The organism is Pseudostreptobacillus hongkongensis (genome assembly GCF_001559795.1).
GTDB lineage: Bacteria > Fusobacteriota > Fusobacteriia > Fusobacteriales > Leptotrichiaceae > Pseudostreptobacillus > Pseudostreptobacillus hongkongensis.
Genome location: NZ_LOHY01000079.1, coordinates 57,672 through 113,005 on the forward strand (window position 1 = coordinate 57,672; position 55,334 = coordinate 113,005).

Genomic DNA, 55,334 nt, shown 5'->3' on the forward strand with positions numbered 1-55,334 from the left:
AAGGTCAAGAGTTCTTTTATTTAGATAGTTATTTGAAATTATGTGAATACTTTACAACTCCTTTTCAGTTTTCTATTGAATACCCTGCAGATGAATTAACAAGTCAAGAAAATGGAACAGAAACACTAACAGAAGAAATAGCATTTGATTTAGCTTTAGAAGAAAAACCTAGAAAATGGTTAGCTTTTTTTGATATTAAAGAATATGAAAATATGCAATATTATAATTTTTACGATTATGATATAGAAGATAACGAAGAAGATTTAAAAATGGAAAGATTTATTAAAAATATGGATGAATTTTTTGGAGAAGAATATATTGAAACACCAAAATTCGAGATATATACCGATGAAAATTGGGTAAGATTACCATTAAAAGATATTTACACTTTATTTGAATATCAAGCTAAAATAGATATAAAATAAAAAAAACGGTGACAATTAAGTCGCCTATAATAAATTAACCCCAGCTATTCAGAACGTATCTGTACACTTAAGTAGTAACTGGGGTGTTTGGTGTTTTATTTAATATTATATAGATAGTGAACTATCTACACCAATATAGTACCTCATTTTTTATTTTTTATCAATTATTACTTGAAAATAGCTCAGCCTAAATCTCGGCTCTATTCATAGTCAGTATTAGTTAATAAAAAGGGTATGCAAAAAATTTGCTACCCTTATATTTTTGTTTCATTTATTTCTTTAAGTACTCGTGCTTGTTCTCTCTCTATATGCGCTTTCATCGTTCTAGCTAACTCTTTATAATCTATATCCTCGCATAAAGAGACACTGTCAAATATATCAATTATCTTTATGTGAATATCTTGCCAATTGCTATAAATTAAATCATAATATACTTTTTTAGTCTTAGAATTTGTAAACATTAAAAGTAATTCATTTATTCTGTCTAGTATCTCTTCTACTTCTTGTGTCAATTCATTAAGTATATTATCCTTGTTTTGATTAATGTTATTGTTAATGATATACCACAACACTAATTTTTCGTATCCTTGTAAAAGTCTTATCCACAATAATCTCACTACCATTTTTAATTTAGTCTGGTCGATATGTCCATCCACGATGCTGTCTTTTAATAGGATCATAGTAGATATGATTTCCTCATCTCTTTTTAGTCGGTCATCATTACTTTTTTTATTTTCAACAATTAAATACCATATCATTACAATGGCAATTACAGGAGCTAGTCCGTGTGTTCCAATTATTTTCATTACTTGTTCCAATTTATCTACTTCTATCATAATTCCACCACCTTAGAAATACCAACTAGCACCAATTCGAGCTACTGCTTCCGTTTCTTTAATATTAAACGGCTTAGTTTTAATAGCTATATCACTATATATCATAGTCTTTGAATAATCTCTATTGATATTACCTAAAACATCACTAAAATTACTATAATTAGCATTGTATAAAGGGTTAGGAGAAGTTACTACTTCCCCACATCCTCTCCTTGTTTTTCCTCGTTTTCAGTTAATTCTTTTTTTAATTCTTCTTTAGCTAGAGTATTTTTTTCAACGATAGTAACTGCTCTTTCAACTGCCTTATCAATTACTGCATCTGTTGCTTTAAGTCCTAATTTTTCTACTTGCATTCCTACTTCAGTAATTGCTCTAGCTTTCTTATTAGCACCATCTTTATATTTGAAATTGTCTTCATACCATTGCACGATATTTACTGCTATTTCCAATATATTGTCATCAACTTTTGTCTCTGTTTTTTGTGCTAACTTTCTAAATGTAGGAACAAGTCCTAAAAATGCTCCTGTCAAAACTCCTAAAATTGTGTACATAATTTCTAATTTTGTCATAATAATTACCTCTTTCTTTTATTTTATTTTTTAATTTATTCGACTATTTTTTTAAGTTCAATATGTGGGTTATCTTTGAGTGATTTCCAATCACCACCCCACTCGACCTTTATTCCAAATTCTCTTGCTACTAATTCAATGTGCCTTGCAACTTTTTGATATTTATTAGTAGACTTCCAATCTATATTCCCTTGTATTGTTGGGTCATAAATTCCAAAATCAATAGCATACCCATAACCATCACTTTTAGCTTGATGGTTAGACTTCTTAACATAACCATCACAATTAGTTACTCTAATTCCTGATATAGTTCTCCCTTGCTGATATAATCCATTTTGGTATTCAGCTGTTCTAAAACCTTGAACGATTATAAAATCAAATGGACTATTTGTTATAGCTTTTTGAATAGCTGATACTAATTTAGGATGAATTTTATCTAGCTTGTTAATGCTATTTTGACTTAGTTTATACATCAGTTCTCCACCTCCTTTTTCTAAAATTTTATAAATAAAAAAGACAGAACTATTTAAAATTCTGTCTTGCTATAATTAGTTATTTAATATATTTTTCTATTGTTCTTATAAAAGATCCTGCATCTAAAAAATAATTAGGATATGCTTTTTTTAAGTTTTTTAAATCTTCTACCGATACTAGAACTACATTTGTTTTTTCTTTTTTTTCATAATATAAGTAATCTGAACTTATTTCTTTTTCAGGTGTCGGTATCAATCTAATTTTATTAGTTTCATAATCTAATATCAACAATAAATATTCATTAGTTTTAAAATCTTCAATTACATTTGTTACAATACTAATACTTCTTAAATCGTTTAGTATTTTATATTCAGCATCTATTAATTTTAATTCATTAATTTTTTCAAACTTTTTTTTAGTTTCTATACATTCTATTAATTCACTTGATAATTTAAAAAAATCTTTATAATATTTTGTTCCACCACCAATTTTTAAATCTTCATTTTTTATTGAATCAACTATCTCTAATGCTGTTGCCCATTGATGTTGTAATCTAGTTCTTATTTGTAATTCTAAGAGATACCCATTCAATTCTTTATATTGTTTACCTTGATACTTGTATATTTGATGTATACTCCTATATCCATCTTTTTTAGGATCTAATATATAGTTTTTCTCTCTTTCAAACACAAAATTATTCTTATTATTCGGTGATTTATATACTCCATTTTTTAAAACTTCACTGAATTCTTCAACTTCTTTTAAATTAGATAGTATAACTCTTGTACCTGCCAAATCCTGCATTCTACTAAGTTTCATATCTTTAAATCTTTTTATCTTCGAAATAATTGAAGGTAATCTTTTCAATCTTTGTGAACAAATAAAATTATTTTCAGGATACTTTTTATTTAACTTACTTCTAATAGTATAAATAAAACTTCTCATTATCTTAGAATGCTCAGCTCTATAATTAGATATTATTTCTAAATCTTTATCACTAGAACTTTCTCTGTATATTCTGTCCCCTATTCTATCTAGTTCATTTTTAGATATATCAACTTCTTTAATATACACCATATAAAACACCTCCTATTATCAGTATTATATCATGATTAATTTAAAACACCAAATCTTATTTAATTTTACCCTCTTTATTTAATTCTACTTTAACTGCTAATCCTTTATCTAAAAGTACATCTAGCACATCTTGAGGACTAAATTTTGAAAACCATTTAGGATAAATGATATTATAGTGCCTATTTATTAATTCAGCACACCACTCACTGCAAGTATATCTATCTTTGTCCTGTTCTCCTCTATTAAAGAAGTTAGATAACCATATTGCTTTGTTGTCATATTTAAGTCCTTTAGTTTCATTATAAAATCTATCTAGACTATTAATAAGTGTACTATCTAGGACTTCAAATACTTCCCATTTATTTGGATTTAGATATTTTTGTGATTGCATCCTTATAGCTGTTGGCTTGTCTGCAACTCCTATCAAATCATTACCATTCCACATCTCACAGTGATTAAACCTTGATTTAGTCCACCATTGAATAAGTTTTGCTCCTATTCCCTTATTTTTATAAAAAACAAAATATATACTCATATCACATCCCCTTTTCTATTCAAATTTTAATGTTTTTAATACTTGTTCTAATACTTGCTTATACAATGCCTCTATTTGCACTTTCTCTAACTGTTCTAAAGTCATTTTATCTATTTGTTCTCTTGTCAGTTCCTCTGCTTTAAAGCACGCTTGTTTATAAGTTATTCCTTTTAAATACAATTCATTAAATTCTTGTTCGCTTAAACTAGCATATTCATATATACCATTATTAATATTATCAAATTGCCAATCTATCTTTTGTAAAGGTATTCCTAAACTTTTTGTCTTTTGAAAAGCATTAAGCACCCCGTTAGCATTGATTAAGTCAGTATCTCTTAGCTTTTGCCTCAAATTTCCTTTATAAATAAATCCATTCTCAACAGTGCTATTCTTAATCTTGTCTAAGTTTTCATATAATCTCTTTATTTCTCTTATTTTTAGTTCTGTATCTTTCTTTTTAATATCAAGGGTATAGTTGTTACCCTCTACCTTATAAAATTCAATAGAAGCTAAATCTACTGATTTTAGAGGGATTAGTATTTGATTATCTTTAATTTCTTGATTAGTATATTCAGTATATCTATTTGTTAGATAACCGTTTTCAATTTCTACTAACAGTTTCTTTTCGCTTTCTATTTCCTCTTTTGTCTTTTCCCTTAATACACCATTATCTAGTGTTGGGTTATCAAATTTATCACTATATATTATAGTGTTAGGATATAGCTCTTTGATTATATCATCTTCTATCTCATCATATACACTTGCAATATATTCAGTTCCTCTGTATAAATATTTCATTTTATTTCTCCTTTCTAGCTTAGTTTGTAAACACATACTTGAGCTAATAATAACTGTAACCAATCATCATAATTATAATTACCATCATAATAATCAACAGTTTTATTAAAAAGTAATTTAACTTTATTATCTACTAAAAAAATTACACTTTCATCAATAGAACGATAGCTTGCTTCATTGAAATTTAGTTGTTTTACTACTACTTTGTTAAATTTGTATTTGTAATTACCAATTTCTTTTTTAATTAATTTTTTTATTATAAAACTACCATTTCGTGTTTCCACTCTCTGTTTCTCATTATAAAAGTAATAAGTTAAATTTCCTTTTTTATATCCTTGAGTTATCATCTCTTCAAAATAACGTCTTTTCTTTATATTAGAAAGAATAAAAGCATGTTCTTCAAGAGATATTCTGTAATTATCTATAAATTCTTCTGCATTAATTACACTTCCATCTTCTAAACTGACTTCAATATCTGTCATTTTAGATTCAAACTCAAAAATCTTAAAATCAAGATTAGTTTCATTAGGTGTACTAACAATTTTAGGAATGCCATTTTTAACTTCAACTACAGTTAAAATAGGTGATAAATGCTCATTATAAACTCCTTTGTCTTTACCTTGAGAAGTTACATGTTGTTTACTCCAATTAAAAATATGATTTTCTATTATACTAAATTTTAAATTTTGGTCAAAAATAATGTCGTAATTATGATTACCATACCAATCATCAATTTTTACTGGCACGTGAATACTCTCTATTAAATAAGTACCATCTTTTAAAAATTCAATTGTCTGAGCATCGGTTGTTGGTTTATAAAAATGAACTTTGTTATTATTATCAGGTGTAAATGCCACTGTCCTTGCATAATCTCCAAAATTAGTGACAGTATTTGTATCTTTTGTTAAATCACTTAGACTGTACCAGTTGTAAGTTTTTTTAACAACATCTCGAAACCCATACCACTTCCGCTTCCAAGCATAAGTTTTTCTGTATTTTCTTCAGTTGGTATCGTTATATTTCCATTTATTTTACTTTTATAATAATATCTCTTATTATTTGTGTCATAAACAAGAATATCATTCTCTGCTACTTTAACAGCATTTCTACCGTTTAAAGTCTTAAGTTCGCTATTTCCTAAGTATGCATTAGCATACAAATTAAAGTCATCTACTTGCATTAGTTCTTTATCGCTAGTCCAAGTATTATTGTTTTTTGCTCTTATAAATGCTCTAGTCTTATCTTCTTGTGTGATTGATAATTGAACTCCGTATCGGTCAGCATATTGAATATTAAAAACTCCTGTAGTTTTGTTTCCAATACCACCACCTTGCCAACCATAAGCATAAAATCCGTTGGCTTTATAATCGTTTCTATGCCCTGTGCTTGTTGTTGTTAGTCCTATTCCAAATTCTTGCATTTTAGTTAATGCTTGTTGTTTTATTCTTAAATCAGTAACTAATTCATTTATTTTAGAAACAGCTAATTCTTTAACTTCATTCTTAGTTAAAGTACCTGAAACCGTATCTGTTGCTTTAGTTCTATCAAGTGTATCTTGTACTAATAAAGTTAATCTATTAAGTTCATTTACCTTAGGATCTAATGTATTTCTTTTCCAAGTTTCATAACCCGTTTGTAAAAAATTACCTACTTCAATAGAATATTGTTCAACTTCATTCATTAAATTATCTACTATTTCTGCACCTTTAACAAAAGTACTTCTCATTCTGTGTGAATAATTTGGAAAATCAGAAATCCATTCTGTCTCAATCATATCACCAAAATTATAATGTGTTCCCTCAACCGTTATAGGTTGATTTATCATATTCTTTATACTTTGTCTTGCTGTAAAATCTGACATTTTCTAACCTCCTATTCTTGTAGCAACCCAAATAGCTTTACCTGTTGCTAAAATATTATTATGTAGATCAACTACTCCAACTTTTATATAAAAACCATTATCTTGCTTTACAACTTCACATATAGTTTTAACTGCATTCACAACATTTAATGGTATTTCGTTTATATAAGCTACTATATTATATTTATTAACATCAACTAGCTCTCTTATAATAATAGTGTTGTTTTTATTATATTCATACAAACCACTTCTTATTTTATCTTGCTCTTTTTCAATATTTGCTCTACTTCTTAAATATTCTTCATTAGCATAGTTGGTCTGTTCTGTTATAAAATTCTCACTATTAGCTTCATAATCTCTATATAATTTAAGTACAAGTTCCATATAATCGTTTGCTTGATCTATTGCTATTATTTGATAATTTCCTTTATACTTTTTAAAATCTAATTTTATAACATCTTCTAACTCTAAAAATGGCATATTATTTGCTCTTAATTTAATTGTGTTATAATCACGACATTCATTATAATAAGTATGTTTTGCCATTTCAGTAGCCTGTTCTCTACTTGTAATATACTTATAACTAACAGTTTTTATACTCATATTTTCTTGTTTTAAGTTTCTAATTTCTGTATAAGATACAGTATTATTATTAAACGTTAATATTGGTCTTCCTTGTAATTTAAACTCTTTTATAAATATATCTTTATTTGTGGTATTATTAAGTTTTAACTTACCTCCACTTGAATTAATATCTAATTCATATGTAGAATATGTTATATTAGTTTTAGTAGTTCCATTTAATGTATAAGCTACAATTCTTGGCACTTTATCAAGTTCTATAACATCTTTTATATCTATTTTCCAATACTCTTTTCCAGTCGTATTAGCTCTAACAACTATCTTAGCATCATCTTCAGATTGAACTGCATTCTGTCCAGCTAAAGCAAATACAGTCTGTTTGTTTTGTGCTACCGTATTTGTATAATTTACTTCAACTTTATTATTTTTAGCTATAATTTCACTAGTTTCTATAAAAGATAAAATAGGATAATTACCCTTTTTATCTCCTAAGGTTATATCAACTTTATTTATGTATGATTTATCAAAAACAGAATTTATTTTAAGTTTACCTGTATTTGTTGTATAAATATTACCATAAACAGATCTCACTATCTCTGATAATTCTTCCATAACTTTAGTACCTTTTTTAATATTAACAAGTGGAATTTTAACATATTCATTATTAATTTTTATATCTGCTATTTCTAATTCATTATCTTCAAACCCTAAATACTTAGTAGCTAGACTATGTAATAAACTTTTGGCTTTATCTGTATTGTTTGAAATATAAAAATTTTCATAAGATATATCTTCTATGAATAATTTCTCATATCCTTTTATAGTATTATCATCAACACTAAGTTCTATCGTTCTTCCTAAACTAGTATCAGTTTTAACTATATTTCTAACAACACCTTTAAATATCATAAGAGTTTCATTATTAAATGTATCTTCAATGGTTATAATATCTCCATTTTTAACTAAATATTCATCTACATTTTCTAGAGTTAATAATTCATTCCATCTCATTCTTGGAAAATCTTTATATCTTCTATGAAAATCTTTTATAAGTACATCACTTGGTGCATTAGCATTAGCTTCAAGTATTAAATTTAATGTTGATGGACTTATGTTTCCCTCGGCAGTTCTCAAAAATCTAGAAATATTAAAAGAGGTATTAGTTAATAGATCTGTTAAATCTAATTCTCTTGTGATATTTCTAATAGTATATTGATGTTTTATATTATTAGATTCTGTCTTCATTAATTCTTTATATGTATCACTTACTATTCTCACTTATACCTCCTTTGATTTCCTTAAAATTTCTTCTGCTCTAAATTTATCAAAAATAGTTTTTGTTAGATCTTCAACAGCTAAAAATCCTCTATTATCAATATTAACTTCTACTTTAAAATCAATACCTTTTGATACAATGTTGCTTGATGGTAAACTCTTATTAGTCATACCACCTAAATATTCTCCACTAGATGCGTTAGTTTCTCTGAAACCTAACCCCTCTGATTTTAATTTAGTTTCAAAGTTATCTAATTCCTTTTTAATAGTTTCATAAGCTTCTTTAAGAGTAGAAGCTCCACTTAATTTTTGATCCATATCTTCTGTATTCATATATTTTTTTATTAAATTTTGATATACAGAACTTTCACTAAATGATTTTATTAATGCATCTTTAGCACTTTTATATATCCCATCACCTATAGACATATTAAACTGTTCAAAGCTATTTGTATCTATAGCAACGGTCATAGCTTGTTTTAAAATATCAGATAATTCTTGTGCTTTATTTGTTATTTTATCAAGTGGTAACATTTGGTCTATCATTTCATCAGATATACCTTGCATTTTAGCTTGTTTTCTTAACTCTTGAATAATATCTCTCATATCACTTGAAACTTTTTCAGTGTCTTTTAACTGCTTAAATAAAGAACTAAAATCAAGATGCTTTGGGTCTAAATCTTTAAGTGTTTTTCCACTTTCAAGCCTAATTTTTACTAATGCTTCTGCAACTTCTTTAAACTTATCTTCGAATTTAGTTTCTAAACCATCAAGCTCTCTAAATTCTAAATCATATTTTATCTTAGCTAAGTTATTTCTTAATTTACCAAAATATGAACCTAAACCATTAGCTAAACTTTCAATTACATTCTTACCATCTGAAAGATTTTTAGTTATACTTTCTCTAGTTTCATTAAATGCCGTTACAATTTTATCTTCTTTATCTAACATTTCATCAATTTTCTTTTCAAATTCTGGTATCATTTTTTCTAAATCATCATTATCTTTAGCTAATGATTTCATTTTATCAAGCATTTCTTTTTTCTTAGCTTTTTTATCAATTGTAGAAACACCCTCAAAACTCTCATAAATAGCATTAGTATAGAACTTCTCAGTTTCTTGCTCTTGCTTTCTTAAATCTTGAATTTTATTTAAAAATTGTTGTTTAATTTGATCAAGATTAGAATTTACATCAACTAGATCCCATTGAGTGATAGCTCCACCCTCTTTATCTAAGAATTTCTTTAAATCTTCTGAATTTAAATTTTTAATCTTTTCATTATATATTTTTTCTAAATCTGTTGAGTTTTGTGCATCAAACTTCATTACATCACTAAAGTTTTTAGCATATGCAACATTTTCTCTTTTATGTGATATTAAATCAGAAACTCCTAATGTAAAGATTGACAACAACCCATTCCAGAAACCGCGTTTTTGACTTCTTTCAGCTACACCATTCATTAAAACTTTTGGGTTAAAGTTATTAGCAAAAACCTTATTCATTTCAGTTGACATATTCTTATACAATTCAAGATTTTTATTACTTGTATTTTCACTTGCAGATTTTACTAAATCTCCCTGAATATCTTTCATTGTATCTCTTAGTTCTCTTAAAGCTCGTGTATTATCATCTAATTCTTTTGATCTTGCTTCATAATCTTTCTTAGCTTTTTCTGCTTTGTTATCTCCAAAAAGTATACCAACTAACCTTGATCCCATATCAACAAATTCATTAACTATAGCTTTAACTCCACCTGCTATATCTCCAGTTGCAAAAGATGCTACACCTGCAATTTTATTTGAAAATAAATCTAATAGTTCTCCACCGACTTCACTATCATCTGAATTTTTTACTATATTTTTAAATGCTTTTTTTATATTTTCAAAAGTAAACTGAACATATTCAGTTATCATTTTTTTAAGCTCTTCAGCTTTTTTAATAGCTTCTTTTAGTTCTATTGATTTTGAACTAGCATTTTTCATTTTATCTAATGCTGTTTTTAAAGTTGTTAATTTATCTGTATCTTCTTTATTAAAATTATGTTCATTTAACAGATTAGTTATTTTATCTAAAGTATCTGTTCCTGTTGCATTATCAATCATAAATTTTAAATTTTCATCTAAATTATCAAAACCATTTACATATGAATCTTTTAAAGTTTTGTATTCTTCATCAATTTTAGCTTTTTTCTCTTTTAATTTTTCAATATAATCTTTATCAGAAATAGTGTCATTCATTTTAAATTCAATATCAAGTTCACTTGACTTATCAGATTTTTCTATTTTATCCTTTAAATCTTCAAAAGTTTTCTTGATATTTAAAATATAATTAGAAGCTGATATATTGATTTTTTCAGTATATAAACCAACCTTTTCAACATTAGTATTAAATTCTTCATCAACTTTTATTTTTTCTTCATATTTTTGAATATCAGTCAAATCAGTTCTATTATCAATTTTAGCTTTCTTTTTATTTGCTAATTCTCTTGATAAATTCAATACTTGCTCTTTGGTATCTCCTTTATATACATCATTAAGATCATCTATTATTTTTCTTAATTCTTCAATAACAGTTTCATTCTTTAATTCATTTTGTGTTTCTTTAATGGTATTTTTCAAATTATCAATATCAGTTTTAATTTTACCTTTTAAACTTTCATCTTTAATTTCATTAAACAACGATTGATAGTTCTTCAACTTCTCATTATATATATTTAACTGACTATTCAAATACTCTAAATTATCTACCCAACCGTTAGATTTTGATAAATTCAATTCATTAGTATTTTTTAAAGTAGTCTGTTCTAACAACTCAAGTTTAACTTTTTCAGATTGCTTTTTAGTATTTTCAATTTCTTGCTTTATTTTATCTTGCAAACTCTTATCATTAGTATATTTAAAATTAGATTGTAATTGCTTAATATAATCATCATATGCTTTTAGTTGTTCTTGTAATGTTTCAAGTGGATTAAAAAAGCCATTATTGCTAAAATTAGCAATATTTTCTAAATTTAATTCGTGTACTTTTTTAGTTTTTTCTAATATAGTTTTTAACTTATCAGAATTAATTCTTAAATTTAATTCCCCTATAGTTTTTTCAAGATTCAATAAGATATCTTCCCATTTTTTAGATAAACTATCATTAATATCTTTCAATTTATCAGCATATGTTTTCTCTTTAGTTCCACTTTCTTTTTTATCTTTTTTACCTTTTGATTTAGACTTAGAATCATTAGAAGAGCTTCTTGATATTTGTTGTTTTTGGGGTGCTTGAATTTTATAATTCTTTTGTAACAGCTTTTTAGCTTCTTGCTCACTCATAATTTTAGTTTGATTAGTAAATACCTTTTCTCCATTAATATACATAACAGAATCTTTATTTCCTGCTCCTGTACTAACCTCATACTTACCATCACCTAAATTTTTAAATGTTGTATTAACTCCATTTACAAAAGCACTAACACTTGCACCAACTTTTTGAATTTCAAATATCTCATCTATACTTCTATCTGTAGTGTGTCCTGTAATAACTTCTTGAACTCTGCCTTGATTATCTATAATAGATAGTGAATCTTGATTAATCTTTTTAGATAAATCTGCCGTATTTTTATTGGCATTAGATTTTAAATCATTTTTAGTTTGCTCTCCTAATTTATGTAAATCGTGTAGACCATCATTTATACCATCTAATAAATCTCCAGTTTTTACACCATAATCACCCAGCATATTTTTTAAAGCTTCACTTTTTAAATTAGATTTTTCTAGTCCTGCTTTTATAACATCTTCTGATTTTGTTATTTGGTTATTAATTCTATCAATTTTAAATGTTAAAGGTGCTATTCTATCTAATAAAATCCTTGCTTGTTTATCAGTTCCATCTTCTCCATGCTGTTTTAAAATTTCTTTTATATCTTTCATAGCAGTTTCAAGAGCTTTATTATCATCTAACTTAACATGTTTAAATTTATCTAAATCTTTTATCAAGCTTTCTGTTACACCGTTTTTTAAATCAAGTCCTGCTTTTTGGAAATTAGCAAGTTCTTTTTGAATATCTTGCTTTAAACCTGCAATCTTCTCATATTCTTTCTGTTGAGTTTTTGCAAATTCTTTCATATTGTCTTCATTAAGTTGCATTAGTACCTTTTGTTTTAATTTAGAGTTTATATCATCTAAACTATCTGCAACTTTTTGATATTCACTAGCTTCACTTGATATACTACCTATGATATCTGGATAAAGAGATTTTAATTCTTCATACATACTTAATCTTTTAGATTCTTCTTCACTAGTCAGAGAACTATCAAGAGCTTTTTTAGATAAATTAATATACTCTTCAACCATATTTCTAGCATGTTCTGATTCATCAATAAATTGAGACCAATAATCATCAACACCTTTTTGATTCAATAAATCATTTAATCCACTTAATAGATTATTAATTCCACTTAATGCCCCTGCTGTTGCATTAGTAAACTTATTACCTATGGTAGTTGTAATATTATTCATATTAGCTTCAAATACCTTAAGTTGGTTAGCATAAGAATCAATAGTTCTTGCGGCATCTCCTTGCATAAATGAAGTTTTTTCAAGCAATGCTTGATATCTTAATTCTGCTTTAGTACTTGCATCTAAATTAACCCATTTTTCTTTTATTCCTTTGTTTCTAGCATACTCTGCCATGACAGTATCATTAATAACTATACCTAATGTTTTTAGAGCTTCAGTTTCTCCAACGATACCACCACGAAGTGCATTAAATGCTTGCTCATCATCTATATTTTTAAATGAACCTATATCAACTGCCAAGCTTGCAAGATTTTCAGACATTTCTTTAATTTGAGATGTATCAAACCCACCTAAACCTTTGATAACAGCACCCATATCACTTACATATTTTTTCATAGCATAAATACTACGTCCCATTTCTACTCCTGATTTTTCTGCAAACTGTTGAACATCATCTGCCATTTGACCAAAAACTTGATCTGTAACATTTTGTAATTCTGTCATATCACTTGACGCACTCAAACAAGCTTTACCAAAATTCAATACAGAACCTACTAATTTACTACCTGCATAAACAGCTGCTAACCCTTGTACAGAACTAGTTAAATTAATAAAGCTACTATATAATTTTTTAAGAGGGCTATCGTCAACTTTAGGTGCTGGTAACTCTTTACTTAATTCTTTATTTATTTTATTTAAAACTGGTGTTACTTGATCTGTTAATTTTGCAACCATCTCTAATTCATAATCACTTAATGCCATATGTTACCTCCTTTCACTATTTTTTTCTGATTTCATTCATGACTTCTTTATATATTTCAAATAGAAATTCCATTTTTTCAACAAGCCAAAAAGGATGCTCTGCACGTGTTTTACTAAATGGATAATTTATTTTATATTGTACTCCACCAAAACCTACTACATTATAATCAAAATAGTATAAATACTTCATTATATCTTCTTTCAATAAATCATATTTTTTAGTTTCTTTATTAAGACCTTTTAATAAATCTCTCATTACAAATTTATATCTAAGCCTTAAACCTTGAGCAAACCCACCTTTTCACTTATCCTTGAATTTTCCAAAATGCTATTAAATATTTTCTTAAATAAATCAGGATTTCTACTAAAAAACTCTAATATACTTTCTATCTCAACTTGTTTTTCTTTGCCATCTAAAATTAATTTTAAAGTTTGACTTTTTATTAATTCAATAACAGGACTTGTTTCCGCAGTATAATTAATAGTTAAAATCTCATGAGCTCCCTCTTTTAAAACTCTTACTTTAGTTGTTGGTGTATTAACATAATTAAACATATTCCAAAAACTTGCTACAGTTTCTATTACTATACTATCTGTTTTATTAGAAAAGGTCACAACTTGTGTGACCTTACCATCTTCTAAAGCTTCTATTTGCTTTTCTTCACTATCAATTTCAACTTTATCTTCTCTATCATAATTTTTTATATCTTGTATTTTTTCATCTACAATCTGAGTTTCTCTTTCCATAAACTAACTCCTAAGCTTTTTCGATAGTTATAACAATAGGTGATCCAGTTGCTTCATCATATAAAGCAGATACTTCTTTACTCATTCCTTGAGCACCTGTTATATCTGTTCTTTCTACATTAGATACCTTACATCTTGGCAACTCTATTATTATCTTATTATCAGTTTCAACTTCCTTAAATTGTATTTTTATAGCATATGTTGAATTAGCTTTTAATGCTGTATGAGCTCCAACATAATTTTCTTTTAAAAATTCATTATATGTAAAGTTAACTGTAATATCTCTTATACCATTTCTTTTAATAGATTTGTTATATACTGAATTTAATGCACCTTTACCCTCTAAAGAGTTATTGATAGTAATATCTAAACTTTCAATATCACGTGTAACATCAGTAGTACCGTTTTCAGTTATAGTAGCACCTAAACATATTAACTTTTTACCATCAAATTCAGTTGCAGTTGCTCCACCTGAAAATCTTGTATTACCAGCAACGTGATTCATTCCTATAAATGATGGTGTCACGTTCACATATGATTCTAATGATGTCTCAAATTTTAATGAGTTAACAAGCAATCCTTGGAATTGATCATATGATTCATTTTCATCATCATCGAGTACAACTGTTAAGTACTTATCAAATTTATTAGATGCTTTATATATTAATTTTTTAGCTGTAGACCCTTGAGTTTGTTTTTCAAATCCTGAAGATTCAATTAACATTTCTAATTGTCCTAAAGTGGCTTCTACTGTTGTATCTCCTGAAACATCTATTTTAGATATCCAAGAATCAGTTTCAAAACCTACTGTATTTATAGTTTGAGATTTTGTTGCATTCACATTAGGTGCTAATGAATAGCTTGTAAATTGTAACTTCTTCATATCTGTTGTTTTTGCAGTGTTTCTGTTATCTTGTTTTGCGATCAATAATTGCATATTTATGATCTCCTTTCTGTTAAATCAATTGTTATATTTATAATATTAGAACCTCCCAGATCATTTTCATTCTCTTGATAATGTTCTACATCATAAGAATAATCTAAACTTCTTGTACTATATTTAATTCTTTCATCTTGTATTAATCTATTTAATACATCATCAACAAACTTAACATTATCTATATTTGCTTTTTCAGATATTGAATCAAAATAGCTAATATATGTTATACCTATTCTTCTTCTAATATCTCTAATGTGTTGTGATACACTTACTGAACTTGTTGAAGTTGATTTCACATCAACTAAAAATATACCATCTTTATTGTATAGTCCATCTTTAAAATACTTATTATCATCATAATTAGAAAATTCAACTAAATAATCTTCTGAAACTAATTCTTTTAATACTTCTAATATCTTATCAACAATAATCATAAAACCATTATTCCTTTCTTTTTAGACTTATCAGTTTTATTTTCATTGTGTAGTTTTATTATAGAATTTAATGTACTATCAATAAAATCTTTTTTATCTTTAACTAAATTATCATTTTCAACAAAAGCAAATAATTGATAATGTACATAGTTTTCAACTATCATTTGTTTCTGTACATTATTTATAGGTATATCTCCTAATTTTAGATTGATATACTCAATAGCTTGTTCTTCAAAGTGGGTAGTGTTGGAAGAGATTTGCTCTTCCGTATAACCCATTTTTAACAACTTTTTTTGTAGAATTATAGGTAATTCCATCTTCCAACAACTCCTTTATTATTTTAATTTTACTGTTACATTATATCTTTTAACTCTTTTAGAAATAGGAATAACTGGTAAGTATCCACTTGTTAAAATATATGATTGAGATGTTGTTGGTTTATCTACATCGTAATCTATATATACATCAGTTTCTACAACCTCAACTTTATCATTATTTATTACAGTTAAACCTACATAAGTGTTTACAAACTCAACATCACTTGATACTATTACTAAGTTTGATGTATCTAAATTACCTGAATATAAATTAGTTGGTGGTAACACATCTAATCTGTAACCTAATAAATTATATGATGGATATAGATTTTTATAACCTGTATCTTTATCAGTTACATTTGCTTGATTGTATGCAGTAATTAACTTAGCAAAGTCCTTATCTTTCATTAATTCTTTGAAAATAGCTGAACCTAATTCAATTCTTGTAGGTACAAACCCATTATCTTTAGCAAATTCTTCAACTAATTCTAATACAAATTCTTGCCAAGCAGTAACAACAAGATTTTTAGAAGTATTAGTAGTTTCATCAAATACTAACTCTCTACCTGTTTCAGGCATTGTTAATTTTCCTGTTAAATAGATTTCTGCCGCCATCTTTTCTTTAGTAGCAATATATGCTAATTTTAATGATTTTAACTTGCCATCTCTTATTTGATCTACTTTACTCATTGATTGACCTTTAAATAATATAGGTGATTCTCCTGCTTGCATTGCAAATAACTCATCAGGTGTTAAAGGTGCAGACCCTTTTATAATATCAGGTGTGAATGTATTTCTTATGAATTCTCCCTCTCTTATAACTGGTGCTTTAGTGTTTCTAGGCACTATAGCTAAACTTTTTAAATTCCCTACTAAATCATCAAATACTAATGTAGCTGATTTAGTTGAATAATCGTTTCTAAATTTATCTTGATAATATGTACTTACTACGTTTTCAGGTTTTAAACCTTGATATATTCCCATTAATTCTGCATTTTTTGTATTTATTGCCATTATTTTACCTCCTCAACGAATATGTTATGTATTTCTAATGTATTTAAAACTTTTATGTTATCTGTAGATGTTTCTGATAAATTGCCTACAAATGCTTTATCTACTCTTCCTTGTCTTAAAACTTCTGCTTTATCATCTGCTGTGCTTGCTTGTTCTAAATCTTCTCCTGTATAAATTCTAATATTTTCAGAACCTGTAAAATCTGTTTTAACATATTTCTTCCATTTTCCAGTAGTTTCATCTTGTACTAAAATATCTCCGTGTTTTAATTGTTGACCTGCAACTAGTTCTACTATATCATCTGGAATAAATCTTTCGACTACTACATTTTTTGTATTAAATTTTTCTTTTTTAACTAAATTCTTCATTATTTACCTCCATATCTTTTTTCTGTTTTCTCTTTCGCTATTCTCATAGCTCTTTCATAATCAGTTTCATTATCTTTTTTATCTTCAAAATTAATAGAATTACTTACACTTTCAGTTTTAAATGATGGTAATTCTTCTACTAATTTTGTCATAAATTCTACAATAGATATACTTTTATCTCCAAATTCTAAAGTTTCTTCATTTCTAAAGATATTAACTATAAGTTCTTCAGTCATAAATTCTTTAATCTTTGGAGTAAGTTTATCCTTGTATTTTTCTAAAAATTCATTTTTAGATTTTTCTGCTTGTAATTCTTTTTCAAACTCTGCTCTTACCTGCTTTTTAATTTCTTCAACTTCATCTTTACTAAATTCTTTCTTTTCTTCCTCTTTTTTCTTAGGAACTATTTCATATTCATCTCCGAATATTTCTCTGAATTTATCAAGAGTAAGTTCTTCTTTTGGTTGATCTTCTACAGTTTCTACCTCAATTTCTTCAAATTCAACTGTAATGTTTTCAAATTCTGCACCTGTTACAGCTTGCTTAACTCCAATAGGTAGACCTGCAACCTTTAATAAAGTATCTTTAGCTTTATCAATTTCAACAGAGATTCCTTTTAAAATCTTATCTTTGTAATATCCTAAACCTTTTTCATTTAAATTAGCTTTAGCATATACATTAATTTTTTCTCCATCTTCCTTGATTTCAAAATCACTAAAGTTTCCAATCTCTACAGGTTCTTCTCCATCCCACTTACTTGTATGAGCATAGATTGCCTGTATTGGCTCTGTAATAGACCCAAATATCTTTTTAACTCTTTCAGAATTAAATTCTCCTTGTGGATAAGTTCCACTCTCAAACACTTTAATCTTCTTTGTCATTGCTGCTCCTTTCTTATTTTAATAAAACAAAAAGTACCACATCAGTGGTACTTAGTGTAATAATTATTCATATGTATTCTCCTTTCTTTAAAACTCATGTACTAATTTATCCATTAATTTGAGATTATTTTTTAGTTCATCTAACATATATTCAGACATCGTTAAATCAAAATCATTTTTTATTAATACTTCCAACATCTCTTCAATTATTTTATCTGTTTTTGTTTTTAATTCTTTATAATAACCAATCATTGTGCTTACCTTTCTTAAATAATAAAAAAAGAGAAATTATTTTTCATTATTTAATTTCTCTTTAATTCCATTTATTATTATTTGTCTTATTTTTGCATTTAAATCATCATCAAATCCCATAAATTGCCTTTTAGGTATATTAACACTTTCTTTTGTAACCCAACCTTTATCAGTTTTAAACCTTAAATATTTACCATTTTTAGCTGTTATAACTCCACCATCATTATGTATTCTAGCATATTTAGTATTAGTTCCAACCTTAGCTGTATTATCATCACTTGATGTAGTTAAACTATTTAATAATCTTCCAGTATCTCTTAAAGGCTTACCATCTCTTCCTTTTAATGGCTTCCAAGCATTCCCCTCAGGATCTACACCTCTATGAAACCTATACTTTACTTTATTTTGCATAGCTGTTGCAACTTTTCTCATTATGTCTTTTTTAACTTCTATATCTAAATCTTTGGGTATTTTAATACCTCTTATTTTTTTTATTTCAATCTTCATCTTTAATTCCCATAATCAAACCATCCATTGCCCATTTTTCTCTTAAACTTAATGGTGTTAATTTTTTTCCTAAAGGTTCAGGTAAACGTCCAAATTTAAGTTTACATAATTCTAAATATTCTTTATACTCTTCATCCGTTAAGCCACCCCAGTACCTTTTAAAACTTAAATAAAACACTCTTCTTTCTTTATCTTTTAACTGGTCTTCATAAAGTTTATTTAACCTATCCAATCTATCTTGTGGGATCTTCATCATATACCTCCAACAACATTTTTTCATTAGTCTTTTCTATAACTTTATATTTTAAATTTCTTGATAATAACAGTTCTTTTTCATTTAAACTTTCTGAATTATCACCTATATAAATACATTTAGTACCTTGTTTAACTCTAATCTCAAGCATCAAATCAAATTTAAAGTGTGTTGCAATGTCTAAATCAAGGCTTGTACTTAAAAATATATTAGTTGACCTTATTTCACCAACATTCCAATCTTTATAATATGATTTATGTGTCCCTTTAAAAACAATTAAATTTTCTTTTAATTTAAAATCATTCATTGCATTATCAATACCGTTAACATATTCTTCAATATCATCAGGCAATTTATTTATATAACCATTCTTATGTTCTTTTAATAGTGCATTAATTTTTGTATATAGAATACCAGTATACATATTCAAAGCATAAGTAATATAATCTTTAGAATTCTTATATATATAATCACTATCTTGTTGTAAGATTTTTAATTTAGAATCATTAGCAACTTCAAATACTGTTTTATTATTAACTATATCAAAAATACCAGTTATCTTCTTAATAAATTCTTTAATCTTATTAAACAAGTTAACAACTTTTAATTTTTGACTTTCATAATATTCTTTATATATGCTTTTCTTTTTACCAGAAGACTTATCAGTTAAATATCTATAATCACTGAATCTATCATCGTTAGTATCATAATCTTCTGTTATCTCTAACCCTAAATCTTTAACATCTTCTTTGCTTAGCTGTATTATACTACTTCTACAGTTATAATGCAATGGTGGATATAATCCTTTTTCAATGAAATCTGTTATCTTCATTACCTTCCCATGAAGCTCTTTACATTGATGTGTTGTTCTTCCATCTTCTATTGCACTGTATAAACCGTATTCAAAATAATCTGACATTTCCATTTGCTTTTTAGCGTGTCCCCTTTGTTGAGCTTGAGTAATTACAGTTCTATACACACCTTTTAAATAATCTTTAGGTAGTTTAAATTCTTCTATATTATCTAAAAACTCTTTATTAGTTCCACCTTTTTTAAGGTTTCTCAATAAACTTTCTTGTATTTTTCTAGTTACAGTTAAATCAGTTGTTTTCTTTATCCAAAACAGATTTTGTTTTTCTGATTTATTTATTTTATTTACATCTTCAAATAAACTAGATCTTCTGCTTTTTAATGATTCAATAGCTTCTTCAAACGGCATATTAAATATGTCATCATCTTCTGCAAATTCTTTTAATGGATTAGATTTTAGCTCGACTATAGCTAAATATCTTCCCAGTATATTAAAATAGACCATTTGATTTAATATATCTAGCTTTATATTAATTTTGCTAGTTATATCTTCAATGGTCTTAATCTTTTTTAATGATTTTTGCAATGAGGTGGTACAATCACTCTCGAATTTACTAGATAAGTCATCTAACCACTTTTGCATTTTCTCTTCTCTTATTTCTAAATCAGTTCCACGACTTGCAAATTCAAATCTTTTATTAAATTCTCTAGCATTATTAAAAGGTGGTATTCTCCTTTTTACGAACTGTAGAAAACCCTGTTAGCTCTTTAAGTTCTTCTTCATCAATTTCATATCCTGCTTGAGATAATGTTAAAACTCCATTTATAACCTTTTGCTTGAAATCTTGTCTTTTTGTATCAATTTCTAATCTTTCACTTTCATTTTCTGGTCTATCAATTGATATGTAATAAAGCTCTGAATCATACCCATAAAGTTCCGCATCTATATCTATAAGTTTATCAAGTTCATCTCTTACAAATAATGCTAAACTATCTTCAATTTTTTCTTTTTCTTCTTGATGTATATTTCCTAAAGCATACGAAGAGCTTCCACCACCATTATCAACAGTTAAACTTGAACCTAATAGATTCATTACAATATTCTTTTTATATCTATCAAGCAATCTTTCGTGAATTACAGTATCTATATCAGATAACCTAATCGTAAATAGATTTTCTTTTAATGTTGTATTTTCACTTATAGGAATTGCTATAACATTCTTACCATTTGCTTTTTTAATATCTTCAGCAGTATTCTCAACCTCTTTTTCTGATTGCTCTGGACTATATGCAAATACCATTATAGTATCACCATATTTATTAACAATACCTTGTATCTTTTCATTTATGTTTCTAATATTTAAATAATCAGTAACACAGCTTTCAAGCTTTGATCTACCCTGTCTATAAGCTATACTCTTACCGTGAATAGATAACAACCACTTATTTTTTTCTGATAAATCGTAAACTGTATTATCTACTGTTAATGTAAATATCTTATTATCTCTATTGTATTTTACAAGTTTTTTAGGTATTTCTACTAATTCTTTTATACCATCTAACTTATCATTATATACTATCTCGTGTAATGATAATTTTTTAAAATATGCCATAGCTATATCTTCAACAAGCCTTGTTTTATTTCTAATCTTATTAATTCTCTTTTGAATTTCAATAATCTTTTCATCTTGCTCTGCATTATCTTCAGATTTAACTACCAATTCTCTACTTGATACACCTTTAACTAAAGTATCAATGCACATTTTAATAGTTACATCATTACACATTTCTTCTATCAAATCATCTGTTAATTCCACATTATAATTACTTTTAACTTCTGTGTTAATAAGTTGATTAACAGTTAATTCTAATAACTTTTTATCTAATTTCATACTACAACTCCTAAATTGATATTATTTTTCTATCTAAACTAATTCCTTTTAATGATTTATGTACATATTCTTGTAATGCATATCTCATAGCATCCATCAAATGATTAAACTCATCTACTGGTTTATTTATAGTATTACCTAATCTATCTTTATCCCAACAATAATTACTAATTTCATTTATAAAATTTGTACATTGTGGATGTACTATTATTTTAAAATCTTGTATAAATTGTATTCCGTTGTTTATACTGTCTTTACCTTTCACACAACCTTTAATTCTTTCTAATCCCAACCCTTTTAATTGATCAATGCTTTTAGGTTCGGCACAATCAGCTATTATTCTTTCTTTTTTAAATCCCAACTCTACAATCTCTTTATATATTTGAGTGTTTTGCATTCTTGTTTTATAAATTTCCTCAAAAACATATATAATCTTTTTATTTTCATCTATAAGTCCACAAAAAAAAGCAGTTTCATCATTGGTATATCCAAAATCTAAACCAAAAACTGCTTTTATATCTTTATTTTTTTGTAATATTTCTTTATAATCAAATTCTTTTTCTTCCCAATTTTCATAAATTAGTCCATCAGAAATTCCCCACTCCCCAAGTCCTGCCACCTGATAACGTTTAGGACTATATTTTTTCATATGTTCAAACATTTTAGAATCATTTTCATCTAACCATTCATTTATCATGTAATTAGTTGTTATAGCAAGTATATCTTCATCTTTTACATCAAAAAATCTTTTTTTCAACCAATGATTCTGATTCCACGGGTTGAAACTTATTGTAATTTGTTTAAATAACGGTGGTTCAACAACACCTCTTATAGATTCATTTAACATATCGAATGCATCTTCATTTGTAATTTCATAACATTCCTCTACCCAAACCCAACACAACGAACCTTTTTTAACTGAAATTGATGTTATTTTTAACGCATCATCCATTCCTCTAAAAAGTATTTTTTGACCAGTTGGTAAATAAGTTACTTCCATCGGATTTTTTTTAAATTCCCATAAATGTGCTACATGTAAATTATTTACTGCCCACTCTAAATCAGTAAAACAACTATCTTTAAGTGTTCTAAATACTTTTCTTACTACTAGTGCATTAGCTTTAGGATATTTCATTATATTTACTATAAACCATTGTGCTATAGTTTTAGATTTTTTACTAGCACGACTACCTTTAACCACTCTGTATCTTCCTTTAAAATTCCAAAACTTCCCATAACCTTTACCTATTTTTTCAGGTAAATCAACTTCCACTAGATTCACACTTTATCAAACTCCTCCTTAAGTCCTATATATCCGCAATTTGGACAAGATAATTTTTCAATTATATACTCTTCTTCGCTTTCTTCTAATTCTAATATTTCTTCCTCATCAAAATTATAATTATCTATACCTATATACTCTAAATTAAACGCATTATCTAACAAATAATTTAACTCTTTATTTAATAATTCTTCATTAAATCCAGTATTTAGATTTAACTTATTGTGTACTAATCTATATTTACTAGACAACTCTTCTTTTAAATCTAAAACTATGCACTCAACCTCTTTATAATTAAGTTTTTTAACTGCATTATAACGACCATGACCTTCAATTATTACCTTATTAGTATCAACAACAATTGGATCATTAAATCCAAATTGTTGTATACTATTTTTTATTTGTTCGATCTGCCAATCTGGATGTGATTTCACATTATTATCATATTCTTTTATATCGTTTATATTCAATTTAACAATTTTCATAATCCCTCAATTCTGGATAAGTATCCCATATCAAATCTATTAGCATTTGATTTGATACTCCTGAACTACTTATAGAATTATCATGGACACCTTTTAAAAATTTTTCTAGAATAGGATTAAAATTAACCTTCTTTTTAAATGTTAATTTTGTTTCAGAGCATTTAACTGAATCATCAGACTTTAACACTCTAACTGTCCCGAACGTTGCAATTCTATAATCTGATTTTTTTAATTTCCAATTTAATTCATCTTGTTTTGTAGTATCAGAATTTCTTGCAAAATTTATTATCTCTACATTTTTTATCTTTTTTAGCCTTAAAGGTTCTACTCTTTTTTTATAAAAATTTATACACGTTAATAATTCAACACCACTATATTTTACTTTAGGTAATTTATAACTTTTAAATAATTTGGCATTTTTTAAATTATCCTTTTTATACATATCAACAGGTAAAACAAAAACCACATAATCCGAATGTTGAATACTAAATTCTATAAACTTTTTATGTAGACCTGTTGAATTATTTTCACCACCATACGGTGGATTACCTATAACTATACTATTTGACATGTTAGGTATAGTTTGTTCTAAATAATTACCTACTATTATATTATCATTAATATAATCTGGCTTAATATCATACCCTATTGTTTTTTCAGGTAATTCCTTAATAAAAGCACCCCCCCTGACGATGGTTCAATGATTCTATCAAATTCATTTATTGATTTAATATCTCGTTCAATAAGTTCTATAACCTTTTTTACAACATTATTAGGTGTGTAATATTTATCGTGTAGTATTTTAGCCATTTAAAACTCCTTTAAATTTATTTTTATCTTCTATTTTATTACAACATGGGCATAATAACTTTGATTTTTCTGTTTTTTCTTTTTCTTCATTTATAACAATATCTTTTTCTATAACTGATTCATTTGTCGTTTCATCCTCATCAACAACAAAACCATATTTTATTAGATCTTCTTTTACAAATTGTTCTAATTCTTCATATAAATTTTTGAAATCCATTCCTGTATTTAATGATATTCTATTATGAGCAATTATATAAGCTCTTTTTTGTACCTCTGTTAAATCAGTAAGTTTTATAACTTCAATTTCTTTATAATCCAATTGTTTTAAAGCTAAATATCTACCATGTCCCTCAATAATCATATTATTTTCATCAATAGCAATAGGGTCATTATAACCAAATTCAATTATGCTTTCCTTAATTTGACTAATCTGTTCTTTAGGATGCTTTTTTGCATTATTTTTATATTCCACAATATCATTTATATTTATCTTTTCTATTTTTAGCATATTACTCCTTTATTTTATCTTCATTATTAAATATAACAAGATTTTGATTTAAATCTACCTTATCTTCATATAAACCTAAAATCTTACACAATTGATCGGCAGCTTTTAAAATATTATTAGTTGAAGTTTTTCTTTTTACTTTTCTAGCTTGAGGCGATGATGTTCCATTTTGAGTTACCATAACAACTTCTTCTTCAACTTCACCTCTTAATATTTTAGTTAGAGTTTGTTTAATTTCAGTAGCATTAGCAATTAATTTATCAAATTCTATTTTATTTAATTCTTTAATATAATTTTGATAGTGTTCTTGCTTCATTTGAGTATGAAGTCTTTTATTAGAATAAAAATCACTATAACCAGCTTTTAAACCAGCTTCATAAACATTACCACAAGCTACATAATATTCACAGAATCTCTGTTGTTTTAAATTTAATTTACTTCTAGCTAATTCCAAATTATCTATATACATCACCCACCTTTCTGATTAATAAAAAAAAAGAGACCTTTTGGTCTCAAAAAGAATAATTATGAAAAGAAACTAATTAACCTACATTCCTATATTATACATTATAGCATATGTTAAAATACCTGTAAAGTCCGAATTTAGTCCGATTTTAGTCCAGAAAAAAAAGGACATATTACATCTCCTTTCTTAATTATAATTAATTATGTCAACTATTTTCTACAATAAATCAATAGCCTGTTTTAACTGCTCAAGATCTTTATGAGTATATACCTTTTCTGTCATTTCATAATTGCTATGACCTATTAATCTCTTAATCGATGTTACATTAGCTTCTGCATTACTTAACAATGTGGCAAATGTATGACGAGTATCATGTATTGTATGTTCCATTCCCAATTCATTCAAAATAAAATTAAACTGACTACTATACACAGAATAGCTCATTTTACCACCACCACGCTTTGAATTGATTAGATAAGCATTTTCTATACCTTGATTAATTCTTCTAACAATTAGAGGTAATATTTTTTGATTTAGAGGTATTATTCTATCTTTACCTGCCTCTGTTTTACTACCACCTTTCAAATATGCATCTTCAAGATTTATATCACTTACTTTAAGGTTTAATAATTCACCTATTCTCAAACCTGTATATATTAAAATAAGTACCGTATCAACATAATCTATTTTCCCAACATGTTCCCACAGTGTATTTATTTCTTCTTTAGTAAATATTTTACGTTCTAACTTAGTTACTTTCTTCCCTATTTCAACAAACTTACTATAATCTTTACTGACTATATCATACTTCATAGCATAAGTATATAACTGATTATAAAGTACTTTAGTTAATCTCTTACTTGCCCAGCTATCACCTATACTATCAATAACTTGTTGTAAGTGATTCAACTTTATACTTCTAAAAGTCATACCGTGCAACTTCTTAGATTTATTAAAGCTAGTTTTATAATTCCTAATAGCTGAATCACTAAGTTCCGTATACTTCTTAAAACTCCATTTATCATACACTTCTTTAAACGTCAAATCATTATCAATATTATATGGTGTATCAATATAATCTGTTAAAAATTTAGTTGCTTCTTTTGCTGTTGAGAAATAACCTAGATATTTGTTAATCTGTTTTCCCTCTAAAGTCCAACCGACGGTCACTACAACCGCATAAGGTTTTCTTCTTTTTCCAGACAATTTTTTAACACAGCCAGTTCCGTTTGCTCTTCTCATTTTCTTCTCCTATTATTAAAAATCATAATACTTTAATTGAGATGTATTAGTTCCTAAATGTTTTGCTTTTGGCAAATATTTTATATAGACTTTATTTTCAATAAAATCTATATGTTTATTATGTTTAAAACTTTTATATATTTTATTAGCTATCATGTCTGCTCCTCTAACCAAGGGTGAATTTGAGGAATCTACGTATTTTATATCAACTTTATCTAAGTTAGGAAATAATGGCATAATTCTGGTACCATATTCATAATTAAATTTACCATATTTAAATTCTTTAAGTATAGTTTCTTTAAAGCTATAATACCCACTTGTAGCTGTATTTCTTTCATCTAAAAACATATAAATATTTTTTACTTCATCAACATTTAGTTGACTTTTTAATTGTAAAATACAATTCTTTAATCCCATTTTATATGCATAATCCAAAAATCTTTGTTTATGGAATTTGTTATTTCTTATTTCTTCTAAAACATCTTCTATATCTATAATACAACAAAATTTTATACAATCATTAAAGTAATCAAAAATTCTATTAACGATTTTAGGATTTACATTACATCCTTTTAATTCTGTTTCTTTTGATACATTTAATCTTCTTTTTATTGATTTCTCAAAATTAATAAAGTTATTTTTCTTTTTATCCTTAGTTTTTTTATCTAAAAATATTAATCCAGCATAAATATAAAATTTATCAGTTTTAATGTCAAAAACTCCTGATTCATCAGAATATACATATATATCCATTCTTCTCCTTTCAAAACAAAAAAATAGACCTCACTAATTTAGCAAGGTCTATTATATATTTTAGTATTTAATCACAAATACTTCCCATTATTTTTAATAATGGTCTTTACGGACGACGTACTTAACATACGCTTAAGTGCTCTACTCGTTACCCGTAAAACTTAGGTAGCAATACATTACTGTATCTACATTCATAATATACCTTATTTTTTCTAAAAAATCAAGTTTTATTGTTAAAAATTATTTTCAATTACTGAAAATTACACTTTTATTACAGAAAGTGTAATGTCTGTAACCTGTATAAACAGATGGCTAGATACATTTTCTTACAAACATTACAGAATTTTTGCTATTCTTTTATATTTTATATTCTATATATATTATATTATTACTTAAATTATTCTATTTATTAAAAAAAAGTGTAATATTGTAAGAAAGTATATTATAACCTGCATAAATACTGACTCCGTGGACATTACAGTTTTAAAATAAAAGTGTAATGTTTTGTAAGAAAATTGCCACCGAGCTAGTGTTTATGCTGTGTACAGAGATTTCAAGTCTGTAAGAATTAAGGTTATGTTAATCACTTTTTAATAAATGTTTCACAACTTATGAAAAATTTTTTCATACTCTAAACAATCATTTTTGTGCATCATAAAAACTGAAAATCACATAATTAAGAATAGATTTTTTTTCGTTTTTAAGTACCCCAAAACACTGCTCATAAACTGCTGTTATAACATCTATTTTTGCTTTGATATCCTCTTCTATCTCTACCTTGGGGGGGGGGGTGATAAACATAGTGTTTATGCGGTTTTGCGTGTGTTTGTCTTCAACAAAATAACTGACATTTACTCCTAAAATTTTTGCCAAATCAGTTAATCTTTCTATCGGAATATTAGTAACTGTTCCGTTTTCATATTTTGCTATAGCTGAATGATATACTCCTGCTAACTCTCCTAATTGTTGTAAGGTATATCCCTTTTCCTTTCTTAGATTTTTAATTTTAACACCTATATCATTTTTCATAAATAAATCACTCCTAAAAATTATAAATATATCATTTTGAAATATCTTATATCAAAATTAATATATCATTTTAAAATACTTTATATCAAAATAGATAAACAATTTATATCAAAATGATATTTTTTATGTCATTTTGATAAATAAATTATACCTTGTAAATGTAAAAAAATCAATCATTTTGATATATTTTATATTAAAATATTATTTTTTTTATCAAAATTACCTTGACAAGGTAAAAATGATATGTTATACTACTAGTGAAGATAGAGAAAGTGAGTTGATTAAAATGTTAGAAATGAAAAAAATAAAATTAAATATGGATGGTTGGGGTAATGTGCCTATATTAATAATAGATGATGTATTATATGTGAGTTTCAAATATTTAACTAAAACAGCCTTATTTAATTTAGATGATTTAAAATGGATAGCTAAATTAAGTGATTGGGTAGAACTTAATTATTTTGACAAAGAACACAAAGCTATATCAAATGCTATTAGGAGAGTATATAATGAATATCAAAAATAACAGATTAACTAGACCACAATTAAAGAAAGTACTTAAAGATGAAAATACTATATTATATTTAGTATCTGATTCTTACACTAACTTCCGTGGTAAACGGCTTGCAACTATTGAAGAAAAAAAGAAAATATTAGATTATTTAAAATTTCATCCTAAAATGGTAACTTGCTATGAACTATATAAATTAGATGTAGCAAATCAACAATTTTATACTTTTGAAACTAACATTGAATTTAATCATATTAATTAAAGAAAGGAAGTGATTCGTATGTTAAATAAAAATAAAATTTTAGCACTTATTATTGAAAATGGTTTATCAAGAGAATCAGTAGCTAAAGAATTAGATATATCATATATCAGTTTTAATAGAAAGTTAAATTCTAATTCTTTCAAAAAAACTGAATTAGAATTTTTAAAAAATCTTTTAAAAGTTGATAATACAGATATTTTTTTTGAAAACGATTTACCTTGTAAAGGTAAAAATATGTCACCAATTACCTTAAACCCACAAGAAGATGAGATGACAGACCAAGAAGCAATGGACTATTTATTTGGAAGAAAGAAAGGATAGATAAATGTATATAAACAAAGATGAAGAACTAGAAAAATATTACAATTATAAATTGAAACAAGAAAAAAATGAACAAGAAACAAAGGAATTAAAATTTGAAAAGTTGGAAGCTGCTATATCATTATTAAAAATTGAAATTCTTACATTAAGAGAAAAAGTAGATAGCTTGCACCTATCTACTTCAAAATAAAATTAACATCTTTTAAATTGAGTTATCAATTTTAAAAGTTCTGTTTGTTGCTTAATTATATCAATTAAGATTTCTTTATCCACATTTTCTGAAACACTTAATTGATTGAGTTTAGTTTGAATTTCATTAAAATGTTTTTCTAAAACTTCTAAACTTATCATAATATATCACCTCCTGATATATTATACCTTAACAAACAGATATATTAAGAAAAAAAAATTCTTGCACTCATAACGTTGCCGTGATTTCATTTAACCTCCGTATATAATTTTTCTTGGTGTTGTGGGTGCAAGATTTAAAAAGAAAGGAAATTTTAAAATGATGAAAGAAAAAGAAGAGTTAAAAACTCCAGAAATAGATGAAGAATATTTATATACAATAGATAATTGTAAGAAAGATTTAGATAAATTCATTAAAAGTTTAAATTTAAAAGAAGATGAAACATATATGATTGAATTTTATGTTGAAAAATATGTAGCCTCTATTTTCTTAGCAATGAAAAATAAAGAAAATAAAAAACTAGATGCTATAAAGCAACTAGTCAATGAATTATAACCCTAATAATTTTTTGAAAAGGTTAGTTACAAATAAAAGAATATTATCCACTCTTTTATCATAAATGTGTTGTTTATTATATTCATAGTAATATTTACCATATTTTGTTAAAGATAATTTATCAGAATATATGGGTGCACCTATTATGAATATACCATCTTTATCGATATTAGGTTTATGACCAACACATTCTCTTTTTAAAAGTGCTACTTTAACAGCATGTATTGGAGATTGATAATTTCTTTTAGTTAGAAATTCAACTCTAGTTTGTACAATTGCTTCATGAAGTTTTAAATCATTTATTAAAGAAGATATTGTAATAGGACCTTTATCATTGATTATTTTTAAAATTTTATAGTCATATGGATCTAATTCAAATGGCATAAAATCACCCCTTTTAATAATATATAAATATTATACTCCAAAAAATAAAGAAAGGAAATAATAATTATGAAAATAAAACAAACATTAACCATTTCTGAAACAGCTGATTTTATGGGCTGTGGTGTTATGAAAGTTTCAATGGGTTTAAGAACTGGGAGTTTACCGTTTGGAACTGCAATTCCAAAAGAAAATGCACAAGGTACTACAACTTGGATATATCATATACCAATTGTAAAAGTTGAAGAATACATGGGAATAAAGTACGAAGATTTTTTAAAAACTAAGGAGAATAATAATGAATAATAAATTAATACGTTTAGCTTCACCGTTAATAATGATGCAACTTGAGCAATTAAGTGAAAATTGTAAAAAATCTATTTTATATTCTGATTTCATGAATTATACAACAACTATTTCTAAAGATACAAGTAAAGAATATAAACAAGCTATAGAAAATATAATAATATATCTTAATTCTATAGGACTATTAAAATTATCCGTAAGTCCAAATGGAATGATTATAGAAATGAAACCAGCAATACTCAAAGGAGGTTTTATATATGCTAACTAGGTTTATGTTAGGAACTATCATTTTAACTTTAATCGTGGTTTTAGGTAGTTCAACACCTGTAGGTGTAGTTTTATGGATATTAGGTTTTATATCTTTATGTATATCAGTAGTTTTATTTTTAGGAACATTTGAAGAAGATCCTACTTTTAAATATGGAAAGGGTAATAAGTGAAAAAAGAAAAAGATTTAGAAAATAAAATAAAAAAACATTTAGAAAAAAATGGACATTATCATTTTAAAGTTCACGGTAGCCTTTATATGAAATCTGGAATTCCTGACATAATAGCTTGTATTAATGGTCATTTTGTTGGAATTGAAGTTAAAAGACCAGATGGAAAAGGAATTACTAGTGATCTACAAAAAATTCATATAGCAAATATTAAAAAAAGTGGTGGGTATTCAGCCGTTATAAACAATTATGATGATTACTTACAATTTTACTCGACTGTTTGTAATCAATACTCAACTTCTAGTGATATTAGGTAAGAATACCCATCAACATAAATAAAGGAGGTTTTATGTCTTTTGAAGAATTTTTAAAAACAAAAAAACATTATAAAGGTTTATACATACTTGATGAACATGGGAATAAACTAATTATGGAAAGTACAAATAACAATGGTTTAAAAACTACAGCTAGAGTAACAATATACAACTCTGAAACAATGAGCATCAGTGAAAATAGTATATATTTTAGTAAGTATGATTTTTTAGTTTTATACAAACAAAAATTAATACCATTAAGCAGGTTTACTGATGTTGTATGATGAACAAAAGATTATATATGATCAAATAAAAAACGGATATTTATTACCTCTTGAAACAGGTACGGGTAAAACAATTATAGCTCTATACTATTATTTTAAAAATTATAGTGAATATCCTCTTTTAATAATAGCACCAGCTGTTAAAGTTAAAGAGGGTGGTTGGGACAGAGAAATAAAAGTTGTATCTAATCATTTTAGATTTACTGTTCCTCGATACACGGTGATCAGTTACGATAAAGCAAAGAAACTAAATTTAAAAGAAAAATACTTTTTAATTATAGATGAAGCTCATTACATTAAAAATTCTACTAGTGGTAGATCAAAATGTATAAATAAATTGATTAAAAATAATAGTATTGATTTTTTACTTTTAACAGCAACACCAGGAAGTAAAGTTGAAGATCACGTTCATTATTTTATGTTATGGGGCTTTATAAAAAATAAATTTCATTTTTATAAAAAGTATATGATTGAACGAATTAACCCTTATTTAGGAATTAAAGAGGTTGTAGGTTATCAAAATATGGAAGATTTTAAAATAAGATTGAAGTTGAAATCAACTGATGTACTTAGGTATAGAGATATGGCATACGTTCCTGTTCTAAAAATAGAAGATATCTATTTTAAAACTAACAGTCAGTATAAAAAAATTAAAAAAACAAGAGTTATTGAATTAAACGGTGAACTTATTCCATTAGATACTCAACCTCATTTATGTAGTAAATTAAGGCAGTATTGTAATATTACTGATAAAATTGAGTATTTAAAATTATTAGTTGAAACTATGTCACCTGATGATAACATACTTATATTTTATAATTTTGAAAGTGAACTTAATAATATAACTCAAAATATAAAAGTAGATTATTTGATTAATGGAAACCAAGCTAATTTTCCTAAAAAAGAAGAATTTGATTTACAAAAAGGAAAAGTTACTTTAGTGCAAATAAAAGCAGGTGGTGCTGGAATTGAATTACAATATAATAATTTAGTTGTATTTTACTCCCCTACTTATAGTTATCAAGATTATTGTCAAGCTTTAGGAAGAGCTTATAGAACTGGACAAACTAAAAAAGTACAAGTATTTAAATTTAATACTTTAAATAGTATTGAAGAAGATATTTGGAAAAATTTAGATATGAAACAAAATTTCGTTGAAGAATTATGGAAAGGATGAATTTATGAAAAAGAACACTATTACACAAGATCGTACACGATTTATTGGTGGATCTGACATTCCTACATTATTAGGTTTAAACAAATATAAAACACGTGAAGATCTAGTCCTCGAATATGCAGGAATTGTTGAAAGAAATTTTAATGGTAATCAATTTACCGAATATGGGAATCTTATGGAAGATAAAATAAGAAATTATGCTAATAAACTTTTAGGTTTTAATTGTGAACCTAAATGTAGCAAATCTTTTAAGCAATGTATTAGATGTAATACGGATGGATATGACCCTAATAATAAAGTTATATTTGAAATTAAAACCAATGATGGAAAACATTCTAATACTATTGATTATGAGGTACAAATGCAGCTTTATATGTGGAAATTTAAATGTAAAAAAGGTTATTTGATTCAATATAAAAGACCTGATGACTTTTGGAGAGGTTTTGATCCTAAATTTCATTTAGATGACAGCTATTTTAATACAGAATTTGATAGTGAAAATGTAAAAGTAACTGAGATCAAATATGCTCCACATCTTGTAAAAGAAATACTAGATAGAATCAAAGATTTTTGGATAGAAGTTGAAAAATTTAAAGGAGGTAATTGTGGATAATATAGAATTATTAAAAATATCTACTAAAAAAGAACAGACAGAAGTTATGAGATATGCACAGCTTGAAGAAGCTCTTAATACACAAATACTTTTGAAAGAAGAAGAAATAAAAAAATTAAAAAAGAAAAGTGATGATAATAAAAAGAATTTGTTACAAGCTATGGAGAATTGGGATATTACAACTCTTAAAACAGATAAATTTACTATTACAAGAATTCCAGCTACAACTAGAATAAGTGTTGATAGTAAAAAATTAAAAGAAGAATTACCAGAAGTTTATGAAAAATATTCAAAAACATCTGATGTAAAACCTAGTTTAAGAATAACATTAATTAATAAAGGAGAATAATTATGATTATATTACCAGAAAATAAACCTACTGACTTTGATAAAACGCCCAGAATGTTTTTAGTGTGGGGTGCTTCTATGACAGGAAAAACTTACTTTGCTAGACAATTTCCAAACCCTATTCTATTAAATACAGATGGTAATGCTAGAAAAGTTGATACACCTAGTATAGATATATTAAACTTCAAACATTTTACAGAAGTTATTACGACTTTAGAAAAAACAGAACATAGTTTTGAAACAATAATAATAGATTTAGTTGATGATATTGAGATGATGCTTATTAATGACATTATTGAAGATGAAAATAGAGAATCTAAAAAGAATTATGAATCACTTGCAGATTTTCCTTTTGGTAAAGGATATTCATTATTTAAATCTAAATGGAAACAATTAATGATGTATTTATCTAAATTAAGATTTAACATTATATTTATATCTCATATCGTGACTATAACTGAAAAAGATATGAGAGGTAATGATACATCACATTCACTACCTAGTTTAAGTAATAATGCACTTAATGCTTGTTTAGGAAGATGTGATTTACAATTACAAACTTTAAAAATAGGTAATACTTATACAAAACTAGTAACAAGTAAACGTGATAATTATAAACACGAAGATATAAAGAACCCTATAATTTATAATGCTTTAAAAGATACACAGAATTTATTTGAACGTGTACAACAACCTATTAATAATATTAACAATAATATAAACAATAAATAATTTAAGGAGATGATATTTTATGAATTTTACAAATGATTTACTTACACAAATAAACGGGATTAAAATTGATGTTAACGCAGGATATAACAACAATCAATTACCTGATGGAAATTATCAAGGAGTTTTAGTTGATTTTAGTTATACAGAAGTAGAGGATGGTATTCGTTATCAATTAAAATTAAAAACTCTTACTGATGAAGACTATATGTACTTTATCAAAATTAGTGAGAAAACAATTAAATTTAATATGCAAGCTTTAATGACTTCTTTATATAGAATTTCACAAAATAAACAAATTGATTTTAATCAGTATATAGCACCTGCTTGTACAGATCCACAAACATTTGTATCAAATATGTTACCATTTATTATAAATAAAAATTGTAGTTTTACTCTTAAAACTAATAAAAATGGTTATCAAACTTGTGAGATAGATCTTTAAGATCTATCTCACTTTATAGGAGCTATTATGTTTGTGTACGATATAGAAGTATTTAAAGAAGATTGGTTAGTTGTTATGAAAGAAGTAGGTACTAAAAAATTATTTATAGCTCATAACGATATTGAAGAATTAAAAGAAAATTTAACTCATTGTCAATGTTTGATAGGTTTCAATAATTATAATTACGATGATTTAATATTATATGCTTTAATCAAATTAAATTATAATAATAATCAGATTTATGAATTATCTCAAGCTATTATTAACGGAGAACAAATCCATTTCAGAAATGCAATGAATTCAGTTGTAACTTTAGATTGTATACAAGAATTGCAAATGGGGGTAGGACTTAAAGCTACTGAATGTAATCGTGGTAAAAGTATAAAAGAAACCACTGTACCTTTTGATATAGATAGAAAGTTGACAATGAAGGAATTATCAGAAGTCTGTGATTATTGTTATCACGATGTTTTGAATACAGAAGATGTTTTTAATTTGAGACGTGATTATTTCATGGCAAAACTTGATATTCGTAAGGAATTTAATCTTAATAAATCTATGATTAAAAAAACACGTGCATCACTTGCTTCAGAAGTTTTGAAAGCTGATCCTAAACATTTACCAAAGAATGCTATAAAAGATAGGCTTAATATAACATATATTAATAAAATTAAATGGGAAAACATACCTTTTGAACTAATAAATTTTTATAATCAAATTAAACTCGATTTCTCAAAAGGTGTACCTTTTGAAGAACTAGAAAAACGTAATATAAAAATTGTGGTAAATGATGTTGAGCATACTTATGGTTTCGGTGGTACACATGCTGGGAGAAAAGCTTTTAAATGTGAGGGTAATATATTATATTTTGATGTTTCAAGTTTTTATCCATCTTTAATGATTGAATATAATTTTTTAAGTCGTGCTTGTGAAAATCCAAGTGATTTTAAAAATTTATATGATACAAGATTTAAACTTAAACATGAAGGTAATAAAATGGAATACATTTATAAAATATTACTTAATGCTAGCTATGGTGCTACTAAAGATAAATATTCTAAAATGTTTGATCCAGTACAAGCCAACAATATTTGTATTAATGGTCAACTATTACTAACAGATTTAATCGTTAGACTTTCTCCATATTCAACTTTAATACAATCTAATACTGATGGTATTATATTTGCTTATGATGATAAAGATTTAGATACTATTTTAAAAATAAAAAGTGAATGGGAAAGTGATTATAATTTAAAATTAGGACAGGATACTTTAAAATCTATTTTTCAAAGGGATGTAAATAATTATTTGATGGTTACTTCCGATGGAAAAATAAAAGGAAAAGGTCGTGTGAAAAACTGGGACTACAATAAGAATAATTTTGAAAGTTATAGTTTACCTATCATAGATATAGCTTTTAAAAATTATTATATTGATGGTATGAGTGTTGAAGATACTGTTGATAAAATGATAAAAGAAAATAAATTAATAGTTTTTCAAATTGTAGGTAAATCAAGTTCCAAATATGATGGTTTAGCTCAATATGATAGAATGACTGATAATTACACAATGTTACCTAATAAAGTCAATAGAATTTTTGCTAGTAAATTTAAAAATAAAGGTATGATTTATAAGGTTAAAGGAAATAAATACGATAAATACTCTAACACTCCACCTAATACATATATACATAACGATGATATAGAAAGTATGAATCCTAATATAATAGACCGTGATTGGTATATAGAGTTATGTAAAAAATCATTACTTGAAAACATAAAGGAAGTTAATATAAATAATATTAATACACAATACAGTTTGTTTGATATTGTCTAAGAAAGGAGATTATAATTTTGGATAAAAAATATATTGAATTAAATAGTGATAAAACACCTAAACATGATTATAATACCTTTCACACTAGTTATGATAATTTAGAATCTGCTGGACTTATTTTAGATGAAAATACTGTGGTTGTAGATTTTGATAGTAACATTCACGTAGCTGAATATATTTTATCACAGTTTCCTACTCGTGCTATTAAAACCAAAAGAGGATATCATTTATATTTTAAAGCTCCTAAAAATAATATTATTAAAAATACAACTCACACTATTACTATTTTAGGAACACCTGTTGATTATAAAACAGGTATGGGTGGAAAAAAACAATATGCCATAATTAAATTAGATGGTGTAGAACGTGAAGTAATCAACCCTGATATCACTGATTATCCTGAATTAATTCCATCCTTATTTCCAACTAATTCCAAAGAAGATGTTATATCAGCTGTTGAGGGAACACGTAATGATATTCTATATAGACATTTATTAGAATGCAGTAACATTCTAACTAATTTGAAATCTATTAAGATATTATCTGAAATCATACGATCACTTATGCTAAACCCTTTGAGTGAAGATGAAGTTAATAACATTGTTAACAGTGTACTCAATCACGCTAATAGTAATTTAGATTTGTTTTCTAATGATAAAAACGGCAACCAAACTTTAGATATATTTAAATTATCTGGATATTTAGAACGTAAATTAAGCTGTGTAAGTTATAATGATATTTTATATTTTAGAGTAGGATCCAAGTTTAGTAGAAGTGAGTTAGAACTTTATAGAGAGGTAAAAAAAATGGATTTAAATTTAAGAAAAACACAAGACAAAGAACTATATCATCAACTTAGTAAAACTGCAAATGTAGTTGATGATGAATATTTAAAAATTAATCTTAACAATGGTTACTGTATAAATAATGGTATTATTGAGCCATCTATGGAAGATTTTACACCATATAATTTAAATGTAGCTTACAACCCTACCGTTTATGATGAAAATGTAGATAAATTTTTAAATTGGTTTATATGTGGTGATAAAGAACTAAGATTGTTACTAGAAGAAATTATGGGACATATTTTACTTACTACTGGTTTTCCACAGCATGCATTTTTCTTTTTAGCAAATAGTGGTAAAAATGGTAAAAGTACTTTTTTCCAAATGCTTAACAATTTTTGTGGCGATTTATCAGAATCCTTGGCATTAGAACAAATGGGAAAAGAAGAAAATCTAGCAGTTCTAAGAGATAAACTTTTAAACTGTGGTGATGATATTGATGATGCAATTATTCCATCGAGTAGAAATTTTAAAAATTTAACTTCAGGGAATACTATATCAGCACGTGAATTATATCAAAATCCTAAAAAATTTAGAAATAAAGCAACATTACTCTTCTCTTGTAATGAAATGCCACGATTTAAAGATAAATCAGGTGGTATCGAAAGGCGTGTAAGAGTTATACCTTGTAATAATATAGTTAAAGAAGTGGATCTTTTAATAGATAGTAAATTATCTACTGATAATGCTAAAAGTTATATATTAAACCTTGCATTAAAAGGTATTGAACGAATAAAACAAAATTCAGGAAAAATGACAGAACCTAAATTATCTAAAGATTTAACAAATAAATATATTATGGAAAGTGATAGTGTTAAATCATTTATAGAATATTATTTAGTTGAAAATAATCAAGTTATTCATAACATTCCACAAAAAAATATTTATATGCAATATGTTGCATTTTGTGAAAGTGAAAATGTTAAACCTTATTCTAAAAATAGGTTTACTAATAAACTCAGCGATTTAGGTTATACTAGTAAAATTGCATATGTAAATGGTAAAAGTACAAGAATTTATTTTAAGGAGAATTAAGAAATGGTGTTAATAAATATAAAAGATTTAGAAAATATAGTAGGTTCTACTCTTATAAATACAAATAACAACAGATTACATTATATTGAAAAAATAATCATATATAAATATAAAGATTTAAATCATGATACAATACACCCTCTTAGATATAGGGTTTTAGATTCTGAGGAAAAAGCAATAATGAATGGAACTTCCGAATATATAATATCACAACTATTAAATTTTGAGGTGATAAGATGATGAACGATGTAGTTTTTGAAAGCAAATATAAAGGAATAAATATTAAGATTAGAGTTATACAAGCACCTCACCATAAATGGTATGGTGGTTATTTAATGGATAGCACTAAAACTTTAACAGAAGATGATGATTTTCTAAGTGAAGAAATAACATATGTTGGAAATGATTTTTTTGGAGAACATTATATCGGATTTGATACAGGTCATTGTTATAACAATCACTTTGATTTAGAAATGACAAAGAAAGCACTTTATACATTTGTAAACAGTTATTTAGTTTGGAGGGATAGACAAAATGAGAAAAATTAAATTTAGGGCTTGGGATTTAGATGAAAAGAAAACGAAAACTGTTAATAGCATTGATTTTACTAATGATTTAATAACAGTTTATGATAAAGAGAGTTTAGAACATGTATTAAGTTTTGGCGATGTTGATTTAATGCAATTTACAGGAATAACAGATGTTTATGATAATGGAATTTACGATGGAGATATTGTTGAAATATCTAGTGAATTAAGTGATGAAACATATAATATGATTGTTGAATTTGATGAAGATAGAGCTAGTTTTGTATTAATACCTTTAAATAAAGATACAACTAGAACAGAATATCTTTCATACTATAAAAAAACAGATTATCAAATCATAGGTAATATCTATGAAAATAAAGAGTTGTTAGAACAAGATAATAAATAAAATTTAAAAGGAGAGATTTATGGATAAATTAATAAAAAATATTGAAATACCAGATTTCATTAATATAAGAATTTTAGAATTGAATAACGAAGTTTGTTTTTATTTTGTAGATAAATATAATGAAAAATATTTTTATATTAAAGAAGATAATGTATTGTGTACACATCAGCCAACTTATGTTAATTATGGTTTTTTGTATCTTCAAAGAGCTATAGTCATCCATAGGAATGACTTAAATATGTTAAAAAAAGATATTTATAACTTGTATAAACAATTAACATTTAAAATAGAAAGAGCGGAAAAATATGCAAAATATTACTACATTAATGATTATTTTGAAGTAAAATCATTTACAGAAGAAAAATACCCTACGGATAATAAACTATATAACTCTTTTAATTATTTTTTGACTAAAGAAGAAGCTGAAAAATGTGCCAAAAAATTAAAAGAATATTTAATTAAATTGAGAAAAGAAGAATATTTAAAAGGAGAATAAGTAATGGAAGAACAAGTAAAAATAATAGAAATACCTAATTTTATAAAGGTAAAAATAGTTAAGATAAATGATAAGTACTGTGTATATTATGTAGAAAACTTTAGTAATCAGTATTTTTATGCTGATGTAGACAACTTCTTGAAAACTTACACAAAAGCTAGTATATCATATGTTTTAAGTATTGATATACCTTTTACTATCAGCATTATCAATGTAGAGCATTTAGAAAAAGCTATTTATAATTTGCATAAAGAGCTCACAACAGGTGAAATACCTAGAGCTGAAAAAGAACAAGAATTTTATGCAATTTCTAGTGTTTTTACTGCTATAAAAGATATTGAATTAAACAGAGAATACGATAATAATCGACATAAAACATATAACTATTTTTTAAGCAAAGCTCAAGCTGAAAGATTTGCTAGCAAAATGCAAGATTATTTGATTGAGTTGTGGAAAGAGGAGTTATTAAAATGCAAATAGAATTTGATTTAAATAAACTAAAAAATTACTACTCTTTCTGTGCAGGCAACACTATTAGAAGTCAGATTGACAAAGTATATGAAGAGTTTGAAGAAGTTAAGGTTGAAGTTGATAAAAAGAATATTGATAAAATAAAAGATGAGGTGCTTGATTTAATCACTGCTAGCATTAATCTTTTAGGAATGATAAACACAACAGAGATTGATTTTGAAAATCATATAAATAAATTAGAAAAATATAAAAAAAGTAAGTATGGTGTTAATAATGATAATTAAAATGTTTAGCATTATTATGTGTATGGTGTTTTTATATTTGTTATGGAAAGTGTGGAGATGATATAAAATGTGTAAAGAAGTAAAAAATAATATTGAATTACCAAATCATTATGACTGGGATTTACCTATAAAAAGTAAAGATGTTATAGATGAAGTTATAAAAGATTTAAAAGGAAATGTAGCTTTTAATATAGGTAATGCTCTTAAATATATCATTAGGCATAATAAAAAAAATGGTGTAGAAGATTTAAAAAAAGCTATTCAATATTTAAACTGGACTGTAGAACAATTAGAAAAAGTAATATAAATAATACTAAAAGGAGAATAATATTATGGAAGAAACAATGAAAAAAATTGAAATAGAAGATTTTATAACAATAAAGATACTAGAATTAAATAAAGAATATTATGTTTGTTTTATAGATTCATATAATGAAAAATATTTTTATATAGATGATAACAATAGAATATATACACATCAATCCACTAATATTTTTTATTATCATTTATATTTTCAAAAAGCTAAACTTATTTATAGTGGTCATTTAGATGACTTAGAAAAAGCTATTTATAAATTACATAAACAATTAACATTTAAAATAGATAGAGCAACGGAAAATCAAGATTATTATTTTATTTCATCTAAGTTTAAAGTTGAAAGAATAACAGATTTTAGAGGACTGTATAGTACTTCTCATTATAAATCATACAACTATTTCTTAACTGAAAATCAAGCTAAAAGATTTGCTAGTAAAATGAAAGATTATTTAATTGAATTGTGGAAAGAGGAATTAAAAAATGAAAATTAGATTAACTGTAGCAGAATTAAAAGAATGGATAAAAGATAATACAAATGAAAAAAATGACTGTTTGAAAAATTTGTATTATTTTAATATGAAAGTTATAAAAATAAACTGTGATATTAATAGTAATGATATATTCATATTTCAAATTGAAGATGGTCGCTTAAATTATGAAAATTATTATTATCGTAGAAATGATATTACTGATTTCTATGAAAAATCGGAAAGATGGAGAGCTGAAAAAGATGAAAAATATTATCAGGCATATTTTGTTTACAATGAGGGTGATTTTGGAACTCTTGAAAATGTTGAAAAATATTATAATTCTGATAATAAAGCTTATACATCAGGTAACTATTTCAGAACACAAAAAGAAGCACAGAAATTTGCAGATGACTTAAGTGAAGCTGTTGGTCCATTATTTGAAAAATGTAAAAACGGAGAATACGATTATGAAAAAGAAAAGATTTAGAGCTAAAGAAAGTAAATACTATTATTATGTATATTTTGACGATAGATATCTATCTTTTGAGCCACATCGTGCATCGGACATTAAAATTGATTATGATAATACAAGATATTCACACGGTAACTATTTTAGAACTAGAAAAGAAGCAGATCTATTTTGTGATAAATTAAACTCTAATATTAGAAGCACAGCTAGATATATGAGGTACGACTATGAGGAAAATTAAAGTTAAAACTAATACTAAAAAGGAAATTAGAAAAATGTCAAAACAGCCACCAATAGTTTTAGAATCTCAGGAAGATGAAAAACTAGGTGTTATTATTATATTAATATATCATATAATACACTATTCAGATGTATTATGGAAAATTGCTGATCATTCTAAAAAAAGTTATAATGTTAAACTCAATAATGAAATTATAGCTGAAGATTCTTTTTCAAAGGAATTAAAACTAATTGATAGATTATTGATGTTTATAATTGATTGTGAAAACATTTCAAAAGAAACTGAAAAATTAACTTTTAGATATGTTAAAAATAAAGACTTAAAAGAATTAGCTACTAAAGCTACAGCTATTGAATATACTAAAATGAAAAGTTATATGAGTATTTATATGTCAACAATAGAAATTGATAAGTATATGTTATTCATCAATCATACTTATATGAAGTTGTTAGCTAATATAAAAACGTTAAAAGAAAAACTTAATGATATAGATAATAGTGTTTTATTAAGATTATTTGATAAAAAATATATTAGGACTCTTAGAACATTAACTACACAAATATATAATTTAATACCACATTCTTTAGTTGAATTAACTGGAGATATTAATGTAACAGAAGAAAAAATAAAAGAATTAATGAAAAAATCTGATTTATTAGAATCAAGAATAAAAGAAACTATAGAACTAATTACACCTAATAAAAATAAATATTTTTATGGAGGTTTACATTGAAAGAAAACGAAATAAAAAAATATATTGATAAAAAAGTTAAAGAAGAATTATCAACCATAGATGAAGCAGTAGAAGCGTTTAGAGATAAAAAATTAGAGACTTTACTTAGAAAATATATTAAATATTTAGGTCTAATTGAAAATATAAATAACAAAATAAATTATATAAATTCAGGTAGTTATGTTGTATCTAACTCTAATTCCGATGGAGAAAAAGTTCAAACATCACATAAATTTAAAGATCACGTTGAAAAATTAGAAGATACATTAAATTTATATGAGCAAAAAAGAGCTAAATTGATTTATATCACAACTGAAATAAAAATAGCTCTAGAAATTATAAAAGTTGAAGAATATTATCAAATAATTCCATTAACTTATTTTGATAAATTAAAGGTTGAACAAATTATAGGAACTTTAGGTATTAGTAGATCAACATATTTTGAAAGAAAAAACGAACTTTTAAGCGAAATAAAAAGTGTTATGTTTATATAAATGGTAGTTTAACTGCCATTTATTTTTTTATAGATTAAAATTTTACTATTTATAATTTTTGTAACTTTCTAGTATCTTTATTGTACCCTACAATGTATTTTTTATGTAAAATTATATATATTTCACAGTAAAAGAAAAACACACTCAAACATAGTGTTTAAGCGTGTTTCAATTACATATCACATGAATAAATTTCTAAAGTTTTTTCTACCATGCGTAATTAATGTTTAAGCTTCCTATTCCTTTAACTGATTTAAATAAGAATGGTTTTAAAGTATCATCACTATTCTTAACATCTGTTGAGAATGAAACTTCAGCACCTAATTTAGGAGTTATAGTTAATTTATCATTAGCTAATCTAATTACTGCAGAAACTGAAGGTTTAACATTTAATTCATGATTTTTTTCATTATCCATTAATTTTTTGTATTGATCAACCATGTCGTGTTCAGCTTTAGTATCGAATTTTTCAGATAAGTATTTAGGTAATGTTCTGTAACCATCTTTATCTCTGTTATTTTCAACAAAGCTTGCTAATCCTTCGTATAATTTCCCACCTAATTTATTATAGTTGTATTCTCCTTTAACTTCTCCAATTAAGTCAACATTTGATAATGCTAAGTAGTCAGCTTTAATTGTTGCTTCAGCTGATGCATGGTGTTGTAAATGAGCTTTATTGTATTCTTTAGCGTATAAACCATATTTACCATTAACATCTAATGAAGTAGTTAATTTATCTAATTTCTTAGTTACTGTTAATCCAGCATCTGTTAATAAGAATCCAGTCATTGTATGAGTTGCATTAGTAGCATCTGCATAATTTACATTAGTATAATTATAAGCATTTAATCTAGCTGATAAATCTAATCCAAATACATCGTTTAATTGTGCATTGTTTTTAGTGAAAGCAAACACTTCATGCATTAATTGTCCGTTAGCTTTTTCAAAGTTTTTGTTAGTAGCAGTTAATAAGTAGTTTCCAGATAATACTGAATCAACTTTGTAATCTTCGTATTGTAAGTTATCTACACCGTAAGATAATTTTAATCCTGCTAATAAGTTATGGTTGTGATTTCTGTTAGCATCAAATGTAGTTTTTAAGTTATATTTAGCTGCTCCTTCAACACTAAATCCATCTTTCATGTATCCTAATTTATTAGCTGTTTCAAATAAGTTAGCATATTCTAATGAATTATTAGCTAATTTTTGAGTTAACTCAACTTTTTCAGAATTTTTAGTTGAAGCTGTTAATCCATTATTAGCATATTCAACACCTAATTTAACTTCTGGTATATGTTTTAATGTCTTAACTGAACCAGTTTCAAATTCATTTTTGTAGTTTAATCCTGTAGTTACAACAAAGTTTTTAAATCCTGTGTATTTTAATTCATTTTCAGTTAAAGCTTCACCTTTATGTTTAGTTGCAGCACCAGCAGTTGTGTCACTTGATAAAATATTTAATAATTTAAATTCAGCTTTGTTAGTTGACATTGTATCTTTATTTAAATTAGTAGTTACTTTAACTCCACCTTTTAATCTTCCACCAAATGCGTAGTTTCCTGTTGTGAATCCATCAACTTCTCTACTTGTTAAGTAGTGGTTTAAGAATCCTTCAACTTTAACATTTTCATCAGCCATTCCACTTGTTCTAACAAATGATTCTAAAGTATGTTTTCCGTCTTTGAAATCTCTAGTTGAGTAAATTCCACCTAAGTGAGAATCAAATCCTCCAACTTTTCCAGTTAATACAGCTGATAATAAAGTTGTATCTTCTGCATTATGTAATTTGTATCCTTCGTTTTCATATTCTTCATCAGTTGATGCTTTTTTCCCTTTAGCTTCTAAGTGTTTAGAAACTGCATCTTTTAATACTGTTTGATCTTCTACAACAACTTCACTTGATTTAGCTACTAAAGCTTGTAAAATACCTCCAGTTTCTTTACCATCTATTTCTTTTTTAGAAGTAGTGTATCCACCTTTTACTTTTTTCATTCCATTTTCATCAACATCTTTTACAACACCTTTATTAGCAAATGTTAATGCAACATTGTATCCATCAACAATAGGAGCATCCCATCTTGCACCGAAGTAGTAATCTTTAATGTTTAAAGCTTCTGATGCATCTGGAGTATATTTATAAACATCTCCTTTTACTCCACCAAATACAGCTATTTGAGCATCCTTGTATAAAGTGTGTCCTAATTTTAAACTAGTAAATGCTTTAGCTTCAGCAGGTTTTCCACTATTTTTGAATGAATTTGCTTTTAAGTCAAAATCATTTTTAGCTTCTGCTTTTACTTCTGCATCTAAGTAACCATGATAATCTTGGTACTTTCCTTCAGCAAAAGTAGCTACTGTACTTAAAGCTAAAACTCCTAACAATAATTTGTTCATTTCTATTCCTCCTAATATATTATACATTTTATATATTTTCAGTAGTATTATACCCTATTTTAATATGATTGTCAATTATTTTAATAGAATTTATGCCCAATTTCCTTTATCAAAAACTTTAATTTCAGTACCATCTTCTAATACACCTATAATTTCTAAAGTTTCATCTCCTATCATAAAGTCAACATGCACAAGACTAGTATTTGAGCCAGCCTTTGATAATTCTTCTTCATTCATGCTTGTTCCACCTTCAAGACAAGTTGGATAAGCTTCACCTAATGCTATGTGACAAGATGCATTTTCATCATATAAAGTTTCATAAAACATTATATTTGTATTTGAAATAGGTGAATCATATGGAACAAGAGCTACTTCTCCTAATCTTCTTGATCCTTCATCTGTTTCTAAAAGTGTTTTTAAAATTTCTTTACCTTTTTTAGCATCAAATCCAACAGCTGCTCCATCTTTAAAATCTATGTAGAATTCATCTATTACATTTGAGTTATAGTTTAAAGGCTTTGTTGAATATACTCTTCCATTTACTCCATTTTTATGAGGTAATGTATAAACTTCTTCAGTAGGCATATTAGCTGTAAATTCTACACCTTTAGAATTTTTTGCTCCAGCTGCTTTCCATATATGTCCTTTTGGTAACTCTATAGTTAAATCAGTTCCTTTTTCTGTCTTATATTTTAAATATTTAAATTTATAATCATTTAATTTATTTGCTCTAGTTTGTAAGTTTTCTATATGTTTATACCAACCATCTATAGTATCTTCTCCAGTTATACGAGTTACATAGAATAATGTGTCCCATAATTTTTCAACTGCTTTTTCATCATCAAGATTTGGGAACATTAAATTAGCCCATTTTTTAGTTGGTGCTCCTACTACTACCCATGAATTTCTATCATTCATCAAACTTTGAGAGAAAAACTTAAGTGATTTAGATCTTGCTATAGATGAAATCTTAATTTTTTCAGCTTCTATTCCTTCTAAATTATTAGGATCAGATCCTATTAAAGATATAAAGACTGCATTTCTTTCTACAGCATCTTTATATTGATCTTTAAACCATTCTCTAACATCTTCTAATGTTTCAGAAGTTACATTTTCAAATCTAAGTCTTGTTAATCTATCATCATTCCATATAACTTGAACATCTGATGCTCCTACCTTATATGCTTGTTCTGCAAGTTCATATACAAATTCTCTAGATTCTGTTACAGATCTAATAACCACTAGTTGTCCTTTTTGAACATTTGCTCCTATTTTTACAATAGCTTCTGCATATTTTGATAACATATATTTGAAATCCATTTTATCACCCTTTCTTTAATTAGCTATTAGTACACTGAGTACTTCTTTAAATTCTAGTTTTGTATTTTCTGGTAATTCTTCAGTTAAAAGCAGATTTATTGCCTCTATTCCATCTTTTAATTCTTGTTTACAAACTGTATATATTCTTTCTTCTACACTATTTAATTCATTTTTCTGTTCTAAAAGATCTATTCTTTTCTTTACCTTCTCTAAATACTTAGGATTTTTAATAAACATTTCTTTCTTCTCTATAAATTTATTCATACCAGTCTCCTTGCACTACCGTTATTATATATTTTACCATTTAAATAGGGAGATGTCAAAATCTCCCTAATAAAACACAAATCTTTTAAATATAGATATATATTCTAATAATTCCAAATCTTCATTACAGACCTTGGTTAATATACTTCTTGTTTCATCTTTTCCTATATTTTTTAATGCTATTTCAAGTTCACCTTCATATCTTTTAGCACTAAAGTTAGAAATTAGTATATCACCTTTTTTAATTTCTTCATTATTTATTTTATTCAAGAATTCTCTACCTACATTTTTTTCTATATATTCTAAAAATTCTTTACGTGTAGTTCCAATATTTTTAGGTATCATAGATCTTATCACGTATTCAGAATAATCTTTTCTATCCTCAAAAATTTGATTAGTCAAAATATTTTTCATATTTTTTAAAGGCATAATATTTTCTGAAAAATATTTAAAGTATTGCCAATTTTTATCATCAATATCATTATCTCCTATTAAAATAATATTCACCATATTTTTAAATAAATCTAGGACTGATTTTTTAAAAGAATAATTTCTATGTGATTCAAGTGTTGGTAATCCTTCAAACATAGGTCCTCTTAAATTATCGCCTTTAACAAAAGCCATAGTCTTTATTCCAAACTTATGATATTTTAAATTTTGTTCTAATAAATATTTCTCTCCTATACCTGTAAATCTTTTAGGATAATAATTATGCAAGCTAAAAACTTTAGAAAAATCAATATTATTGTTTTTTAAATAATTCAAATCATCTTCATTTACAGTACTAGCATTTAACACTATATTATATTTACTAGATAATTCTATTATTTCATCTAAACTTAAACCATCATCTATTCTTAGATATATATTTTCATTTTTAATATCTATCATGTTTTTACTTAATGAATTTATATCAATAATCAAATTAAGATTATTTTCATTACATAGTGATATTACCTGATTTACTTTTTTTATCTTATCTAATTTCTCTTCTAATATATTAAGAGAAGTAAATACATACTTACAGTTTGCAACTTTTGCTTTTTGTATAACTTTTAATATATCTTCTATATCACTACTTAAATATATTGAAAATCCAGTTTCTAACTTTCTCATTTTTATTCTCCTATTTAAGTTTATTTCTAATATCAATAAACTTCTTATCAAGTTTTCCCTTACTTCTATTTTGTAAAAGATTAATTAGTTCTATAACATCTCTTTTATCAGCAGAATTATCATAGAATTTCTTTGATATTATTAAATCATATTTTTGAGTTATCATATCTTTTAATAAAGAATTCATTCTTTGATAATCACCTTTATTAGCTTTATTACTAAATGCATCTATAAGTAAACTTGATATTGCCCCATAATTAGTTGTGTAATAATGGTTACCATAGAATCCATTTGGATTTTCTTTATTATTAATAACTGGTGAATTTTTAGCATTAGTTAATAATACTACTACTAAATTTTCTTTAGGACTAACAACAGTTAAAGTTCCTGTCCATCCTGTATGACCTATAGTATCTTTTTCAGATAATCCAGAAAATGCCCATTTATATATAAAATCACCTTGTCTTCTCCAACCTAAACCGAAGCTAGAATTTATATCTTTAGGTTTGATAAAATGATCAAATGTTGTTCTATCAAAGAACTTATTATCATCATATCCACCTAAATTTACCATTATTTGACCAAGTTTTGCAAGTTCACGTGCATTAGAGAATAACCCAGCATGTCCTGATACACCTTTCATGCTATAGAAAGCTTTTTCATCATGAACTTGACCCCATACAGTATCATGTCTTGCATTTATAAACTCAATAGCTCCATCACGAGTATTACCATTTAATTCTGTAGCTGCAACCTTATCTTTTGTAACACCATTTTCTAAAGGATTAAACATAGTATGAGTTAGTCCTAATTTATCATAAAATTCTTCTTTAACATAAGTATCTAAATCTTTACCAGAAACTTTTTCAACTATTAATCCAAGTAACATATAGTCAACATCTGAATATTTAGTCTTAGTTTTAGGACTGTATTCAAGAGGTGTTTTAAATATTGCTTCTAATACATCTTTTTTACCTATAGCATATAGATCATTTTTACCATTTTTAATACCATCATCTTTATCATATTTATCATTAAAGTATTGAGGATCTGCTGGGAATCCTGCTTGATGTTTTAGAACATCACTTAATTGAATTTTAGCTTTTTCCCCATTATTAAATTCTGGATATATTTCATATAGATATTGATCTATTTTTAATTTCCCTTCTGATACAAGTTTCATTATTGCATAATTTGTAGCATACATTTTAGTATTACTTGCAAGATCATATATAGTATCTTCTGTAACCTTTATTCTATCTTTTAAAACTTCTCCATTTTTATCATAGTTATTTACATATCCATAACTTTTTGATAATTCTAATTTTCCATCTTTAATTACAGCAATTTGAGCTGAAGGCATACCAGCTTTAACTTCTGCTTGTATAAATTCATCAACAAATTTAATTACTTCTTTATTATACCCTTCTTTTTTGTTTTCTATAACTTTAGGATAAGGTATTTTAACATTAACTTCTCCATCTAAATTACTAACTTGAATAATATTTTTTTCATTATTAGTAAATCTAGATATATCTATTTTAACATTACCACTATTTTTTAAATTATCTGTTTTTACCTTATTTCCATTTATATATAGATCTACATTCTTAAGATCTTTATAATCCAACAATATATATCCTTGATCTTTAAAACCTTTAAATTCATACATTTGATTTGTTAAAACTGAATCATCAAATTTATCTCCTTTTACAGGAAAACTCTTATCAAATTGAAATGAATAAGAAAAAACTGATAAAACTAAAGCTGACACTAATAATATTTTTTTCATAACTCCTCCGAATTATTTATTATTTTCAAAATTATTTTTAAAGAACATACTTTGATACATTATAGATTCCTTCCAGTAAACCCAGCTATGAGCACCTGGTCTTTCAGAATATATATGAGGTATGTTTAAATCAATTAATTTTTTATGCAAATCTCTATTTGCTTCAATAAAGAAATCATCTACTCCACAATCTATCCAAATATTAGTTTTCGCCCAAATTAATTGATGTGCCAAATCTTTAATATTATATTTTTCCCAATCCTTATTTATCACCTTATTTATTCCCCAATTACCTTGGAAAGAGTAAACATCTACTCCACCACTCATAGATGCAATATTACCATATACATCTTTGTGATTTATACCTAAATATAGAGCTCCAAATCCACCCATACTTAATCCTGTTATTCCTCTTTGTTCACGTCTTGCATCAGTCTTATAATTTGAATCTACATATTCAACTAATTCTTTTGAAACAAAAGTATCATAATTAGAATTTTTCTTTACATCGCTATCTACATACCAACTATCATAATTACCATCTGGAGAAACATAGATAATATCATATTTATCTGCATATTTCCCAATTTCTAATTTTTGAGGAAAATTAGTATTATTTCCTGACCAACCATGTAAAGTGTATACTGTTGGAAACTTCATATTTTTATCATAACTATCAGGTAAAACAACTGTAACATCTATATCTTTTTTCATAGATTTACTGTATACCTTAACAACTTTTTCACTATAACTAAATGCTATAGTTGAAACTAATAACATTAAACCTAAAAACTTCTTTTTCATAACTCCTTTTAAAGAGATTAGCCGAAGCTAATCTCTATCTCCTTTAATATTTATTCTCCGTATATTTCTTCTATTCTTTCATCATCAACACCAAATAGGTAAGTTAAGACAAATCCACCTATGTATGCTCCTACCATTGCGATTATAAAGAAGATCCATGTTCCAGGAACAACTATTAATAATCCAAATAATCCAGAAACACCTTGAGTAACTGTTCCTAAATGGAATAATGAAGCTAGTAATCCACCAAATCCAGAACCAAGACATGCAGTAATAAATGGTTTACCTAAAGGTAAAGTAACTGCATACATTAAAGGTTCTCCTATTCCTAAAATACCAACAGGTAATGCATCTCTAACTAAAGTTTTTAATTTCTTATTTCTTGTTTTAACTAATATAGCAATTCCGGCACCAACTTGTCCTCCACCTGCCATCATTAAGATAGGTAATAAATAGTTAATTCCTTGTGTAGGTCCATTAGGATCATTTAATAACACGTGTATTGGAGTTAAGGCTTGGTGTAACCCAACTGATACTAATGGTAAGAAGCTAGCTGCTAATATATATCCACCAAGATTTCCAAGTCCCTTATAAATAAAGTCAAGTATACCAAATATAGCTACAGTTACTCCAGTACCTAATGGTTGAATAACAAGTATTGCTATAAATACTGAAATAATTAAAGTTAAAAGTGGTGTAAAGAATGTATCAAGCATAGCAGGCATAATTTTTCTAATTTGTTTTTCAAGATATGCTACTATTATACCCATGAATAAAGCTGCTAAAAGTCCACCCATACCTGGAGCAAATGGTTTACCAGTTAATGGAAGATTAATTCCTTCTTCATTAATTTTCATTAATAAAGGTAAAGATGGATGAGCTATAAAGATTGACCCTATAATACCTCCAAGTATTGCAGTTCCTCCAAATTCTTTAGCTGAATTCATACCAACATATAAAGCTAAGAAACCAAACATTACAAATCCTATACTTCTTATAGCTTGGTACCACCATTGCCCGTTATATGCACCATGAGTAGAAACATTAATTACATTTGTTAATCCCATTATAAGCCCTGCAGCTATTATACCAGGTAATAAAGGAACAAATATATTAGCTATTTTTTGTAAGAATCTTTGAACAGGTCCATTATGTTTAGCCTTATTACTCTTCTTGTTTTGTTTAGCTAATTCTTCAACATCACTAACATAACCTAAAGGTATACCAGAAAGTTTAACAAATTCTTCTCCAACTTTATTAACCACACCTGGTCCTAAAACAATTTGAATAGTATCAGCGTTTATAACACTTAATACTCCATCTACTTTTTTAAGAGCTTCTAAATCAACATCATTTCTCGTAGAAACTCTTAATCTTGTCATACATGTTGCGTTAGAACTAATATTTTCTTTACCACCTAAGATCTCAAATAGTTCTTTTGCAGTTTTTCTTGCATCCATAATATCATCACTCCTATTTTTTAATTGCTGTTTCTGTTATTTTTCTACTTACCTCATCAAAATTCTTATTAGAATATGTCATATATATTACATCAATTAAATTTAACATTGATATTCTTGAATATATAGCTGCACTCCTAGTAAGATTTTCTTTTGATGTTACAAATAAGTTATACTTACATCTTTTAGCTAAAGGACTATCTGTATACCTTGTAATAGATACTGTGTCTATTCCTTTTGCTAAAAGTATATCAGCTATTTTAATAAGTTCAGGTGTAACTCCTGAATAAGATATTAAAATGGCTATATGATTTTGTTTACTATTTACCGCCTGTACATATTGTTGATCTGTACCTTGAAAACAGTTACTTACTTTTCCTACTCTCATAAATTTATACTGTGCATCTAAGCATACTATATGTGATGCTCCCATACCATATAAATCTATTACATCTTTTTCCTTTATAATCGAAACTACTTTTTCTATTTGTACTCCATCTTGTAATAAAACATTTTCGTTTAAAGATGAAATACTTAATTTATTTAATTTAGATATGATATCTTCAGTGCTTAGTTCCTTTTCAATATCTGAATTATCGAAAATCATATTTTCTTTGTTAAATATTGATAGCTCTTCTATAAGCCTAAGTTTTAACTCTTGAAAACCAGAAAGACCAATTTTTTTACAAGTTCTTGTAACAGTAGAATTACTCGTATATGTTTTATCTGCAATATCTTGACCCTCAAGTTCTATAATCTTTGTATAATTATCTAAAATATATTTAGCAACTAAGTTTTCTGAACTTGAAAATCCATCAAATTCCCTAATCTTTATTAATAAACTCATGTATTAATCTCGCTACATTCCCGTTATATTTACTAAGCTCACTAGCTGCTATACCATTTTCTACACCTAATAGTATCATTACTATCGCTTGCTTAACATTATAACCTGATTTTTCTAAAGTTTCTTGAGCTTTCATATAGTCACAACCCGTCGTTTTAATTAAAATATTTTTTGCTCTTTCTATTAGCTTAAGATTTGAAGTTTTAACATCAACCATATATCCAGAAAATACTTTACCAAGTTTTATCATTATTGTTGTTGATATCATATTTAAAACCATTTTCTGAGCTGTTCCCGATTTCATTCTAGTTGAACCTGTTACTATTTCAGGACCTACAATTACCTCTATAGGATATTTAGATTTACTTGATAATTCTGAATTAACTGAACAACTTATTCCTCCTGTTATTGCACCTATAGAATTTGCATAATCTACAGCTCCTAATACATAAGGTGTTCTTCCTGATGCTGTTAAACCGATAACTACATCCTTATTTGTTAAATTTAAATTTTCTAAATCTTTTCTACCATTATCATAATTATCTTCGGCATTTTCTTGTGCTTCAAATACTGCAGCAATTCCTCCTGCAATAATTCCTTGAACTTTTTCTTTTGATACTCCATATGTTGGCGGACACTCTGAAGCATCTAAAATTCCTAATCTTCCAGAAGTCCCAGATCCTACATATATTATCCTCGTTTCCTCAGTATAATTTTCTAAAATTGCATCTATTAATTTAGATATATTTAAAAGTTCTTTTTCAACATTTAAAGCAACTTTTTTATCTTCATCATTAATTCTTCTAACAATTTCATAACTATCTTGGAGTTCTATATCCTTACTATTAATATTATTTTGCTCTGTAGATAATGTACTTAAATTAATCATATTATCACTCCTCTTAATACATTGTACCACCATTTTCATAAAAGTCAATAGAGAAAGAAAACGATTTTCAGAAAAAGTTAAAAATAAAAGCTAGTTTATACTAGCTAAAAAAAAGCAAAAAAAAAGGAACACTAAGTGTTCGAGATGGCGTCCCTGGTAGGACTTGAACCTACGACCCTCTGATTAACAGTCAGATGCTCTAACCGGCTGAGCTACAGAGACAAAAAAAGGAAAGTTTGGCAACTACCTATCTTCCC

At 26.2% G+C, this 55,334-nt stretch carries 73 protein-coding genes and 1 tRNA gene (1 of these 74 only partly in view); 30 read left to right on the forward strand and 44 right to left on the reverse strand.

What is annotated here, in order from left to right; genetic code table 11:
* Nucleotides 1-425, forward strand: partial view of a hypothetical protein gene (locus AYC59_RS02495; RefSeq protein ID WP_066894870.1) — the 3' portion only. The gene continues 148 nt to the left of window position 1, outside the view; 425 of the gene's 573 nt are visible here — the last part of the coding sequence; its start codon lies beyond the left edge, outside the window; its stop codon occupies nucleotides 423-425.
* Nucleotides 426-679: 254 nt separating this feature from the next.
* On the opposite strand, the gene AYC59_RS02500 is transcribed toward AYC59_RS02495, so the two are convergent.
* From AYC59_RS02500 to AYC59_RS02645, 32 genes are all read right to left on the reverse strand, one after another.
* Nucleotides 680-1,261, reverse strand: coding sequence for a hypothetical protein (locus AYC59_RS02500; protein WP_066894872.1), 582 nt, complete (start codon nucleotides 1,259-1,261; stop codon nucleotides 680-682).
* A gap of 191 nt (nucleotides 1,262-1,452) precedes the next feature.
* Nucleotides 1,453-1,830: a phage holin gene (locus AYC59_RS02505; RefSeq protein ID WP_066894874.1), complete on the reverse strand. Its 378-nt coding sequence runs from the start codon at nucleotides 1,828-1,830 to the stop codon at nucleotides 1,453-1,455.
* Nucleotides 1,831-1,865: 35 nt separating this feature from the next.
* A complete protein-coding gene (locus AYC59_RS02510; RefSeq protein WP_066894876.1) occupies nucleotides 1,866-2,303 on the reverse strand; it encodes a M15 family metallopeptidase in 438 nt (145 codons plus the stop codon).
* Between the two features lie 79 nt (nucleotides 2,304-2,382).
* Nucleotides 2,383-3,381, reverse strand: coding sequence for a RelA/SpoT-related domain-containing protein (locus tag AYC59_RS02515; RefSeq protein WP_066894878.1), 999 nt, complete (start codon nucleotides 3,379-3,381; stop codon nucleotides 2,383-2,385).
* A gap of 55 nt (nucleotides 3,382-3,436) precedes the next feature.
* The gene (locus tag AYC59_RS02520; RefSeq protein WP_066894880.1) at nucleotides 3,437-3,916 is read right to left on the reverse strand and encodes a hypothetical protein; all 480 of its coding nucleotides are present in this window, start codon (nucleotides 3,914-3,916) and stop codon (nucleotides 3,437-3,439) included.
* Nucleotides 3,917-3,931: 15 nt separating this feature from the next.
* Nucleotides 3,932-4,714 (reverse strand): BRCT domain-containing protein, encoded by a 783-nt coding sequence (locus tag AYC59_RS02525; protein ID WP_066894882.1) that lies wholly within the window; start codon nucleotides 4,712-4,714, stop codon nucleotides 3,932-3,934.
* Nucleotides 4,715-4,728: 14 nt separating this feature from the next.
* Nucleotides 4,729-5,571, reverse strand: coding sequence for a hypothetical protein (locus AYC59_RS02530; RefSeq protein ID WP_066894884.1), 843 nt, complete (start codon nucleotides 5,569-5,571; stop codon nucleotides 4,729-4,731).
* A 56-nt stretch (nucleotides 5,572-5,627) separates the two neighbouring features.
* The gene (locus AYC59_RS02535; RefSeq protein WP_066894886.1) at nucleotides 5,628-6,575 is read right to left on the reverse strand and encodes a hypothetical protein; all 948 of its coding nucleotides are present in this window, start codon (nucleotides 6,573-6,575) and stop codon (nucleotides 5,628-5,630) included.
* A gap of 3 nt (nucleotides 6,576-6,578) precedes the next feature.
* Entirely contained in the window at nucleotides 6,579-8,435 is a 1,857-nt protein-coding gene (locus AYC59_RS02540; RefSeq protein WP_066894888.1) for a hypothetical protein, read from the reverse strand.
* A complete protein-coding gene (locus AYC59_RS02545) occupies nucleotides 8,436-13,700 on the reverse strand; it encodes a rhoptry family protein (protein ID WP_066894890.1) in 5,265 nt (1,754 codons plus the stop codon).
* A gap of 16 nt (nucleotides 13,701-13,716) precedes the next feature.
* Nucleotides 13,717-13,956 carry a hypothetical protein gene (locus tag AYC59_RS02550; RefSeq protein ID WP_066894892.1) on the reverse strand — a complete coding sequence of 80 codons (240 nt, stop codon included), beginning with the start codon at nucleotides 13,954-13,956 and terminating at the stop codon, nucleotides 13,717-13,719.
* A gap of 20 nt (nucleotides 13,957-13,976) precedes the next feature.
* Nucleotides 13,977-14,447, reverse strand: coding sequence for a hypothetical protein (locus AYC59_RS02555; RefSeq protein ID WP_066894894.1), 471 nt, complete (start codon nucleotides 14,445-14,447; stop codon nucleotides 13,977-13,979).
* A gap of 10 nt (nucleotides 14,448-14,457) precedes the next feature.
* Nucleotides 14,458-15,384: a phage tail tube protein gene (locus AYC59_RS02560; RefSeq protein WP_066894898.1), complete on the reverse strand. Its 927-nt coding sequence runs from the start codon at nucleotides 15,382-15,384 to the stop codon at nucleotides 14,458-14,460.
* A 2-nt stretch (nucleotides 15,385-15,386) separates the two neighbouring features.
* Nucleotides 15,387-15,821, reverse strand: coding sequence for a hypothetical protein (locus AYC59_RS02565; protein WP_066894900.1), 435 nt, complete (start codon nucleotides 15,819-15,821; stop codon nucleotides 15,387-15,389).
* Nucleotides 15,818-16,138 (reverse strand): hypothetical protein, encoded by a 321-nt coding sequence (locus tag AYC59_RS02570; protein WP_066894902.1) that lies wholly within the window; start codon nucleotides 16,136-16,138, stop codon nucleotides 15,818-15,820. The genes AYC59_RS02565 and AYC59_RS02570 overlap by 4 nt, the downstream gene beginning before the upstream one ends.
* Nucleotides 16,139-16,156: 18 nt before the next feature.
* Nucleotides 16,157-17,152, reverse strand: coding sequence for a major capsid protein (locus tag AYC59_RS02575; protein WP_066894904.1), 996 nt, complete (start codon nucleotides 17,150-17,152; stop codon nucleotides 16,157-16,159).
* Nucleotides 17,152-17,520, reverse strand: coding sequence for a hypothetical protein (locus AYC59_RS02580; protein WP_066894905.1), 369 nt, complete (start codon nucleotides 17,518-17,520; stop codon nucleotides 17,152-17,154). Before AYC59_RS02580 ends, AYC59_RS02575 begins: the two co-directional genes overlap by 1 nt.
* The gene (locus AYC59_RS02585) at nucleotides 17,520-18,401 is read right to left on the reverse strand and encodes a hypothetical protein (RefSeq protein ID WP_066894907.1); all 882 of its coding nucleotides are present in this window, start codon (nucleotides 18,399-18,401) and stop codon (nucleotides 17,520-17,522) included. Before AYC59_RS02585 ends, AYC59_RS02580 begins: the two co-directional genes overlap by 1 nt.
* A gap of 87 nt (nucleotides 18,402-18,488) precedes the next feature.
* A complete protein-coding gene (locus AYC59_RS07735) occupies nucleotides 18,489-18,653 on the reverse strand; it encodes a hypothetical protein (protein ID WP_156445462.1) in 165 nt (54 codons plus the stop codon).
* A gap of 36 nt (nucleotides 18,654-18,689) precedes the next feature.
* Entirely contained in the window at nucleotides 18,690-19,160 is a 471-nt protein-coding gene (locus AYC59_RS02590; RefSeq protein WP_066894909.1) for a phage virion morphogenesis protein, read from the reverse strand.
* Complete coding sequence (locus tag AYC59_RS02595) at nucleotides 19,150-19,416, reverse strand: hypothetical protein (RefSeq protein WP_156445463.1); 267 nt, start codon at nucleotides 19,414-19,416, stop codon at nucleotides 19,150-19,152. The genes AYC59_RS02590 and AYC59_RS02595 overlap by 11 nt, the downstream gene beginning before the upstream one ends.
* Entirely contained in the window at nucleotides 19,394-20,866 is a 1,473-nt protein-coding gene (locus AYC59_RS02600) for an ADP-ribosyltransferase (RefSeq protein WP_066894913.1), read from the reverse strand. The genes AYC59_RS02595 and AYC59_RS02600 overlap by 23 nt, the downstream gene beginning before the upstream one ends.
* Before the next feature lie 73 nt (nucleotides 20,867-20,939).
* Entirely contained in the window at nucleotides 20,940-22,115 is a 1,176-nt protein-coding gene (locus AYC59_RS02605) for a phage portal protein family protein (RefSeq protein ID WP_066894915.1), read from the reverse strand.
* A gap of 10 nt (nucleotides 22,116-22,125) precedes the next feature.
* Entirely contained in the window at nucleotides 22,126-23,397 is a 1,272-nt protein-coding gene (locus AYC59_RS02610; protein WP_066894917.1) for a PBSX family phage terminase large subunit, read from the reverse strand.
* Nucleotides 23,394-23,882 (reverse strand): ParB/Srx family N-terminal domain-containing protein, encoded by a 489-nt coding sequence (locus AYC59_RS02615; protein ID WP_066894919.1) that lies wholly within the window; start codon nucleotides 23,880-23,882, stop codon nucleotides 23,394-23,396. Before AYC59_RS02615 ends, AYC59_RS02610 begins: the two co-directional genes overlap by 4 nt.
* Complete coding sequence (locus AYC59_RS02620) at nucleotides 23,869-24,453, reverse strand: hypothetical protein (protein WP_066894921.1); 585 nt, start codon at nucleotides 24,451-24,453, stop codon at nucleotides 23,869-23,871. Before AYC59_RS02620 ends, AYC59_RS02615 begins: the two co-directional genes overlap by 14 nt.
* 74 nt (nucleotides 24,454-24,527) lie before the next feature.
* Nucleotides 24,528-24,692 (reverse strand): hypothetical protein, encoded by a 165-nt coding sequence (locus tag AYC59_RS07740; protein WP_156445464.1) that lies wholly within the window; start codon nucleotides 24,690-24,692, stop codon nucleotides 24,528-24,530.
* Nucleotides 24,685-25,200, reverse strand: coding sequence for a ParB/Srx family N-terminal domain-containing protein (locus tag AYC59_RS02625; protein WP_066894923.1), 516 nt, complete (start codon nucleotides 25,198-25,200; stop codon nucleotides 24,685-24,687). The genes AYC59_RS07740 and AYC59_RS02625 overlap by 8 nt, the downstream gene beginning before the upstream one ends.
* 1 nt (nucleotide 25,201) lies before the next feature.
* Nucleotides 25,202-25,669 (reverse strand): terminase small subunit, encoded by a 468-nt coding sequence (locus AYC59_RS02630; protein ID WP_066894925.1) that lies wholly within the window; start codon nucleotides 25,667-25,669, stop codon nucleotides 25,202-25,204.
* A 213-nt stretch (nucleotides 25,670-25,882) separates the two neighbouring features.
* Complete coding sequence (locus tag AYC59_RS02635; protein ID WP_066894927.1) at nucleotides 25,883-26,908, reverse strand: tyrosine-type recombinase/integrase; 1,026 nt, start codon at nucleotides 26,906-26,908, stop codon at nucleotides 25,883-25,885.
* A 15-nt stretch (nucleotides 26,909-26,923) separates the two neighbouring features.
* On the reverse strand, nucleotides 26,924-27,661 hold the full coding sequence (locus tag AYC59_RS02640) for a DUF3800 domain-containing protein (protein WP_066894928.1): 738 nt from the start codon (nucleotides 27,659-27,661) through the stop codon (nucleotides 26,924-26,926).
* A gap of 639 nt (nucleotides 27,662-28,300) precedes the next feature.
* On the reverse strand, nucleotides 28,301-28,690 hold the full coding sequence (locus AYC59_RS02645; RefSeq protein WP_066894930.1) for a helix-turn-helix domain-containing protein: 390 nt from the start codon (nucleotides 28,688-28,690) through the stop codon (nucleotides 28,301-28,303).
* A 238-nt stretch (nucleotides 28,691-28,928) separates the two neighbouring features.
* On the opposite strand from AYC59_RS02645, the gene AYC59_RS02650 reads away from it, so the two are divergent.
* The 4 genes from AYC59_RS02650 to AYC59_RS02665 are packed head-to-tail and all read left to right on the forward strand — an operon-like array spanning nucleotide 28,929 to nucleotide 29,974.
* Entirely contained in the window at nucleotides 28,929-29,216 is a 288-nt protein-coding gene (locus AYC59_RS02650) for a hypothetical protein (protein WP_066894932.1), read from the forward strand.
* Entirely contained in the window at nucleotides 29,200-29,463 is a 264-nt protein-coding gene (locus AYC59_RS02655; protein ID WP_066894934.1) for a hypothetical protein, read from the forward strand. Before AYC59_RS02650 ends, AYC59_RS02655 begins: the two co-directional genes overlap by 17 nt.
* A gap of 18 nt (nucleotides 29,464-29,481) precedes the next feature.
* Complete coding sequence (locus AYC59_RS02660; protein WP_066894936.1) at nucleotides 29,482-29,784, forward strand: hypothetical protein; 303 nt, start codon at nucleotides 29,482-29,484, stop codon at nucleotides 29,782-29,784.
* A gap of 4 nt (nucleotides 29,785-29,788) precedes the next feature.
* Nucleotides 29,789-29,974 carry a hypothetical protein gene (locus AYC59_RS02665; RefSeq protein ID WP_066894938.1) on the forward strand — a complete coding sequence of 62 codons (186 nt, stop codon included), beginning with the start codon at nucleotides 29,789-29,791 and terminating at the stop codon, nucleotides 29,972-29,974.
* Between the two features lie 2 nt (nucleotides 29,975-29,976).
* On the opposite strand, the gene AYC59_RS07745 is transcribed toward AYC59_RS02665, so the two are convergent.
* Nucleotides 29,977-30,135 carry a hypothetical protein gene (locus tag AYC59_RS07745; protein ID WP_156445465.1) on the reverse strand — a complete coding sequence of 53 codons (159 nt, stop codon included), beginning with the start codon at nucleotides 30,133-30,135 and terminating at the stop codon, nucleotides 29,977-29,979.
* Nucleotides 30,136-30,292: 157 nt separating this feature from the next.
* Here AYC59_RS07745 and AYC59_RS02670 point away from each other — a divergent pair, with 157 nt between their 5' ends.
* Nucleotides 30,293-30,529 (forward strand): hypothetical protein, encoded by a 237-nt coding sequence (locus tag AYC59_RS02670; RefSeq protein ID WP_066894940.1) that lies wholly within the window; start codon nucleotides 30,293-30,295, stop codon nucleotides 30,527-30,529.
* Here AYC59_RS02670 and AYC59_RS02675 read toward each other — a convergent pair.
* Nucleotides 30,524-30,913 (reverse strand): hypothetical protein, encoded by a 390-nt coding sequence (locus AYC59_RS02675; protein ID WP_066894942.1) that lies wholly within the window; start codon nucleotides 30,911-30,913, stop codon nucleotides 30,524-30,526. The genes AYC59_RS02670 and AYC59_RS02675 overlap by 6 nt on opposite strands.
* 66 nt (nucleotides 30,914-30,979) lie before the next feature.
* On the opposite strand from AYC59_RS02675, the gene AYC59_RS02680 reads away from it, so the two are divergent.
* From AYC59_RS02680 to AYC59_RS02795, 24 genes are all read left to right on the forward strand, one after another.
* Nucleotides 30,980-31,216 carry a hypothetical protein gene (locus tag AYC59_RS02680; protein WP_066894944.1) on the forward strand — a complete coding sequence of 79 codons (237 nt, stop codon included), beginning with the start codon at nucleotides 30,980-30,982 and terminating at the stop codon, nucleotides 31,214-31,216.
* Nucleotides 31,209-31,484 carry a hypothetical protein gene (locus tag AYC59_RS02685; RefSeq protein WP_066894946.1) on the forward strand — a complete coding sequence of 92 codons (276 nt, stop codon included), beginning with the start codon at nucleotides 31,209-31,211 and terminating at the stop codon, nucleotides 31,482-31,484. The genes AYC59_RS02680 and AYC59_RS02685 overlap by 8 nt, the downstream gene beginning before the upstream one ends.
* Entirely contained in the window at nucleotides 31,474-31,656 is a 183-nt protein-coding gene (locus tag AYC59_RS02690) for a hypothetical protein (RefSeq protein WP_066894947.1), read from the forward strand. The genes AYC59_RS02685 and AYC59_RS02690 overlap by 11 nt, the downstream gene beginning before the upstream one ends.
* The gene (locus tag AYC59_RS02695; RefSeq protein WP_066894949.1) at nucleotides 31,653-31,970 is read left to right on the forward strand and encodes a VRR-NUC domain-containing protein; all 318 of its coding nucleotides are present in this window, start codon (nucleotides 31,653-31,655) and stop codon (nucleotides 31,968-31,970) included. Before AYC59_RS02690 ends, AYC59_RS02695 begins: the two co-directional genes overlap by 4 nt.
* Before the next feature lie 32 nt (nucleotides 31,971-32,002).
* The gene (locus tag AYC59_RS02700) at nucleotides 32,003-32,251 is read left to right on the forward strand and encodes a hypothetical protein (RefSeq protein ID WP_066894952.1); all 249 of its coding nucleotides are present in this window, start codon (nucleotides 32,003-32,005) and stop codon (nucleotides 32,249-32,251) included.
* Entirely contained in the window at nucleotides 32,241-33,428 is a 1,188-nt protein-coding gene (locus AYC59_RS02705) for a helicase-related protein (RefSeq protein ID WP_066894954.1), read from the forward strand. The genes AYC59_RS02700 and AYC59_RS02705 overlap by 11 nt, the downstream gene beginning before the upstream one ends.
* A gap of 4 nt (nucleotides 33,429-33,432) precedes the next feature.
* Nucleotides 33,433-34,041, forward strand: coding sequence for a YqaJ viral recombinase family protein (locus tag AYC59_RS02710; RefSeq protein WP_066894956.1), 609 nt, complete (start codon nucleotides 33,433-33,435; stop codon nucleotides 34,039-34,041).
* The gene (locus tag AYC59_RS02715) at nucleotides 34,034-34,390 is read left to right on the forward strand and encodes a hypothetical protein (RefSeq protein WP_066894959.1); all 357 of its coding nucleotides are present in this window, start codon (nucleotides 34,034-34,036) and stop codon (nucleotides 34,388-34,390) included. The genes AYC59_RS02710 and AYC59_RS02715 overlap by 8 nt, the downstream gene beginning before the upstream one ends.
* A 2-nt stretch (nucleotides 34,391-34,392) precedes the next feature.
* Nucleotides 34,393-35,121, forward strand: a complete 729-nt coding sequence (locus tag AYC59_RS02720; protein WP_066894961.1) for an ATP-binding protein — start codon at nucleotides 34,393-34,395, stop codon at nucleotides 35,119-35,121.
* 19 nt (nucleotides 35,122-35,140) lie between these two features.
* Complete coding sequence (locus AYC59_RS02725; RefSeq protein WP_066894963.1) at nucleotides 35,141-35,563, forward strand: hypothetical protein; 423 nt, start codon at nucleotides 35,141-35,143, stop codon at nucleotides 35,561-35,563.
* Nucleotides 35,564-35,590: 27 nt separating this feature from the next.
* Nucleotides 35,591-37,399, forward strand: coding sequence for a hypothetical protein (locus tag AYC59_RS02730; protein WP_066894965.1), 1,809 nt, complete (start codon nucleotides 35,591-35,593; stop codon nucleotides 37,397-37,399).
* Nucleotides 37,400-37,416: 17 nt separating this feature from the next.
* Nucleotides 37,417-39,279, forward strand: coding sequence for a DNA primase family protein (locus AYC59_RS02735; RefSeq protein WP_066894967.1), 1,863 nt, complete (start codon nucleotides 37,417-37,419; stop codon nucleotides 39,277-39,279).
* A 3-nt stretch (nucleotides 39,280-39,282) separates the two neighbouring features.
* Nucleotides 39,283-39,519, forward strand: a complete 237-nt coding sequence (locus AYC59_RS02740; RefSeq protein ID WP_066894969.1) for a hypothetical protein — start codon at nucleotides 39,283-39,285, stop codon at nucleotides 39,517-39,519.
* Nucleotides 39,519-39,827, forward strand: coding sequence for a hypothetical protein (locus AYC59_RS02745; RefSeq protein ID WP_156445466.1), 309 nt, complete (start codon nucleotides 39,519-39,521; stop codon nucleotides 39,825-39,827). Before AYC59_RS02740 ends, AYC59_RS02745 begins: the two co-directional genes overlap by 1 nt.
* Nucleotides 39,814-40,215 carry a YopX family protein gene (locus AYC59_RS02750; protein ID WP_066894973.1) on the forward strand — a complete coding sequence of 134 codons (402 nt, stop codon included), beginning with the start codon at nucleotides 39,814-39,816 and terminating at the stop codon, nucleotides 40,213-40,215. Before AYC59_RS02745 ends, AYC59_RS02750 begins: the two co-directional genes overlap by 14 nt.
* 19 nt (nucleotides 40,216-40,234) lie before the next feature.
* On the forward strand, nucleotides 40,235-40,711 hold the full coding sequence (locus tag AYC59_RS02755; protein ID WP_066894975.1) for a hypothetical protein: 477 nt from the start codon (nucleotides 40,235-40,237) through the stop codon (nucleotides 40,709-40,711).
* A gap of 3 nt (nucleotides 40,712-40,714) precedes the next feature.
* The gene (locus AYC59_RS02760; RefSeq protein WP_066894977.1) at nucleotides 40,715-41,191 is read left to right on the forward strand and encodes a hypothetical protein; all 477 of its coding nucleotides are present in this window, start codon (nucleotides 40,715-40,717) and stop codon (nucleotides 41,189-41,191) included.
* The gene (locus AYC59_RS02765) at nucleotides 41,182-41,466 is read left to right on the forward strand and encodes a hypothetical protein (protein WP_066894979.1); all 285 of its coding nucleotides are present in this window, start codon (nucleotides 41,182-41,184) and stop codon (nucleotides 41,464-41,466) included. The genes AYC59_RS02760 and AYC59_RS02765 overlap by 10 nt, the downstream gene beginning before the upstream one ends.
* A 67-nt stretch (nucleotides 41,467-41,533) precedes the next feature.
* The gene (locus AYC59_RS02770; protein ID WP_066894981.1) at nucleotides 41,534-41,773 is read left to right on the forward strand and encodes a DUF3310 domain-containing protein; all 240 of its coding nucleotides are present in this window, start codon (nucleotides 41,534-41,536) and stop codon (nucleotides 41,771-41,773) included.
* 25 nt (nucleotides 41,774-41,798) lie between these two features.
* Nucleotides 41,799-42,275, forward strand: a complete 477-nt coding sequence (locus AYC59_RS02775) for a hypothetical protein (protein WP_066894983.1) — start codon at nucleotides 41,799-41,801, stop codon at nucleotides 42,273-42,275.
* Nucleotides 42,265-42,741: a hypothetical protein gene (locus AYC59_RS02780; RefSeq protein ID WP_066894985.1), complete on the forward strand. Its 477-nt coding sequence runs from the start codon at nucleotides 42,265-42,267 to the stop codon at nucleotides 42,739-42,741. The genes AYC59_RS02775 and AYC59_RS02780 overlap by 11 nt, the downstream gene beginning before the upstream one ends.
* On the forward strand, nucleotides 42,722-42,964 hold the full coding sequence (locus AYC59_RS02785) for a hypothetical protein (protein ID WP_066894987.1): 243 nt from the start codon (nucleotides 42,722-42,724) through the stop codon (nucleotides 42,962-42,964). The genes AYC59_RS02780 and AYC59_RS02785 overlap by 20 nt, the downstream gene beginning before the upstream one ends.
* Nucleotides 42,951-43,697, forward strand: coding sequence for a hypothetical protein (locus tag AYC59_RS02790; protein WP_066894989.1), 747 nt, complete (start codon nucleotides 42,951-42,953; stop codon nucleotides 43,695-43,697). Before AYC59_RS02785 ends, AYC59_RS02790 begins: the two co-directional genes overlap by 14 nt.
* Nucleotides 43,694-44,191, forward strand: coding sequence for a DUF1492 domain-containing protein (locus AYC59_RS02795; protein ID WP_066894991.1), 498 nt, complete (start codon nucleotides 43,694-43,696; stop codon nucleotides 44,189-44,191). Before AYC59_RS02790 ends, AYC59_RS02795 begins: the two co-directional genes overlap by 4 nt.
* 207 nt (nucleotides 44,192-44,398) lie before the next feature.
* Here AYC59_RS02795 and AYC59_RS02800 read toward each other — a convergent pair whose 3' ends face one another.
* The 10 genes from AYC59_RS02800 to AYC59_RS02845 all read right to left on the reverse strand — a co-directional run bounded on the left by AYC59_RS02800 (nucleotide 44,399) and on the right by AYC59_RS02845 (nucleotide 55,299).
* Complete coding sequence (locus AYC59_RS02800; RefSeq protein WP_066894993.1) at nucleotides 44,399-46,585, reverse strand: hypothetical protein; 2,187 nt, start codon at nucleotides 46,583-46,585, stop codon at nucleotides 44,399-44,401.
* A 90-nt stretch (nucleotides 46,586-46,675) separates the two neighbouring features.
* Nucleotides 46,676-47,905 carry an aminopeptidase gene (locus AYC59_RS02805; RefSeq protein WP_066894995.1) on the reverse strand — a complete coding sequence of 410 codons (1,230 nt, stop codon included), beginning with the start codon at nucleotides 47,903-47,905 and terminating at the stop codon, nucleotides 46,676-46,678.
* A gap of 15 nt (nucleotides 47,906-47,920) precedes the next feature.
* On the reverse strand, nucleotides 47,921-48,169 hold the full coding sequence (locus tag AYC59_RS02810) for a hypothetical protein (protein ID WP_066894997.1): 249 nt from the start codon (nucleotides 48,167-48,169) through the stop codon (nucleotides 47,921-47,923).
* 66 nt (nucleotides 48,170-48,235) lie between these two features.
* Nucleotides 48,236-49,285: a MupG family TIM beta-alpha barrel fold protein gene (locus tag AYC59_RS02815; protein WP_066895008.1), complete on the reverse strand. Its 1,050-nt coding sequence runs from the start codon at nucleotides 49,283-49,285 to the stop codon at nucleotides 48,236-48,238.
* A gap of 10 nt (nucleotides 49,286-49,295) precedes the next feature.
* Nucleotides 49,296-51,077: a penicillin binding protein PBP4B gene (pbp4b, locus tag AYC59_RS02820; RefSeq protein ID WP_066894999.1), complete on the reverse strand. Its 1,782-nt coding sequence runs from the start codon at nucleotides 51,075-51,077 to the stop codon at nucleotides 49,296-49,298.
* 12 nt (nucleotides 51,078-51,089) lie between these two features.
* On the reverse strand, nucleotides 51,090-51,881 hold the full coding sequence (locus tag AYC59_RS02825; RefSeq protein WP_066895001.1) for an alpha/beta hydrolase: 792 nt from the start codon (nucleotides 51,879-51,881) through the stop codon (nucleotides 51,090-51,092).
* Nucleotides 51,882-51,931: 50 nt separating this feature from the next.
* On the reverse strand, nucleotides 51,932-53,341 hold the full coding sequence (locus tag AYC59_RS02830) for a PTS transporter subunit EIIC (RefSeq protein WP_066895002.1): 1,410 nt from the start codon (nucleotides 53,339-53,341) through the stop codon (nucleotides 51,932-51,934).
* A 13-nt stretch (nucleotides 53,342-53,354) separates the two neighbouring features.
* Nucleotides 53,355-54,188, reverse strand: a complete 834-nt coding sequence (locus tag AYC59_RS02835) for a MurR/RpiR family transcriptional regulator (protein ID WP_066895004.1) — start codon at nucleotides 54,186-54,188, stop codon at nucleotides 53,355-53,357.
* A complete protein-coding gene (gene murQ / locus AYC59_RS02840) occupies nucleotides 54,166-55,077 on the reverse strand; it encodes an N-acetylmuramic acid 6-phosphate etherase (RefSeq protein ID WP_066895006.1) in 912 nt (303 codons plus the stop codon). Before murQ ends, AYC59_RS02835 begins: the two co-directional genes overlap by 23 nt.
* 145 nt (nucleotides 55,078-55,222) lie before the next feature.
* A tRNA-Asn gene (locus tag AYC59_RS02845) sits at nucleotides 55,223-55,299 on the reverse strand.
* Between the last annotated feature and the right edge of the window lie 35 nt (nucleotides 55,300-55,334).

Coding starts and splice junctions, on each gene's coding strand:
- AYC59_RS02525 (WP_066894882.1), bottom strand. CDS start 4,714: ATGAAATATTTATACAGAGGAACTGAATATATTGCAAGTGTATATGAT.
- AYC59_RS02830 (WP_066895002.1), bottom strand. CDS start 53,341: ATGGATGCAAGAAAAACTGCAAAAGAACTATTTGAGATCTTAGGTGGT.
- AYC59_RS02760 (WP_066894977.1), top strand. CDS start 40,715: ATGGAAGAACAAGTAAAAATAATAGAAATACCTAATTTTATAAAGGTA.
- AYC59_RS02700 (WP_066894952.1), top strand. CDS start 32,003: ATGTCTTTTGAAGAATTTTTAAAAACAAAAAAACATTATAAAGGTTTA.
- AYC59_RS02515 (WP_066894878.1), bottom strand. CDS start 3,381: ATGGTGTATATTAAAGAAGTTGATATATCTAAAAATGAACTAGATAGA.
- AYC59_RS02775 (WP_066894983.1), top strand. CDS start 41,799: ATGGAAGAAACAATGAAAAAAATTGAAATAGAAGATTTTATAACAATA.
- AYC59_RS02770 (WP_066894981.1), top strand. CDS start 41,534: ATGTGTAAAGAAGTAAAAAATAATATTGAATTACCAAATCATTATGAC.
- AYC59_RS02800 (WP_066894993.1), bottom strand. CDS start 46,585: ATGAACAAATTATTGTTAGGAGTTTTAGCTTTAAGTACAGTAGCTACT.
- AYC59_RS02805 (WP_066894995.1), bottom strand. CDS start 47,905: ATGGATTTCAAATATATGTTATCAAAATATGCAGAAGCTATTGTAAAA.
- AYC59_RS07740 (WP_156445464.1), bottom strand. CDS start 24,692: ATGGCTAAAATACTACACGATAAATATTACACACCTAATAATGTTGTA.
- AYC59_RS02835 (WP_066895004.1), bottom strand. CDS start 54,188: ATGAGTTTATTAATAAAGATTAGGGAATTTGATGGATTTTCAAGTTCA.
- AYC59_RS02815 (WP_066895008.1), bottom strand. CDS start 49,285: ATGAGAAAGTTAGAAACTGGATTTTCAATATATTTAAGTAGTGATATA.
- AYC59_RS02580 (WP_066894905.1), bottom strand. CDS start 17,520: ATGAAGAATTTAGTTAAAAAAGAAAAATTTAATACAAAAAATGTAGTA.
- AYC59_RS02640 (WP_066894928.1), bottom strand. CDS start 27,661: ATGGATATATATGTATATTCTGATGAATCAGGAGTTTTTGACATTAAA.
- AYC59_RS02535 (WP_066894886.1), bottom strand. CDS start 6,575: ATGTCAGATTTTACAGCAAGACAAAGTATAAAGAATATGATAAATCAA.
- AYC59_RS02790 (WP_066894989.1), top strand. CDS start 42,951: ATGAGGAAAATTAAAGTTAAAACTAATACTAAAAAGGAAATTAGAAAA.
- AYC59_RS02765 (WP_066894979.1), top strand. CDS start 41,182: ATGCAAATAGAATTTGATTTAAATAAACTAAAAAATTACTACTCTTTC.
- AYC59_RS02605 (WP_066894915.1), bottom strand. CDS start 22,115: ATGAAATTAGATAAAAAGTTATTAGAATTAACTGTTAATCAACTTATT.
- AYC59_RS02570 (WP_066894902.1), bottom strand. CDS start 16,138: ATGGAATTACCTATAATTCTACAAAAAAAGTTGTTAAAAATGGGTTAT.
- AYC59_RS02730 (WP_066894965.1), top strand. CDS start 35,591: ATGTTTGTGTACGATATAGAAGTATTTAAAGAAGATTGGTTAGTTGTT.
- AYC59_RS02810 (WP_066894997.1), bottom strand. CDS start 48,169: ATGAATAAATTTATAGAGAAGAAAGAAATGTTTATTAAAAATCCTAAG.
- AYC59_RS02590 (WP_066894909.1), bottom strand. CDS start 19,160: ATGAAGATTGAAATAAAAAAAATAAGAGGTATTAAAATACCCAAAGAT.
- murQ (WP_066895006.1), bottom strand. CDS start 55,077: ATGATTAATTTAAGTACATTATCTACAGAGCAAAATAATATTAATAGT.
- AYC59_RS02675 (WP_066894942.1), bottom strand. CDS start 30,913: ATGCCATTTGAATTAGATCCATATGACTATAAAATTTTAAAAATAATC.
- AYC59_RS02755 (WP_066894975.1), top strand. CDS start 40,235: ATGGATAAATTAATAAAAAATATTGAAATACCAGATTTCATTAATATA.
- AYC59_RS02655 (WP_066894934.1), top strand. CDS start 29,200: ATGAATATCAAAAATAACAGATTAACTAGACCACAATTAAAGAAAGTA.
- AYC59_RS02500 (WP_066894872.1), bottom strand. CDS start 1,261: ATGATAGAAGTAGATAAATTGGAACAAGTAATGAAAATAATTGGAACA.
- AYC59_RS02625 (WP_066894923.1), bottom strand. CDS start 25,200: ATGCTAAAAATAGAAAAGATAAATATAAATGATATTGTGGAATATAAA.
- AYC59_RS02615 (WP_066894919.1), bottom strand. CDS start 23,882: ATGAAAATTGTTAAATTGAATATAAACGATATAAAAGAATATGATAAT.
- AYC59_RS02680 (WP_066894944.1), top strand. CDS start 30,980: ATGAAAATAAAACAAACATTAACCATTTCTGAAACAGCTGATTTTATG.
- AYC59_RS02520 (WP_066894880.1), bottom strand. CDS start 3,916: ATGAGTATATATTTTGTTTTTTATAAAAATAAGGGAATAGGAGCAAAA.
- AYC59_RS02555 (WP_066894894.1), bottom strand. CDS start 14,447: ATGGAAAGAGAAACTCAGATTGTAGATGAAAAAATACAAGATATAAAA.
- AYC59_RS02600 (WP_066894913.1), bottom strand. CDS start 20,866: ATGCAAAAGTGGTTAGATGACTTATCTAGTAAATTCGAGAGTGATTGT.
- AYC59_RS02750 (WP_066894973.1), top strand. CDS start 39,814: ATGAGAAAAATTAAATTTAGGGCTTGGGATTTAGATGAAAAGAAAACG.
- AYC59_RS02510 (WP_066894876.1), bottom strand. CDS start 2,303: ATGTATAAACTAAGTCAAAATAGCATTAACAAGCTAGATAAAATTCAT.
- AYC59_RS02645 (WP_066894930.1), bottom strand. CDS start 28,690: ATGAAAAATGATATAGGTGTTAAAATTAAAAATCTAAGAAAGGAAAAG.
- AYC59_RS02565 (WP_066894900.1), bottom strand. CDS start 15,821: ATGATTATTGTTGATAAGATATTAGAAGTATTAAAAGAATTAGTTTCA.
- AYC59_RS02685 (WP_066894946.1), top strand. CDS start 31,209: ATGAATAATAAATTAATACGTTTAGCTTCACCGTTAATAATGATGCAA.
- AYC59_RS02585 (WP_066894907.1), bottom strand. CDS start 18,401: ATGACAAAGAAGATTAAAGTGTTTGAGAGTGGAACTTATCCACAAGGA.
- AYC59_RS02550 (WP_066894892.1), bottom strand. CDS start 13,956: ATGAGAGATTTATTAAAAGGTCTTAATAAAGAAACTAAAAAATATGAT.
- AYC59_RS02595 (WP_156445463.1), bottom strand. CDS start 19,416: ATGATGAAGATCCCACAAGATAGATTGGATAGGTTAAATAAACTTTAT.
- AYC59_RS02705 (WP_066894954.1), top strand. CDS start 32,241: ATGTTGTATGATGAACAAAAGATTATATATGATCAAATAAAAAACGGA.
- AYC59_RS02690 (WP_066894947.1), top strand. CDS start 31,474: ATGCTAACTAGGTTTATGTTAGGAACTATCATTTTAACTTTAATCGTG.
- AYC59_RS07745 (WP_156445465.1), bottom strand. CDS start 30,135: ATGATAAGTTTAGAAGTTTTAGAAAAACATTTTAATGAAATTCAAACT.
- AYC59_RS02740 (WP_066894969.1), top strand. CDS start 39,283: ATGGTGTTAATAAATATAAAAGATTTAGAAAATATAGTAGGTTCTACT.
- AYC59_RS02560 (WP_066894898.1), bottom strand. CDS start 15,384: ATGCAATTATTGATCGCAAAACAAGATAACAGAAACACTGCAAAAACA.
- AYC59_RS02575 (WP_066894904.1), bottom strand. CDS start 17,152: ATGGCAATAAATACAAAAAATGCAGAATTAATGGGAATATATCAAGGT.
- AYC59_RS02670 (WP_066894940.1), top strand. CDS start 30,293: ATGATGAAAGAAAAAGAAGAGTTAAAAACTCCAGAAATAGATGAAGAA.
- pbp4b (WP_066894999.1), bottom strand. CDS start 51,077: ATGAAAAAAATATTATTAGTGTCAGCTTTAGTTTTATCAGTTTTTTCT.
- AYC59_RS02780 (WP_066894985.1), top strand. CDS start 42,265: ATGAAAATTAGATTAACTGTAGCAGAATTAAAAGAATGGATAAAAGAT.
- AYC59_RS02725 (WP_066894963.1), top strand. CDS start 35,141: ATGAATTTTACAAATGATTTACTTACACAAATAAACGGGATTAAAATT.
- AYC59_RS02545 (WP_066894890.1), bottom strand. CDS start 13,700: ATGGCATTAAGTGATTATGAATTAGAGATGGTTGCAAAATTAACAGAT.
- AYC59_RS02825 (WP_066895001.1), bottom strand. CDS start 51,881: ATGAAAAAGAAGTTTTTAGGTTTAATGTTATTAGTTTCAACTATAGCA.
- AYC59_RS02630 (WP_066894925.1), bottom strand. CDS start 25,669: ATGTATATAGATAATTTGGAATTAGCTAGAAGTAAATTAAATTTAAAA.
- AYC59_RS02720 (WP_066894961.1), top strand. CDS start 34,393: ATGATTATATTACCAGAAAATAAACCTACTGACTTTGATAAAACGCCC.
- AYC59_RS07735 (WP_156445462.1), bottom strand. CDS start 18,653: ATGATTGGTTATTATAAAGAATTAAAAACAAAAACAGATAAAATAATT.
- AYC59_RS02650 (WP_066894932.1), top strand. CDS start 28,929: ATGATATGTTATACTACTAGTGAAGATAGAGAAAGTGAGTTGATTAAA.
- AYC59_RS02635 (WP_066894927.1), bottom strand. CDS start 26,908: ATGAGAAGAGCAAACGGAACTGGCTGTGTTAAAAAATTGTCTGGAAAA.
- AYC59_RS02745 (WP_156445466.1), top strand. CDS start 39,519: ATGAACGATGTAGTTTTTGAAAGCAAATATAAAGGAATAAATATTAAG.
- AYC59_RS02505 (WP_066894874.1), bottom strand. CDS start 1,830: ATGACAAAATTAGAAATTATGTACACAATTTTAGGAGTTTTGACAGGA.
- AYC59_RS02665 (WP_066894938.1), top strand. CDS start 29,789: ATGTATATAAACAAAGATGAAGAACTAGAAAAATATTACAATTATAAA.
- AYC59_RS02710 (WP_066894956.1), top strand. CDS start 33,433: ATGAAAAAGAACACTATTACACAAGATCGTACACGATTTATTGGTGGA.
- AYC59_RS02620 (WP_066894921.1), bottom strand. CDS start 24,453: ATGTCAAATAGTATAGTTATAGGTAATCCACCGTATGGTGGTGAAAAT.
- AYC59_RS02660 (WP_066894936.1), top strand. CDS start 29,482: ATGTTAAATAAAAATAAAATTTTAGCACTTATTATTGAAAATGGTTTA.
- AYC59_RS02785 (WP_066894987.1), top strand. CDS start 42,722: ATGAAAAAGAAAAGATTTAGAGCTAAAGAAAGTAAATACTATTATTAT.